This window comes from Mesorhizobium sp. WSM4832 (assembly GCF_055811115.1).
Genome location: NZ_JBVVQH010000013.1, coordinates 1 through 56078 on the forward strand (window position 1 = coordinate 1; position 56078 = coordinate 56078).

Genomic DNA, 56078 nt, shown 5'->3' on the forward strand with positions numbered 1-56078 from the left:
AAAAAAAACGCCCGGGGGTGCCTAAACCCCCCCGTTTCCAAAAATTTTGGTTTTTAAATTTTTTTTTTTTTTTTTTTTGGGGGGGGGGGGGGGGGGGGGCCCCCCCCCCCCCGCGCAGGCGCAAGAAAAAATTGGCTTTTCGGTGCTTTACTGTCCGGGGACGGCACAATGGGCCGACACGCAAACTGATCGAGACAGCCGGGTGGGCATCTATCTCCCGATCGCGGAAATTTCCGTCAACGTCTTCGTGCTGCTGGCAATGGGCGCGGCGGTGGGCTTCCTGTCGGGCATGTTCGGGGTCGGCGGCGGCTTCCTGATCACGCCGCTGTTGATCTTCTACAACATCCCGCCGGCGATCGCCGTCGCCACCGGCGCCAACCAGGTCATCGCCTCCTCTTTCTCCGGCGCGCTCTCGCACTTCAAGCGCGGCACACTCGACTTCAAGCTGGGCGGCGTGCTCCTGGCCGGCGGCATCGTCGGCTCGACGGCCGGCATCTTCGTCTTTGCGCTCTTGCGCCGGCTCGGCCAACTCGACCTGTTCATCTCGCTGCTCTATGTCGTGCTGCTCGGCACCGTCGGCGGGCTGATGCTGGTCGAAAGCGTCAATGCGCTGCGCGCCAGCCGCAGCGGCGCGGCGCCCGTGCTCAAGAAATCCGGACAGCACAACTGGATCCACCGGCTGCCGTTCAAGATGCGCTTCCGCGCCTCGAAGCTGTTCGTCAGCGTCATCCCGGTGCTTGGGCTCGGCGCCGGGATCGGCTTCCTGTCGTCGATCATGGGCGTCGGCGGCGGCTTCATCATGGTGCCGGCGCTGATCTACCTGCTGAAGGTGCCGACCAACGTCGTTATCGGCACTTCGCTGTTCCAGATCATCTTCACCTCGGCCTACACCACCCTGGTGCACGCCACGACCAACCAGACGGTCGACGTGATCCTGGCCTTCCTGTTGATGGCCGGCGGCGTCGCCGGCGCGCAATATGGCGCCAAGGCCGGCCAGAGGCTGCGCGGCGAACAGCTGCGGGCGCTGCTGGCGATGCTGGTGCTGGCCGTGGCCATACGCCTTGCTGTCGATCTCTTCGCGACGCCGCCCAATCTCTATTCGTTGTCCGCCGCGGGCCTCAACTGATGGCGGATTTGAGGGCATTTGCAGCCGCCGTCTCGTTGTCGATGCTCTTTGCCCTTGCTCCGGCAACGGCGCAGACGCCGCCCACCGAAAGCATCCAGATCGGCCTGTCGACCGACGCCATCTCCATCACGGCAGGTTTCTCCGGCGCCGACCTGACGATCTTCGGATCGCTGGAAAATCCCGATCCGCTGGTCGCGCGCCAAGGGCGCTACGACGTGGTCGTGGTGCTCGAAGGCCCGCCGCGGCCGGTCGTGGTCCGGCGCAAGGACAGGGTGCTCGGCGTCTGGGTCAACCTGGAGTCGGAGACGTTCGAGAACGTGCCGGTCTCCTATTCCGTCGCCACGACGCGGCCGCTGCAGGACGTCGCGGAGCCCAGCAAATACAAGCAGCTCTCGCTCGGCGCGCAGAACCTCTACATGAAGCCCGCCGACGAGACCGAGAGCCCTGCCACCATCGAGGAATTCACCGCCGCGCTTCGCGACCGCAAGGCGGCGACGGGCCTCTACAGCGAGAATGTCGGCGGCGTGCAATTCCTGTCGCAGAACCTGTTTCGCGCCACGGTGCGCCTGGCGCCCAATGTTCCGGTCGGCACGCACAAGGCGCGCGCGTTCCTGTTCAAGAGCGGCCTGTTCATCAAGGAGAGCTCGGCACAACTCGAAATCCGCAAGTCCGGCTTCGAGCAGTCGGTCTTCCGCGTCGCGCATGACTATTCCTTCCTCTATGGCGTGTTCGCGGTGTCGCTTGCCATGCTGACCGGCTGGCTGGGCCGGCTCATCTTCCGCAAGGATTGAGGCCACGGGAAAAATGGATGCCCATTTTCCCGGAAGGGGTTTCCCTTCGGACGATCATGCGATAAACCGCCGCCTCCCAGCCCAAGGGTAAATACGCACAATCAATTCGGCAGAGCGGGCCGGCCATCCGGACGACGGCGCGCTAGAGCCGGATGATTTCAGGTCGAGACGACCTGAAATCTGAATCCGGCTCTAAACCAAAGAGATAGAGCATGATGTCGTCCGAAAACCGCTTCACACTTTTCGGCATCATGCTCTAGGCGTCGTTGGCAATCCTGCCACAAGGCAACGACAGGAGGCTGCGATGCAATCGGCATTCGGCGGCATCGATTTTGGCACGTCCAATTCCACCGTGGGCGTGATCCGCGACGGCCGGGCGCGACTGGTGGCATTGGAGGGCGAACAGCCCACCTTGCCGAGCGCCGTGTTCTTCAATTTCGAGGACGGCTACACCTATTTCGGCCGTCGCGCGATCAGCGACTACACCGACAGCATCGAAGGCCGGCTGATGCGCTCGCTGAAGAGCGTGCTCGGCAGCACGCTTGCCAATGAGAAGACGCGCATCAAGGCGCGCCAGATCGGCTTCATCGACATCGTCGGCCTGTTCATCGATCATCTCAAGAAGCGGCTGGAGGAAGATGCGGACGGTCCGGTCGAAAGCGTCGTGCTTGGCCGGCCCGTGCAATTCGTCGACGACGACATGGTTGCCGATGCGAAGGCGCAAGGCGAGTTGGAAAAGGCCGCCCGCGCGCAAGGTTTCAAGCACATCGCCTTCCAGTTCGAGCCGATCGCCGCGGCGCTCGACTACGAGCAGAAGGTCGCCCGCGAGGAGCTGGCGCTGATCGTCGACATGGGCGGCGGTACCTCCGACTTCTCGATCGTACGGGTCTCGCCGGAGCGCGTCCGCTCGACCGACCGCAAGGCCGACATCCTCGCCAACCGGGGCGTCCATATCGGCGGCACCGATTTCGACCGGCTGCTCAGCATCGCCCATGTCATGCCCGAGCTCGGTTACCTGACACGGACCAAGGACCACAAGCGCAACCTGCCCGCGGCCTATTTCATCGATCTCGCGACATGGCAGCGCATCAACCTCGTCTACACCGCAAAGGCGATGAACGACCTAAGACAGATCCGCTACGAGGCCGAACGGGCCGACCTTGTCGACCGCTTCATCGATGTCGTTGAGCATCGCTACGGCCATGCCATGGCCGGACTGGTCGAAAGAGCCAAGATCGCGCTCACCGACCAGCCCTCGGCAGAGGTAAAGGTGTCGCTGCCCGGTGCGCGCTTCGTGGCCGAGATCACGCGCGCCGGCCTCGAGGACACGATCAGCGGCGACATCGAACGCGTGGCCACCACAGTCAGACAGACGATCGCCGACGCCGGCGTTGCCGCTTCGGTCATCACCGCCGTGTTCCTCACCGGCGGTTCGACCGCCATCCCCCTGGCGAAGCAGCAGATCCTTTCGCTGGTGCCGCAGGCCTCGGTCATCGAAGGCGACATGTTCGGCTCGGTCGGCCTCGGCCTGGCGCTGGACGCTCGGCGGAAGTTTGCCTGAGCGCTGGAGATTAGCGAAGAGGCCAGTCACTTCGTCATCCACGGGCGGAGCCAGGAGCGAAGCGATGCGCGCAGACCCGAGGATGACGAAGTTCGGAGGGCGTCAGCCAATCGCGGGTGTTTGCGACGGTCCTCATTTTGGGACGCGGACCAGATCCCGCTTGGGCTCAGCCGACCTTCCCACCCAAATGCGCCTTTAGCGCCATCTGGGCGAGGCTCGCCTGGCGGTCGCGGTGCGTGATCATGGCGAAGTCGCGCTTCGGCAATTCGACCGGCACGGCCCTGAGGCTGCCCTCCGCCAGGGAGCGCGCGACCACGAGCTCCGAGATGATCGTGGCTCCCGCGCCGGCCTCCACGGCCTGGCGCACGGCCTCGTTGCTGGGCAGGACGAGGAAAATCTGCAGCTCCGCCGGCGGAACCCCCTGGCTGTGCGCGAAATCCTCCAGCATCTCGCGCGTACCCGAGCCGCCTTCCCTGATGATCCAGCGCAATGCCCTGATGTCGAGGTTGCCCGCCCGCGTCATCGGAATTTCGGGATGCGAGCGCGCCACCACCAGCATCGGCCGGTCCTCGTCGACCGTGGCGCGGCGCAGGATGTCGGACTCGGTGCGGCCTTCGACCAGGCCGAAATCGGCCCTGCCGTCCAGCACATTGGTCTCGACCTGCCGCGTATTACCGATCGTCACGCTCAGCTTCACGGCAGGATAGGCTTCATGGAAGGATGCCAGGCGACGCGGCAACCAGTAGCTGGCGATCGTCTGGCTGGCCGCGATCGAAAGGCTGCCGGCGACGGTCTGCGAGACATCCTCCAGCACGCCGCGGGCCGCCGCGGCGCGATCCAGAACCGCCTTCGCCTCCGGCAGGAAGCGATGGCCGGTCTGGGCCAATTCGATGTTGCGGCCGACCCGGTTGAACAGGCGCACGCCGTGCTGGCTTTCGAGCGCGCGGATGGCGGCGGAGGCCGCCGACTGCGAGATGCCGAGCCGCTCGGCAGCCTTGGTCATGTGGCCATGCTCGGCGACGGCGACGAATATGCGCAACTGATCGAGGGTCATGGCGTAACTAAGAAGCAAAATCGATCGGAATTACAAGAGCTGCTTGTTAGACGGATCAATTGCTTTGTTCTAAGTTTTTGCCTGAAGTTGGAAAAAATTGGCTGCGATACGCCAAGGGTTGGAAATGGTGGGGCGCTTCAAATCCCTTTTTGCGCATTGGAGCCGCCGGCTGAAGCGGCAGCTCGCCGGCGAGCGCTACCATCCCGAGCTCCACTATATGCGCGGCCCGGGACCTAAGACGAAGGCCAGGATGGCGAGCGGCAAGAGCGTTCGCGGATCATGAGCAAAACTGCGCCGCGCGGCGCCAATTGCGCACCTTCGCAGCGGCCGCTGGCCGACACAAACGCACCGAATGAAGGCGACGGCGTCGAGACCTCGCCATCGGTCTCCGATCGCGTTGCCAAGACCACCTGCTACATGTGCGCCTGCCGCTGCGGCATCGACGTCCATATCAAGGACGACAAGGTCCGCTACATCAACGGCAACAAGGACCATCCGGTGAACCGCGGCGTGATCTGCGGCAAGGGCAGCGCCGGCATCATGCAGCATTACAGCCCGGCGCGGCTGAAAAAACCGCTGCTGAGAACAGGACCGCGCGGCACGGGCGAGTTCCGCGAGATCGAGTGGGACGAGGCGCTGACCATCGCCACCGACCGGCTGTCGTCGATCCGCCGCACCGACCCGAGGAAACTCGCCTTCTTCACCGGACGCGACCAGTCGCAATCGCTGACCGGCTGGTGGGCAAGCCAGTTCGGCACGCCCAATTTTGCCGCCCATGGCGGGTTCTGCTCGGTCAACATGGCGGCGGGCGGGCTCTACACAATCGGCGGCTCGTTCTGGGAGTTCGGCGAGCCCGACTGGGACAACACGAAGTACTTCATGCTGTTCGGCGTCGCCGAGGACCATGATTCCAACCCGATCAAGATAGGTCTCGGCAAGCTGAAGGCGCGCGGCGCCAAGGTGGTTTCGGTCAACCCCTGCCGCACGGGCTACAATGCGATCGCCGATGACTGGATCGGCATCAGGCCGGGCACGGACGGACTGTTCGTGCTGGCGCTCGTCCATGAATTGCTGAAGGCCGGCCGCGTCGATCTCGACTATCTGCTGCGCTACACCAACGCGCCGGCGCTGGTCGTGCAGGAGCCTGGGGCCGCCGATGACGGGCTGTTCGTTCGCGACGCCGACGGCAATCCGCTTGCCTGGGACAGGGTGGCGAAGCGGCCGGTCAGCGCGGCCGACCCCGAAGCAAAGCCGGCGCTAACCGGCAGCTATGACGTCGGCGGACAGCGCTGCGTGCCGGCGTTCCAGCTCATCGCCGAGCGCTATCTCGGCGAGACCTATTCGCCGGATGCAGTGGCGGAGCGCTGTGGCGTCGACGCCGGAACGATCCGGCGCATCGCGGCGGAACTGGCGCATGTCGCCTTCGAGCAGACGATCGAACTGCCGGTCGCCTGGACCGACTGGATGGGCCGGCGGCACGAGACGATCAAGGGCCGGCCTGTCTCGATGCATGCCATGCGCGGCATCTCCGCCCATTCCAACGGCTTTCACACCTGCCGCGCCATTCACCTGTTGCAGGTGCTGCTCGGTACCATCGATGTGCCCGGCGGTTTCCGTTTCAAGCCGCCCTACCCGCGCTCGGCGCCGCCTGGACCGAAGCCTGCCGGCAAGGATGTCCGCCCGATGACGCCGCTGGACGGCATGCCGCTCGGCTTCGTCTGCGGCCCGGATGATCTTCTCGTCGACGAGGCCGGCCGGCCCACGCGTATCGACAAGGCCTACTCCTGGGAAGCGCCCCTCGCCGCGCATGGGCTGATGCACAGCGTCATCCGCAACGCCTGGGCCGGCGATCCTTATCCGATCGACACGCTGATGATGTACATGTCGAACATGGCGTGGAACTCCTCGATGAATACCGTCGAGACGATTGGTATGCTGACCGACAAGGATGAGGCGGGTGCCTACAATATCCCCTTCATCATCTATTCCGACGCCTATTATTCCGAGACGGTGGCTTTCGCCGATCTGGTGCTGCCCGACACCACCTATCTCGAGCGGCACGACTGCATCAGCCTGCTCGACCGGCCGATCAGCCATGCCGACGGACCGGGCGACGCCATCCGCCATCCCGTGGTGCAGCCCGACCGGGACGTCAGGCCGTTCCAGTCGGTGCTGATCGAGCTCGGCGCGCGGCTCGGCCTGCCCGGCTTCGTCGACGAAGACGGCTCGGCGAAATACCGCGACTATGCCGACTACATCGTCAATCATGAGCGAATGCCCGGCATCGGCCCACTTGCCGGCTGGCGCGGCAAGGACGGGGGCTCGATCGGCAGGGGCGAGGTCAATCCGGACCAGTTGCAGCGCTACATCGACAATGGCGGCTTCTGGCACCACGATTTTTCCGACGACCAGCGCTATTACAAGATGGGCAACCGCGCCTATCTCGACTTCGCCGTCGAGATGGGCTTCATCCCCAAGGCCGAGCCCATCGTTTTCCAGCTCTACTCGGAGCCGATGCAGCGGTTCAGGCTTGCCGCGCGGGGCCATGGAGATGTCCAGCCGCCCGATGCCGAGCGCAGCCGCATCGAGGCCTATATGGACCCGCTGCCCTTCTGGTATGCGCCCTTCGAGGATGACACCGTCGACCTCGACAAATACCCGCTGCATGCGCTGACGCAGCGGCCGATGCATATGTATCATTCCTGGGGCTCGCAAAATGCGTGGCTGAGGCAGATCACCAGCCAGAACCGGCTGTTCGTGCACCACCAGACCGCAGCCAAGCTTGCCCTTGCCGACGATGACTGGGTGTGGATCGAAAGCATCAACGGCCGGGTCAAGGGCCAGATCAAGCTGATCGACGGCGTGAACCCGGATACGGTGTGGACCTGGAACGCGATCGGCAAGCGACGCGGCAGCTGGGGGCTGAAAGACGATGCGGCGGAGAGCAACCGCGGCTTCCTGCTCAACCACATCATCGGCGACCAGACAGCGGCGGACGCCAGCGGCAAGCGCTATTCGAATTCCGATCCCGTGACCGGCCAGGCGGCATGGTTCGATGTGCGCGCGCGGATCGTCAAATGCGCGGCCGAGGAAGCCGGCTTCACCGAGCCGCAATTCGAGCGCTTCCGGCAGCCGCCACATTTGGAGCCGCCGCCCGATCTGCTTCGTTTCGGCGCCGAGTTTCGGATAAAAAGGGAAGCCGCCGAATGACCTGTCTTCCCGCTCGGACCGAGAAAAAACTCGGCCTCGTCATCGACCTCGACACCTGCGTCGGCTGCCAGGCCTGCGTTACAGCCTGCAAGGAGTGGAACACCGGCGGCCATATGGCGCCGTTGACCGACATCGACCCCTATGGCGGGCATGTCGATGGCGTCTGGTTCAACCGCGTGCACGCTTACGAGCACACGACCGAACTCGGCAGCCGCACGGTGAACTTCCCGCGCTCGTGCCTGCATTGCGAGCAGCCGGCCTGCGTCACCGTCTGCCCGACCGGCGCCTCCTACAAGCGCGCTTCGGACGGCATCGTGCTGGTCGATGAGGATAAATGCATCGGCTGCAAATTGTGCAGCTGGGCCTGCCCCTATGGCGCGCGCGAGTTCGACGCGGAAGTCGGTGTGATGAAGAAATGCACGCTCTGCGTCGACCGCATCTACAACGACAATCTGGCCGAGGAAGATCGCGTGCCGGCCTGCGTCGCCGCCTGCCCGACAAGCGCCCGGCATTTCGGCGACCTCGGCGATCCGGCCTCGGCGATCTCGCAGCTTGTCGAGGAGCGTGGCGGCGTGGCGCTGATGCCGGAGCTCGGCTACAAGCCGACCAACAGATATCTGCCGCCGCGCGCCCACAGCGATCGCGCGGCGAAGGTGGACGCGCCGGCACTGGAGCCGATCCGGGCCGAGGGCGGTTTCCTCGGCTGGATCGACCGCATGCTTTCGAACTAGCCGATCATGCATCCCGCTTTCTCGGTCGTCTTCTTCACCACCGCCACCGGGGCCGGCTACGGCCTTTTGGCGCTGCTCGGCCTGCTTGGCGGGTTTGGCGTGACCCCGGCCGATTTCTGGCTTGGTCTCGTCGGCATGGCGCTTGCTTTCGGCCTAATCGTCGCCGGCCTGCTTTCGTCCACCGGTCATCTCGGCCGCCCCGAGCGCGCCTGGCGCGCCTTCTCGCAATGGCGCAGCTCCTGGCTGTCGCGCGAAGGCGTGGCCTCGGTCGCGACCTTCATTCCGGCTTGTATGTTCGGCATCGGCTGGGTGTTTCTCGGCCAAAGCGGCGGCTGGGTCGCGGTTGCCGGCCTGCTGACGGCGGCCGGCGCGGTCACGACCGTCTGCACCACCGGCATGATCTACGCATCACTGAAGCCGATCGCGCAATGGCACAGCCGCTACACTTTGCCGGCTTATCTTATCTTTTCAGCGATGACGGGAAGCGTTCTTGGCAACGCCGTGCTTCAGGGGTTCAAGCTGGGTTCGACTGCGATGCTGACCTGGGCCCTGCTCGCCACGCTCGCCGGCTGGGGCTGGAAGATTGCGACCTGGCGCTACAATGACCGGCTGGAAATCCCGACCACCGCCAACACGGCGACGGGCCTCGCGGGCGGTACCGTGCGCTCGATCGAATGGCCGCATACGGAAGAAAACTACCTGCTCAAGGAAATGGGATTCCGCATCGCGCGCAAGCACAGTGCCAAGCTGCGACGGATCACGCAGGCGCTGGCATTCGCAGCACCCGCTGTCCTACTGGTCACCGCAGCCTTTCTGCCATGGCACTTGGGCGCAATCGCATCCGTGCTTGCAGCCGCCGCGCAGCTTGCCGGCATGCTGGTCGAGCGCTGGCTGTTCTTCGCCGAGGCGAAGCATACGGTCAGGCTCTACTATGGACTGGAGTAGCGTCTCAGCCCGGCCGCAGCATCGAGCCTGAAATCGCGAAAGTCCGCTCGGCGCCCAGCATATAGGCCATCAGCGTCTCCAGCCGGAACAGGCCGGTATAGGCGCGGTCGAGCACGTTGAGCGAGCCGGTATAGGCGCCGAAGGCCGGCATGATCATGCGGCCGCCGTCGCCGGCAAAGCAGCGCCGCCTGACCGAGCGGCCGCGCTGGACGATGCGCGCGCAGGGGTGGAGATGGCCTGATATCTCGCCTTCGACCCGCATCTTCGACGGCTCGTGCCGGAAGGCCAGCGCGCCGATGGCGAGTTCCCGCACCGTCTCGCCCGGCAAGTCGGCGGGCGCTTCCGGGTCGTGGTTGCCGGCAACCCAGAACCAGTCTCGGCCGGCCATCATCGCCTCCAGCCGCTCGCGGAAGCTCAGATGCATGCGCTCGGCGCCGCCGCCGTCGTGGAAGGAATCGCCGAGGCTAACGACGATCCGCGGCTGATAGTCCGCGATCACCGCCTGAAGCTGGAGCAAGGTTGCGCCGGTGTCGTAGGGCGGGATCAACGCGCCGCGCCTGGCGAAGGACGAGCCTTTTTCGAGATGCAGGTCGGAGACGCAGAGCAGCCGCAGATCGGGGAAATAGAGAACGCCGCGCCGGTCGCAGACCGCGCGTTCGCCGGCGATGCCGACAAGGTCGGCCTCGGCGATCAGCGTCGCGCGCGTCAGCGAAAAGTTCATCCCCTCCTGACCTCTCTCAACTCGTCATGCCCGGCCGCCCATGGCTTCCTCAACCAGGTCTGCGGCTTCCATCAACAGCGTGTCGTTGGCGCCGCCATTGACCGATTCCTTGCCGATCTCAAGCATCACCGGCACCGCCAGCGGCGAGATCTGGTCGAGATGCTTATGCATGATTCGACCGCGCACACGCGAGAGCATCTCGCCAAGTCTGCTGACATCGAGCAATCCGGCCGAGGCGTCGGTGCGCGTTGCCTGCAGCAGGATATGGTCCGGTTCATGGCTGCGCAAAACGTCGTAGATGAGATCGGCCGACACCGTCACCTGCCTTCCGCTTTTTTCTTGGCCCGGAAAGCGCTTCTCGATCAGCCCGGCGATGACGGCGCAGGTGCGGAAGGTGCGCTTCAGCATCCAGCTGTCGTTCAGCCAGGCCTCAAGATCGTCGCCCAGCATATCCTCATCGAAGAGCTGACCAAGAGACGGCTTCTTCGCCTTGAACAGCGCCGCCATATCGTCCAGCGCCCACACCGCCAGCGAGTAATCGGTAGCGACGAAGCCGAGCGGCCTCGCATGCGCGCGCTCCAGCCGGCGCGTCAAAAGCATGCCCAGCGTCTGGTGCGCCAGCCGGCCCTCGAAGGGATAGGCGACCATGTAATGACGGTTGCCGCGCGGAAAGGTCTCGACCAGAAGGTCGCCACGCTTCGGCAGCACCGACTTTTCTTGCTGAATCCGAAGCCAGTCGGCCACCTGCTCGGGCAAGAGCTTCCAGCGGTCGCTGTCGGCCAGCATGCCGCGCACCTGTTCGGCGAGATAGGTCGACAGCGGGAATTTGCCGCCGGCATAGGACGGCACGATGATGTTGGCGCCGGCGCCGTTGGAGACGACGCACTCGTTCTCGCGGATGCCTTCGAAACGCAGCACCTTGCCGGCAAAGAGGAAATTGTCGCCCGGACGCAGCGTCTCGGCGAAATACTCCTCGATCTTGCCGAGCACCGGCCCGCCGCGGCCGGCCATGCCCCGGCCCTGCCGGACATAGCGGATGTTGAGCTCCGGCATTTCGACGATGGTGCCGACATTCAGCCGGTATTGCTGCGCGACCCTGGGGTGCGAGATGCGCCAGAGCCCGTCCTTGTTGCGGCGGATGCGGGCATAGCGCTCGTAGTTCTTCAGCGCGTAGCCGCCGGTGGCGACGAAATCGATGACGCGGTCGAAGGTCTCGCGCTCCAGCGTCGCATAAGGGGCAGCGCCGCGCACCTCCTCGAACAGGAGATCGGCATCGAACGGTCCGCCGCAGGCGACGCCCAGCACGTGCTGCGACAGCACGTCGAGCGCGCCCTTGATCAGCGGCGGCGTGTCCTGCGCGCCGAGATAGTTGGCGTCGAGCGCGGCGCGGCATTCCAGCACCTCGAAGCGGTTGGCCGGGATCAGGATCGCCTTCGACGGCTCGTCCATGCGGTGGTTGGCGCGGCCGATACGCTGCGCCAGGCGGCTGGCACCCTTCGGCGCGCCAACATGCACCACCAGATCGACATCGCCCCAGTCGATGCCGAGATCGAGCGTCGAAGTGGCGACGATAGCGCGCAGCGCATTGTCGGCCATCGCCTTCTCGACGCGGCGGCGCTGGCCGACGTCGAGCGAGCCATGGTGGAGTGCTATGGGAAGGGAGTCTTCGTTCGCCCGCCAAAGCTCCTGGAACAAAAGCTCGGCCTGGCTGCGGGTGTTGACGAAGAGAAGCGTCGTGCGGTGTTCTTTGATCGCCTCGTAGATTTCGGGAATGGCGTAGCGGGCCGAATGTCCCGACCACGGCACGCGCTCACGCGAGTCGAGGATCGAGATATCGGGCTTGGCGCCGCCGGCGACCGTGATCAGCCCGGCCATCTCGCCGGGTGGATTTTGCGCGACCAGCCAGCGCCGTAATTCGTCTGGCTCGGCCACGGTTGCCGACAGGCCTATGGTCTGCAACCCGGGGACAAAGGAACGCAATCGCGCCAGGCCGAGCGCCAGCAGGTGTCCGCGCTTCGAAGTGACGAGCGAATGCAGTTCGTCGAGAACGACGTAGCGCAGGTCCTCGAAGAAGCGCTTCGCGTCGTTGCCAGCGATCAGCAGCGCAAGCTGCTCGGGCGTGGTGAGCAGGATGTCGGGCGGCACCAATTTCTGCCGCTGGCGCTTGTGCGACGGCGTGTCGCCGGTGCGCGTCTCGATGGTGACGGGCAGTCCGATCTCCTCGACCGGCTTGCCGAGATTGCGCTCGATGTCGACGGCCAATGCCTTGAGCGGCGAGATATAGAGCGTGTGGATGCCGCGATGGGCCTGGCCGGGCTTGCGGCGCGGCCGGTTGGCGAGTTCGGTCAGCGACGGCAGGAACCCGGCCAGCGTCTTGCCGGCGCCGGTCGGCGCGATCAGCAGCACCGATTGCCCACTTTGAGCCTTCGCCAGCAGCTCGAGCTGATGGACGCGCGGCGACCAGCCCTTTTCGCCGAACCACTTGACGAACGGCTCAGGTAACAAGACGGCGGCATTCTGTTCGGCAAGGCGCGGCTGCTCGGTCACACGCAAGAGGTAGCGCGACAGCGAACAATCGCCAAGAAAAATCGGAACAAAAGGGGATCGAGAGAGCGCCCCTCTCCCCGTCACTATACGGGGAAAGGATCCGGCAGGCAGGTGAGGGGCAGCGCCAGCTATTCAGAGGTTCGCGCCGCCCCTCATCCGCCCTTCGGGCACCTTCTCCCCGTGAAACGGGGAGAAGGAAAGGTCACGCCCTCCTGAACTCCGTCGGGCCGCCATAGAGATAGCCGATGCGCCCGACCGCCTCTTTCAGCCCCTCGCGCGACACCAGCATGGTGTGGCCATTGGCGTGGATCATGTCGCGGGCGTCGGTCATGATCGCGACGTGGCCTTTCCAGAAGACGAGGTCGCCGCGCCGAAGGCCGGAATAGTCGGGACCCGGCTCGATTGGCGTGCCGATCGATGCCGCCTGCATGTCGGAGTCGCGCAGCACTTGCCTGCCGGCCATGCGCATCGACAATTGCACGAGGCCGGAGCAGTCGATGCCGAAGCCGGAGACACCGCCCCAGAGATACGGCGTACCCAGGAAGCTCTCCGCGACGGTGACGTAATCCTCGGCCAGTTCGCCGATCGGCCGCAAATGGCCGGCGATGATCGCCTCGCCGGAGGGCAGCAACGCATAGTGCGTGCCGCGCGTGTCAGCCGAGCCGGTCACCGCGACGGTCGAGCCCATCGACAGCTGCCCACCTATCGGAAAGCGCAGATCCGGTCCCGGGTAGAGGAAAGTGCGCGGCACGCAAACGATGTGCGTGGGCGCATGTTCGCGCCGACCAAGGAGATTGTCGGCCACGTAGCCGACATAGCCGTCGCGCTCCGCCTGCACCCAGGCCCAGCCTTCGGCATCCTCGAAGACGAGCACGTCGTCGCCAAACAGCGCCTGCGTGTTCACGCCCGCATCGGGGCGTGGCGCCTTGCGCAGGTCGGCGACCGACGCCGTGATCCGCGCCGGACGGCCGGTGACGAAGCGGTCGGCGGCGACCTCGCCTTTCAGCCTTGCATCGGCAAGGTCGGAGCGGAAGGCATGAAGGCGGGCATCCCTGGCGGTCAAATCGATAATCCAGTCATTAGCAACGAAGGTCAAATGGCAGCTATGAGGTCAGATGGGCAGGTCCTGCGCCCTGGCGACGATACCATCGCCGAAGCGCTCGACAAAGAGCGCGCCTTCCACCGTGCGCCGGATCAGCACGTTGCGCTTGTCGAGCTCGTCGCGATGGCGCGAGACCAGCTTCAGCGCGCCCATCGTATCAAGGGCGCGGGTGATCACCGGCTTGGTGACGTTGAGCTTGGCGGCCAGCCCGCGCACCGTATGCGGCGGCGGATCGAGATAGATGGTGAACAGGATCGTCGTCTGGCGCATGGTGAGATCGGGCGCGCCGTCGCGCACCTGGGCAAGCATCACCTGCTGCCATAGTCGCAAGGCCTGACTCGGACGCATCGAGATCGACATCGGCCAAACATGCCGGCAAATTGTTTCGGTTCCGTTTCAGTGACGGCTTTTCCGCCGACTTGCTGTCCTGATCTTAGGCAAATCGCCCAGTAATTATCCGCTCCAGCGCGCGAATGCCTTGCGCTTCGCCGCCGGTCAGGCCGTAGGGGCGATCGGCCGGGTTCCAGGCGAAGATGTCGAAATGCGCCCATCTGGGCGTCTTCTCGACGAAGCGCTTGAGGAAAAGTGCTGCGGTAATCGATCCGGCAAAACCGTCGGCGGTGACGTTGTTGATGTCGGCAATCTTCGAAGAGAGCTTCGCATCGTAAGGACGCCACAGCGGCATGCGCCACAGCGGATCCTCGACCGCAACGGATGCGGCGGCCAGATCGGCGGCAAGCGTCTCGTCGTCGGTGTAGAAAGGCGGGAGATCAGGCCCCAGCGCAACGCGAGCAGCGCCGGTCAGGGTCGCCATGTCGATCAGCAAAGCGGGCTGCTCTTCATCGGCCAGCGCCAGCGCATCGGCCAGGACCAGCCGCCCCTCGGCGTCCGTGTTGCCGATCTCGACAGTGATCCCCTTGCGGCTGCGCAGCACGTCGCCGGGCCGGAAGGCATTGCCGGCGATCGAATTCTCGACCGCGGGGATCAGCACGCGCAACCGGACATTCAGTTTCACCGCCATGATCATGGCAGCGAGGCCCAGCACATTGGCGGCGCCGCCCATGTCCTTCTTCATCAAAAGCATGCCCGAGGACGGCTTGATGTCGAGGCCGCCGGTGTCGAAGCAGACGCCCTTGCCGACCAGCGTCACCTTCGGCGCTTCGCTTGCTCCCCAGGTCATGTCGATCAGCCGCGGCGCCCCGGCGGAGGCGCGGCCGACGGCGTGGATCATCGGGAAATTCCGCGCCAGAAGATCGTCGCCATGGATCACGGAGATATCAGCGCCATGGGCGGCCGCCAGTTTCCGGGCAGCTTCTTCCAGCTCGACCGGGCCAAGGTCGCTGGTCGGCGTGTTGACGAGGTCACGGGTCAGGAACACGCTGTCGGCGATGCGGCTGACATGCGCGCCGTCGGCGCCTTCCGGAAGCGCAAAACGCAATGCCTTGCCAGGCTTCTTGCCATAGCGGGTGAAGACATAGCCGCCGAGGACCAGCGCGAGCGCAGCCAGGTCGGGCTGTCGCAAGTCCGACGCAAAATGCCAGTCGCCTTCCGGCAGCGCCCTTGCAAGCGCGCCGAGGGCAAGTGTGCTTTCGCCGTCGCCGGTACCGAACAATGCGCCGGAAAGGCCACCGCTCTCGCCCGGCAGGACCAGCGTGCGCCCCGCCTCGCCGGAAAAACCGTTGGCCCTTGCCCAGGCGACGGCGGACGGCGGCAGCGCCGCGGCTTCAAGGGTGTCCTTGCCTACCAGATAGACAGGCAAGGCGGCTTCCGGCTTTTGTTCGATGAGTTCGACAGGCATGCGATGATCTCCGGCCGAACACGACGAGTCGGCTTCTTAACGGTCCGTTAGGGTTAACAGAATATTTCTGCGGGAGGGAAGACGGCCAGCCAATGGCCGCACAGGAATGGAGACCGGGCGCCGATGCCGATCAAAGCGTTGAACCTTACAGCCAAGCGTCTGATCAGCACGGCCTTCATGGCGGCACTGGCAGCCAGCGTGGCCGGTTGCGGCAGCACCAGCCAATTGACCACCGGCTCCATATCGCGTTCCAACAGCAGGCCGCTGGAAACGATGTCGACCGGCGAATTGCACACCGCCACATCCAGGCTCGGTGAATCCTACGCCCGCAATCCGAGCGACAAGCGCATGGCGATAAATTTCGCGGCGGCCCTGCAGATGGATGGCGATGCCGACCAATCGCTGGCCGTGATGCGCAAGCTGGCGATCGCCTACCCCAAGGATCGTGAGGTGCTTGCCGCCTATGGCAAGGCGCTCGCCGCCAACGGCCAGTTCGAACCCGCGCTCGACGCCGTGCGCCGCGCGCAGACGCCCGAATATCCGGACTGGAAGCTGGTGTCGGCGGAAGCCGCCATTCTCGACCAGATGGGACAGAAAGACGAAGCTAGGCAGAATTACAGGAAGGCGCTGGAACTCAAGCCGAACGAACCTTCGGTGCTGTCCAATCTCGGCATGTCCTATGTGCTAGAAGGCGACCTGCGCACGGCCGAGACCTATATGCGCTCAGCCGCGCAACAGCCCGGCGCCGACAGCCGGGTGCGGCAGAACCTCGCGCTTGTAGTGGGCCTGCAGGGCCGCTTCGACGAGGCCGAGAAGATCGCCTCGCAGGAGCTTTCGCCCGACCAGGCGCAGGCCAACGTCGCCTATCTACGCCAGATGCTTGCCCAGCAGAACGCCTGGAGCCAGCTGAAGGATCAGGACAAGAACAAGGCGAAAGTCGCCACGAACTGACCGACGGGCGGCGCTGCCTAAAGCTCTTTGCCTTGACTCAGTTCCTCGGAAGGCTGCGGCGAAGTCGCCGAGCCTAACCGCCGAACACTGCTGAAATCAAAAGCCGCGCGGACCACGCGCGGCTTTTGATTGATGCGACGGGCTCGCCTACTGGCTCGAGGAGCTGTGCTGGTCGCCGAAGATGCCGCGCTGGCTGACCTGGATGCCGGCCGGGCCCAGAATGATGGCAAACAGCACCGGCAGGAAGAACAGGATCATAGGCACGGTGAGCTTCGGCGGCAGCGCCGCGGCCTTCTTCTCGGCCGCATTCATGCGCATGTCGCGGCTTTCCGAGGCGAGCACGCGCAGCGCGTGCGCCACCGGCGTGCCGTAGCGTTCGGCCTGGACCAGGGCCTGTGACACCGATTTCACCGATTCCAGGCCGGTGCGGCTTGCCAGGTTCTCATAGGCGACCTTGCGATCCTGCAGATAGGACAGCTCGGCATTGGTGAGCACGAATTCTTCGGCAAGCGGCACCGACTGCGAGCCGATTTCGTCGGCAACCCTGCGCAAGGCCGCCTCCACCGACATGCCGGATTCGACGCAGATCAGCATCAGGTCGAGCGCGTCCGGCCACGCCAGCTGAATCGACTGCTTGCGCTTGGCTGCGCGATTGTTGACGTAGAGAATCGGCGCGTAGAAGCCGCCATAGGCGACAACGACACAGACGAACAGCTTGATGAAAGCCGGTTGCTGCGGCAGGCCGCCGAGCACGAACAGATAGATGGCCGCCAAGGCAAAACCGACGAATGGCAGGACAAGGCGGAAGAAGAGGAAACGCGTCATCGGGTTCTGGCCGCGGAAACCCGCGACCTTGAGTTTCTGGATCGTGCTTTCATCGACAAGCGCACGCCTGAGATTGAGGCGATCGACGATGTTGCGCATGCCGATGGACTGTTCCTCGCGCAGGCCCTTGCGACGGCGGTCGGCCTCGTTGGCCAGCCGCGCACGCTGCTCGGCGCGCAATTTGTCGCGTTCGAGCGCCACGCTCTTCATGCGCGACTTGAGCGACGTGCCGCCGAACGCCGGCATGAGCGTGAAGACGGTCGCAAACACGGCAATGCCGACCAGCATCGCGATCAGGAAAGAAGGGTCGGTGAGTGTTTTGACGACCTGCTCTGTCACTGGATCCGCGCCTCTACACTTCGAAATTCATCATCTTGCGCATCACCAGGATGCCGATCGACATCCACACACCCGCGCAGCCGAGGATCAGGTTGCCGACATTGGTGGTGAACAGCGGCATGATGTAGTTCGGGCTCGACAGATAGACCAGGAAGGCGACGACGAAAGGCAAGGCGCCGATGATGACGGCGGATGCCTTGGCTTCCATCGACAGCGCCTGGACCTTGGCCTTCATCTTCTTGCGGTCGCGCAGGACGCGCGAAAGGTTGCCCAGCGCCTCGGACAGGTTGCCGCCTGCCTGCGACTGGATCTGGATGACGATGCCGAAGAAGCCGGCCTCGCTGCACGGCATGGTCTCGGACATGCGCAAGGCGGCGTCGGGAACCGACATGCCCACCTGCTGGGAATCGACGATGCGGCGGAACTCTGAACGGACCGGTTCGGGCGATTCGTTGGCGATCAGGCGGATCGAGTCGTTGAGCGGCAGGCCGGACTTGACCGCGCGCACGATGATGTCGAGCGCGTTCGGAAACTCTTCCAGGAAGGCTTTGACGCGACGTGTGCGGCGAAACGAAACGAACCAGCGCGGCAGGCCGAGGCCGCCCACCAGCAGGGCGCCGGGCAAAGCCCACAGAGGCGCGCGGAGGAAAAAGAGAAGGGCCGTGAGCACGATGCCACAGACAGCGGAGTAGAGGTAGAAACGCTCGATCGAAACCTGCATGCCGGCCTGGCGGATCTGGACCTTCAACGGCGGCTTCTTGAGGTTGCGATCGTTGGTTTTCTGCTTCTCGTCGAGCTGCTTGAGCGAATCCTGGAGGCTTTTGCGCCGCTTGACCGCTTCCGCGGCGCGGTCACGCGTGGCCTTCACCACGGACCGGTCGGTTTCGGCCGTCTTGATGGTCTGGAGCCGCTTGCCGCTCTGCTTCTCATTGTCGATGCGCGAGAACAGGAACGCATAGGCCACCGCGCCGGCGCTGAAGCCGGCGAGCACGACGAACGCTAGTACGGTGGTGTCAATTCCGAACATCGACCGGAATCCCCAGGGCGGTTGGCCGCTTTAAAGTAACGGCGAACCGCTCTACCTCTCTGTTTTGACGCAATTCCGGACGGAAAGTTACGGCGAAGTCGCCGAACCGGACCGCTTCACACTTTTCCTGAAATTGCTTCAGACTTCCAAATGCATCAGTCAGCGCGTTTCTCCATCGCCTCAAGCGCGTTGGCGAGGCGCTGCTCCTCGCCATAATAACGGGCGCGGTCCCAGAAATGCGGGCGGCCGATGCCGGTCGAGACATGCTCGCCGACCAGCCGTCCGGCGGCGTCTTCGCCCTTGATGTTGTAGAGCACAAGATCCTGGGTGATGACGACGTCGCCTTCCATGCCGACCACCTCGGTGATGTGGGTGATACGACGCGAGCCGTCGCGCAGGCGGGCCGCCTGGATGATCACGTCGACCGAGCCGACGATGATCTCGCGCACCGTGCGCTGCGGCAGTGAATAGCCGCCCATGGCGATCATCGATTCCATACGGTTGAGGCATTCGCGCGGGCTGTTCGAGTGGATCGTTCCCATCGAGCCGTCGTGACCAGTGTTCATCGCCTGCAGCAGGTCGAACACTTCCGGTCCGCGCACCTCGCCGACGATAATCCGCTCCGGCCGCATGCGCAGGCAGTTCTTGACCAGATCGCGCATTGTCACCTCGCCCTCGCCCTCGAGATTGGGCGGCCGGGTTTCGAGACGGACCACATGCGGCTGCTGCAGCTGCAGTTCCGCCGAATCCTCGCAGGTGATGACGCGCTCCTCGCGGTCGATATAGTTGGTCAGGCAGTTGAGCAGCGTCGTCTTGCCGGAGCCGGTACCACCCGAGATGACGATATTGCAGCGGACACGCCCTATAATCTTGAGGACCTCGGCGCCTTGCGGCGAGATGGCGCCGAACTTGACCAACTGGTCCAGCGTCAGCTTATCCTTCTTGAATTTGCGGATGGTGAGCGCGGCGCCGTCGATCGAGAGCGGCGGGGCGATCACGTTGACGCGCGAGCCGTCGGGAAGGCGCGCGTCGCAGATCGGGCTCGATTCATCGACGCGGCGGCCAACCTGGCTGACGATGCGCTGGCAGATGTTGAGCAGCTGCTGGTTGTCGCGGAAGCGGACACCGGTCTGCTCGACCTTGCCGTTGACTTCGATGTAGACGTTCTTGGAGCCATTGACCATGATGTCGGCGATGTCGTCGCGGGCAAGCAACGGCTCCAGCGGTCCGTAGCCCAGAACGTCATTGCAGATGTCTTCGAGCAGCTCTTCCTGCTCGGAGATCGACATGGCGAAGTTCTTGATCGCGATGATGTCGTTGACGATGTCGCGGATTTCCTCGCGCGCGCTCTCGGGATCGAGCTTGGCGAGCTGCGACAGGTCGATCGTATCGATGAGCGCGGAAAAAACCTGGCTCTTGGTGTCGTAGTAGGCCTCGCTGCGCTCGCGCTGGACCTTTCTTGGCGGCTCCGGCGCCATCGGCGGCGGCTCGACAGGGCGACGGGCCGGCGGCGCGACTGGCGCGCTGGAAGCCGGCGTGGCCGGCCGCTCGGCCGTCATCGTCCCCGTCGAAGCGGGAGCGGCGGGAGCGGATGCCGGCGGACGGAATTCGGGCGTTGCCCGGTTGCCGTCGTCTTTGCCTCTTTTACCAAACATGATCGACTACCCGATGCCGCTTAACCAGCGTCACTTCTTGTTGCGCGAGAGCTTGCCGAGGATCGAGCCCAGGCCTGCCTTCTTCCTTGCCTTGATTTCGCTGCGTCCGGTCAGCACATGCGCTATCTCGTTGATGGTGGTGACGATGGGGCTCTTGGCGTCCATCTCGGAGAGCATGCGGCCGTTGTTGGAGGCGTTGCCGAACAACAACGGTTCGAAGTTGATCACGGCCATCGGCGTGATGCCGAGCGGCTCGGCGAAATCGGAAGCCGCGATCTCGGGCCTTTTCGGCACACCAGCCTGGTTGATGATCAGCTTCGGCGGCGGATCGTTTGGACGCAACCGCTTCAGCATGTCCACCATGTTCTTGGTGTTGCGAAGATTTGCGAGCTCGGGCGTGGCCGTGATGACGATCTCGTCGGCCTTGATCAGCGTGCTCTTCGTCCACCCGCTCCAGACGTGAGGCATATCGAGAACCAAGAGGGGCGCGCTGCGCTGCGCCGTCTCGATGATCTGCGAGAAGGCCTCGGCGTCGAAATCATAGACTCGCTCCAGCGTGGATGGAGCCGCGAGCAACGACAGATGTTCGGCGCATTGCGCGAGCAGGCGGTCGAGATAAACCTCGTCGACCCGCTCGGGCGAAAACACCGCTTCGGCGATGCCTTGCGCCGGGTCCTGGTCGAAATTGATGTTGGCGGTGCCGAAGGCGAGATCGAGATCGGCGATGACGACTTCGGATTTGAACAATGACGACATTGCCCAGGCGACATTGTGAGCGATGGTCGAGGAGCCGACGCCGCCCTTGGCGCCTATGAAAGCGATCGAGCGGCCGATCGGCTCCGATTCCGGATCGACGAAGATCGACGAGACCACGCTGACGATGTCGGTCATCGAGACCGGCGCGATGACATATTCGGAAATGCCGGACCGGATCAGCTCGCGGTAGAGCCCGACATCGTTGTAGTGGCCGATGACGACGACCTTGGAGGACGGATCGCAATATTCCGAGAGCTGGGCGAGTTGTTCGAGCAGCTGCTTCGGTTCGCTGCGCGATTCCAGCAGGATCAGGTTCGGTGTCGGCGCGGACTGGTAGAACTCGATCGCGGTCGGCACGCCGCCCATATGGACCTTGAGATGGGCCTTGGCCATCCGGCGATCCTCGCCGGCGCGCTCGACGGGGTTGGCGACGCCTTCGGTCTCGCAGAAGGCCTGGATCGAAATGCGCGGCACCGGACGCAGCGCCTGCATGGCGGCAATGTCCTGCTGCGAAAGGTCGCCGGTTTCCGCGGGCGTGTCGTAGGCAAGATTGCTCATCGTCATGCTCTTTCCGTGACTGCTTTCTTCGTCGTCCGGCGCGGCTTAGTAAGTGACTTCCGAGTTGCCGAGGAACTCGTCCGAGATGCCCCTTGCCCGGTAGGTGTCGATCACCGCGCCACGGTTTTCGGCGTCGATGTCGGACTGCTTGCGCGGCCCGAGCAGATCGTTGGGATTGGCCACCTGGGCCGCGAGGTTGTTCTGATAGGAGCAGCCGAAGTCGGCATAGTGCTTGTTCTCCGACGTCTCCGTCAGGTCGTCGGGCCAACGCCCACATTTGTCGGTCTGGGCACGCACCGCGACGAAGGCGACGCGCACCGGGGCGGACGCTTCCGGCACAGCCGACTGATAGGACGTCAAGACGATCCGGTTGCGCTTGACGCCGGCCGCCATGGCGAGCCTGGCGAAATCGCGGCCGGCCGATCGGGCGGCAGCCTCGTTGGCCGACCCGGCCGGGATCGCGATCGTCAGCGTCGGCGCGGCGCTTTTGTCGTAGCCGTCGAGAAAGCCGAGCAGCGTGTCGCGCTGGGCACCGGTCATACCGCGATCGCCGGCGCCGACCGGCAGATCGATCTTCTGGTTCTTCTCGGCGATAACGATCGGATGGGTCGTGCGGTAATCATCCGGGATCGATCCAACCGTGATGCTGTCGCGATTGGCGCAGCCGGCGAGCGATGCCGCAAGCATGACCGCCAGTGCCGGGACCACCTGCAGACGGATCCTTGCGATACCGGATGCTGTCCGGACCGTCATGACCTTCGATACTGACTTGGACATATCCGCATTCCCACTCATTTGTAGATGAAGCCGACGACGCCGTGGTAACGGCCGGCCGGCTTGTCGGTCTGCATGGTGCCGTAGACGCGATTGACCTTACCGAGGAACATGCCGGCGCCGTCGCTCGCAGGATTGAAGTTGTCGTCCGGCTTGGCCAGGTCGTTGCGCGCCACGGGCCGTGACAGATAGGGCGTGATGATGATGACGAGCTCGCTTTCGTTGCGGACGAAATCGCGGCTGCGGAACAGCGTGCCGAGCACGGGGATCTTAGTCAGGCCGGGTAATCCAGTGACCGCCTGCCTGACATCGTCGCGCACGAGGCCTGCGATCATCATCGAACCACCGGATGGCAGTTCCACCGTCGTATCCGCCAGGCGCTTGCGAAGCGACAAAGCGTTCATGCCGATACTCTGATTGTCCGTGGATGCCGACGCGGATCCTTCGGTTGTCGGTTCGGAAACCGAGGTTCTGACTTTCAGGCTTATGCGACCCGGCGACAGAACCACCGGCTGGAATTCCAGGCCGATGCCGTACTCGATCTTGTTGATCGAATAGGTCTTCAGACCGGTCTGATTGTCGCTGGACACGTTGGCGGAAACACCAGTCACAATATTGTATTCGCCGCCGACTTTGAAGGTCGCCTTTTCCCCGGACACGGCGGTCAAAGTCGGCTCGGCCAAGGTCTTCATGACCCCCGACTGCTCCATAGCGTTGATATAGGACTGCAGCCCTGACGAACTGGTAGCGAGGCCCGCGTTCGACAGCGGTTTGCCAAGACCCGTGTAAGGGTCGCTGAGTGCGCTCCAGGAAATACCGTTGCTGGCGCCGCTGGCGAGCATGTTGACGCCGAGCTGCTTCATCACCGAGCGGCTGACTTCGGCGACGGTCACCTTGAGCGTCACCTGGTCGTCGCCGATGATCTGCAGGAGGTTGACGATCCTGGAGGTCCGGCGTTCCTGGTCGGGGTTGTTGATGTCGACGCCGCCATTGACCGAGCCGCCGGCGGCAGTCTGCGAATATTGACCCGTCGTCGCTTCGCCGCCGGACACGAAGATGGTTGCCAGGTCGACGGCGCGCTTGGAATCGAGCGGCGTGTCGACCATGCCCGTCAAGACGACGTTGTCGTTGAGAAGCTCGACCTTGATCTGCGAGGACGGGATGAAGCGCTTCAGATAATCCTCCAGCCCGGCGACGTCGCGTTCGACGGCCAGATCCAGGCTGACGATCTGCTCGCCATTGGGGCCGAAGACGAAGATGTTGGTTTCGCCGACCGTCTTGCCGAACAGGTAGATGCGCCGCGCCGTGCGGGTCACGGCATCGGCGACCGCCGGATTGGCGACAAGGATATCATAGGCGTCGCTCGGCAGGTCGATGACCACGGATTTGTTGAGGCCGAGCTTGACGCGCTGCGTGGCGACGGAAGCCGATACGCCGGCGCTCGCGGCCCTGGCTTCGGCCAAGCCCAACGCGTTGGTGCCGAGCAGGAACAGGCCGACCGCAGCGGTCGCCAGTAAGGGCAGCAGTTTGCCGTTTAGCCTCATTTCCTCGCTCCCACCTCGGAAACCTCGCCCGACTTGATCAGGCGCACCGTTCCGCGTCGGCCATTGCCGGTGACCAGATAGTCGGCTTCGTCCGAAACCTTTTCATGGATGTCCGTGATCGGACGCAACGCCAGCGTCAGGCGGTCCGCCATCTGCTGCGCCACGGTGATGATCTCGGCCTGCTGCGGCGTCAGCTCCAGCGTCGCGGTCTGGCCGACCCTGGTCTTCTTGCCTTCCTCGTCTTCCTGGATGGTCTGGTCGATGGCCAGGACGCGGATGTTCTTGAGGATCGTCTCGGTGTTGAAGCCGCTGCCGCCGTTGCCGGTGTCGGCGCGGCGGGTCATGATGACGTCGACGAAGTCGTTGGGCAGGATGAAGCCGCCGGCGGACGTATCGGCCGATATCGCGGTGGCGACAGCGCGCATCCCGGAAGGTAGGATCGACGACATGAAGCTCTGCCCCTCGCCGACAAGCTTGGAGCGCCGCAGCGGCTCGCCGGTATACATAGCGACGCGTGCTACCGAGCCCTTGAGCTTTTCGACTGCGTCAGGTTCAGCGACGCGCGTGATGAAATTGGCATTGACGCCGTCGGCCGGCCATTGTTCCCAACTGATGTTGTTGGCTAGCTGGCTGCCCATCGGCACGTCGCCGGAAAGCACCAGCACATCCTGCAATGCGATCGCCGGCTGCTTTGGCGCATTGACAATGACCTGAGGCGCCGGCGCGACCATGTTCTTCGCGACATAGCCCGCGCCACCCGCCGCGACCGCAGCCACGCCCAGAATAATCAATCGGGATGCTGGCATTCGTCCGAAACCCTTCGCCTCATGGCAAACCACCTCGCCAGGCCGGACTTTGCAGCTCAATCGTCAAAACAAGGTTAATGTAATGCTTACGATCGTGATTAATTTAAGGTTTACTCAAATTGAATGGAACGGCCCCGCCGTTAACAAAAAAGGCGGCCAGGCCGCCTTTTATCGTCGACATCGGTGCCGCCTGACTAAAGCGCGTCGCGCTGAAGCGGATTCAGGCGACACGCTTTTAAGTATTTTTTTTATGCATGTCGTTGTCCCAGAACCGCTGCACACTTCCGGGCGACATGCATCAAGTCGCAAGCCTTCCCAGCGCCCAGACCATCAGCGGCGAATCCGGGAAAGTGATCAGCCCTCCCGCGCCAAGCGCGACAGCGTATGGGATGCCCACGCTCTCGTCGGCGAAATAGCGAAGAAATCGGCTGTGGCCGGTATACATGGCCAGCGGCGATTTCCGGTAAGCCAGGATTGCGATGGTCAGCAGGCCGCCGATGAAAGCCGACGTCAGCAGATAGCCGATCAGGTTGATGTTGAGGCCCATCCACAGAGCCGTCGCGGCAAGAAGCTTGGCGTCGCCGCCGCCCATGCCGCCGAGTGCGAAGAGCCCGAATGTCGTCGCAAGCACGAGGGCGCCGGCAGCGAAGTGCCAGCCATAGGTCGCCCAGTCCATACCGGTGAGCGGCGCGACAAGCGCGAAGGTCGCCACCAGCAGCACGGGAACGCGGTTGGCGATCGTCATCGACAAACTGTCCGAGATCGCAGCAAACAGCATGCAGAAAGGAAAGACGACGAAGATCACGGCTTCAAGCATGGATGTGGACCCGCAGGGAATCGACTGCCAGGCTAGGCTCGGCGAATTAACGATTGATGAGACCGGCCACTCAAATCGTCTGGCTGAATAAGTTAAGGGCCGCCAAGGCGGCCCTTAACAATCGAACGCGCGACCTTATCAATCGCCCGGCTGGCCTGCTTTTAGTTGCCGGCGCCGTTAAGCGTGTCGGCAATGTTCTGGAACTTGGCGTTCAGCGAGGTGCCGAGCGCGCCAGCGCCGATCATGATGGCGAGCGCGATGAGAGCGGCGATCAGACCGTATTCGATGGCGGTCGCGCCGGATTCGTCCTTCACGAAGCGTGCAATGAGGTTAGACATTCGAGAGCTCCTACTCCACGTGTTACAGCACTTCCGTCAACTTCTCTTTCGGTTGATCGGATGCTGCAAATCTAGGGAGAAGCCCTTTCAATCGGCTTAATAAACAGCCTTACCGATTCCTTTCCGGTGGCGAACGCGTTGTGTGGTTAACCGTGGCCTAAACATTGCCAGCCAACATGGCACGCCGGGAAAACAGCGGAAACCCGCGGCTCGTGCAATATTGCTAAAACAGCGGGCACCATTGATGCCCGAGGCATGCGCGAGCCGATCATTCATCGTGGCGAGGCTCGGTTTAACCGTTGGTTCACCAATCTCGTTCATGTTCTGGTGAAGAATCTGCCCGCCGGGAGCGCTTCAATGACCTTGTCCAGATCGCTGTTTCCAGTCGCCGCGCTGCTGGCAACTGCCTTGGTCATGCCGGCCAGCGCCGGCGCGGGGATAGAAGTCACCATGAACCAGGCGAAGATCGTCAAATTGTCACGCGCGGCCGACACGGTCGTCATCGGCAATCCGGCGATCGCCGACGCCTCCGTGCAGGACGCCTCGACCATCGTTCTCACCGGCAAAGGTTTTGGTGTCACCAATCTGGTCGTGCTCGACACGGACGGCAGTCCGATCATCGATGAACAGGTGACCGTCGTGCGACAGGCCGCCTCCTCGGTGCGCATCTACAGGCGCTCTGACGTTCAGACCATGTCCTGCACGCCCTATTGCGAGGGTGCGTTCAAGACCGAGGCCGAGAAGACCTCCGAATCCGAAATGAGTGCCGCGCACTGAGCCCCAACGAGGGCGGTCCCGCAGCCGTTAAAGACAGCTTAAGGCTCGCCCGCCGAATTTAACGATCATCCAAACCGGACTTCAATGGGTTTTCGCTAACCCTGCCGTCGGTACCGCTATGGGGATCGGCAGGAACACAAAAATGAGCAAGGACGCCACATCCGGCAACGGCATGGACAGCAAGGCGCGCGGCAAATCCCGCCCCGGCTTCTTCAGCGACAGACGCGGCAGCACGGCGATGGAATTTGCGATGCTGGCCATCCCGTTCGCGCTTCTCGTCTTCGCTATCCTCGAGAGCTGCATCTCGTTCGCCGGCCAGGAGGTGATGGCCAACGTCACCGACGATGTCGCCCGCCAGTTGCGAACCGGACAGCTTCAGCAGAACAACGTCACCGAGGCCTCCGTCAAGCAGCTGATCTGCAGCAGGCTGGAGATCATGGTGGCCAAGAACTGCCCTGGACTGCTGGTCGATCTGCGCGAATATTCGAGCTTCGCGGACGCCGCGACGGCGGGCTTCAAGATCGTGGGCAACGACGTCGTTCTGACGCAAGGCGGAGGCGACAAGACCTTCGCAATTTCGCCCGGGCTGGCCGAATCGATCAACATGCTGCGGGTGTTCTACAAATGGCCGGTGATGACGGATCTCCTGGCCAAGATGCAGAATTTCACTGATGGCACCACGCTGCATTTCGCGTCCGTGACCTGGCAGAACGAACCATTCGACGACAACTGACGCTGCTGGACGCTGAGACTGCGGCGACTTGGAGGATAGGATGTACCGTGCGGGGGCACATTGGGGAATTTCGGCCATCGTGGCGCGAGCGAGGCGGTTTGGCCGCGATCGCAGCGGGGTCGCGGCCATCGAGTTCGCGTTCATCGTGCCGGTGCTGCTGATCATGTATTTCATCACGATGGAGGCCTCGCAGGCCATCGAGACCAGCAAGAAAGTCAGCCGCATCGGCAGCATGGTGGCGGATCTCGTCACACAGCAGACGGCAGTGGTGAAGGCCGACCTCGATGCGATGATGAAGATCGGCAGTACAACGCTTCTGCCCTACAACCGTTCGGATCCGACGATCATCATCACAGGCATACAGATGTCGGATCAGGCCTCGCCGACAGTGACGGTGCTGTGGTCGCGCAAGCTCGTGGGCAAGTCCTACAGCGTCGATGCCAAGTCCGGAGACACCACGACCGTCCCGGCGACGCTGAGAATCCGCAACACCTTCCTGGTCCGGGTGGAAAGCGACCTCGGCTATACACCGGTCATCGCTTGGGACGGGAACGCGCAGCAGCAATCGGCCGGATTGCTGTCGACCTTCAGCCACATAAACATGAGCGAGACCTATTACCTGCGCCCGCGCCGGATTGCGACGATCCTTTGCAAGGATTGCTGACAGGCTATTCTTTTCCGGCCGTTTCCCGCCGCACGATCGCCAGAGCCATCGTGTAGTCGTTCTGCGTGGCCGGCGCAAAACCCCCGGAATGGGTCGATTCCAGCAGATCGTATACATCAGGCGTCTGGGACTTGAGATTGGTCAGGAAGACCGTCAGCCGTCGCTTTGCCTCCGGATCGAGATCGCTGCGGACTGCGTGCGGGCCGTAGCGCAACAGCCCCGAGGTCCATAACACCCGAAGCGATGCTCCAGGGATACCTGCAGCCTCCAGCCGCGCGACCGTGCCGTCGGAATGGGCGGACCGGCCATCTGCATCGGCCGGCTCGCAGCCGAACAGGCCGTCCGCCTCACCGCCGCTCAGCATCGTCTCGGCCGCGGTAGCCGAAGCGGCGCGCGCCAGGAAGGGCGCATCCTGCGCGATCTTGAAGCCTTCGGCGGAAAGAGCTGTCAGCGGCAGCAGCGCGCCGCCGACATTTCCGGCCGGCGCTATCGCGATCCGATGCGAAGCCATGGCAGCAATATCCGGAAGCCTGCCGTCGCGTGTCACCAGGATCGAGCGGATGCCGACGGCGCCGTCGGCATCGACCGGCGCCACGAGCGGTTCGACACAGCCGCAGCGCTCCGAAGCCGTGGCATAAGCGAGGGCGGAGTAGACCGCGTATTGCACACGTCCGTTCGCCTGCGCTTCGATCAGCGCCGCATAGTCGCGCGCAACCACGAACTCGACCTTCATGCCGAGCGCATTGGCATAGGCCTCCGTCAGGCGAGCGAGCCCCGGGACGGCGTTGCCGCCGCCCGACTCGGCAACGACGCCGATGCGGAACGTGCCGATGTCGTCACGCCAGTCGGCGCGTGCCGGCCATGAGGCGGCGCCGAACGCCGCGAGAGCGGCCGCGCACACCTTCACGGCCTGCCATGCCGCGGTTTTGCCGCGCCTCGCCATACTTGCTTTGCTCCCGCCGGATCTGCGCCTTGCCGCAACTATGGCGCGAAGCCGTTGCGGTTTGGTTTCCGATTTGCCAACGCTGCCGGGGAACCTTATGTCTGGCAGCCAGGGCTGACAACAATGATACCCATGGCGCGCGCTTTCCTGTTCGTTCTCGATTCTTTCGGCATCGGCGGCGCGGCCGACGCCGAGCGCTATGGCGATGCCGGCGCCGACACGTTCGGACATATCTTCAAAGCCTGCGCCGAAGGCCGCGCCGACCGGGAAGGTCTGCGTAAAGGGCAACTCGCCGTGCCCAACATGATGTCGCTCGGGCTTGGCCGGGCGGCGCAAACCTCGACGGGACTGAGACCTGGCATCGACGCGCCGCTGATTGCCTCAGCCTTCCATGGCGCAGCCCAGGAAGTGTCGACCGGCAAGGACACGCCGTCGGGCCATTGGGAGATCGCCGGCCTGCCCGTGCGCTTCGACTGGGGTTATTTTCCCGACACCGTGCCGGCCTTCCCGGCCGAGCTGACCGAAGCGATCATCCGCGAAGGCAAGCTGCCGGGAATCCTCGGCAACTGCCATGCGTCCGGAACCGAGATCATCGAGCGGCTCGGCGAAGAGCATATCCGTACGGCCAAGCCGATCTGCTACACATCGGTCGATTCCGTGCTGCAGATCGCCGCGCACGAGACGCATTTCGGCCTCGAAAGGCTTTATGCGCTCTGCCTGACGGTGCGCCGGCTGGTCGACCCCTTGAAGATCGGACGGGTGATCGCGCGACCGTTCGTGGGCGAGACACCCGCCACGTTCCAGCGCACCCACAACCGCCGCGACTATGCGGTGCCGCCGCCGGAGGAGACCCTGCTCGACCGGCTTGCCGGCCGCGGCAGCAAGGTCGTTGCCGTCGGCAAGATCGGCGACATCTTCGCCCATCGCGGCATCTTCGAGGTACGCAAGGCCGGCGGCAACATGGCGATGTTCGACAAGGCGCTCGGCGCCATGGACGACGCCGGCGAAGGCGATCTGGTCTTTGCCAATTTCGTCGACTTTGACACCGACTTCGGTCACCGGCGCGACGTCGCCGGCTATGCGGCCGCGCTTGAAGCCTTCGACCGCCGGCTGCCCGAGGCGTTGTCGCGCATCAGGCCGGGCGACCTTCTCATCCTGACCGCCGACCATGGCAACGACCCGACGTGGCGCGGCACCGACCATACGCGTGAGCGCGTTCCGGTGATCGGCGTCGGGCCGGGGCTGAAGGGCGGCGACATCGGGCTCAGGCCGACCTTCGCCGATATCGGCGAAACCGTAGCGGATCACCTTGGCCTGGCCGCCGGCCGCCACGGAACATCATTCCTCGCAACGATAGGCGGCCATGCCTGAACTGCCTGAAGTCGAGACCGTCCGGCGCGGACTGCAGCCGGTGCTGGAAGGGGCGCGGCTCGTTAAGGTCGAGGCGCGCAGGCCCGACCTTCGCTTTCCTTTTCCCGAACGCTTTTCGGAGCGGCTTGCCGGCAAGACCGTGACGGCGCTTGGCCGGCGTGCCAAATATCTGACGATGCATATCGAAAACGGTCCCGTGCTGATCTGCCATCTCGGCATGTCGGGATCGTTCCGGGTCGAAGCCGCCGGAAGCAACGACATCCCCGGCGCCTTCTATCACGAGCGCTCGAAAAGCGCCGCGCACGACCATGTCGTGTTCGACGTTGCCTCGCCGAAGGGCGAGCGCTCGCGCATCATCTTCAACGACCCGCGCCGCTTCGGCTTCATGCTGTTTGCCGAAGGCGCGCCGGACACGCATCCGATGCTGGCCGGACTGGGCGTGGAACCGACCGGCAACGCGCTCGACGGGGCGCTGCTCGCGTCGCTGCTCGATGGCCGCAGATCGCCGCTCAAGGCGGCGCTGCTCGATCAGCGGCTGATCGCCGGGCTTGGCAATATATATGTGGCGGAGGCGCTGTGGCGCGCCGGTCTCTCGCCGCTGCGCGAAGCCGGCACCATCGCCGGGCCGGCCAAGAAGGCGAAAGAGCGAAGTGGACGCCTTGCCGCGGCGATCCGCTCGGTTATCGCCGATGCCATCGCTGCCGGAGGCTCTTCGCTTCGCGACTATGTCCAGGCCGATGGATCGCTTGGCTACTTCCAGCATTCCTTCGCGGTCTACGATCGCGAAGGGGAGCCATGCCCGAAGCCTGGCTGCCGCGGCCACATCGAGCGCATCGTGCAAAGCGGCCGCTCCACCTTCTATTGCCGGACCTGTCAGCGGTAAGCTAGGAACGGCTACCGATCATCCCACTGCCGCGGAAGGATGCGAAACCATGGCTTATGAAACCATTCTCGTCGAGACGCGTGGCAAGGTCGGGCTGATCACGCTGAACCGGCCCAAGGCGCTCAATGCGCTGAATTCGCAAGTCCTTGCGGAGGTCGTGGCGGCGGCGAGCGCGTTCAACGCCGATGCCGGGATCGGCGCGATGGTGCTTACCGGCTCGGAAAAGGCGTTTGCCGCCGGCGCCGACATCAAGGAAATGCAGGCGTTGTCCTTTGCCGACGCCTACACGCAGGACTTCTTCGTCGGCTGGGAGGAATTCACGCGCACACGCAAGCCCATCATCGCGGCGGTCGCGGGCTACGCGCTCGGCGGCGGCTGCGAGCTGGCCATGATGTGTGACTTCATCATCGCCGGCGACAACGCCAAGTTCGGCCAGCCCGAAATCACGCTCGGCGTCATGCCGGGCATGGGCGGATCGCAGCGACTGACCCGCTTCGTCGGTAAGTCGAAGGCGATGGACATGTGCCTGACCGGACGCATGATGGATGCGGCCGAGGCCGAGCGCTGCGGACTGGTGTCACGGGTGGTCCCGGTCGCCGAGTTGCTCGAGGAAACGCTGAAGGCGGCGGCGAAGATCGCCGAGTTCTCACTGCCGTCAGTGATGATGACCAAGGAGGCCGTCAACCGCGCCTACGAGACAACTCTGACAGAGGGGCTTCGCTTCGAGCGCCGCCTGTTCCATTCGCTGTTTGCCCTCGACGACCAGAAAGAAGGCATGACCGCCTTCGTCGAGAAGCGGAAGCCCAATTTCAGCAATCGCTGAAGTGCGTCGCGCGGACGTGGATACCAGCAACGCACTTCAGCTTTTTTCTTGATGCATGTCGTTGTCCCAAAACCGCTGCGCACTTTTGGGCGACATGCATTGGAGCTTCTCCAAAAAGACCGCGAAGTGGGCGTTGACGCGCCGGAAAAGCTGAACTATAAGCCGCACCAACCGAGGCGGCCCTATGGCTGCCCGTTTGTTTTTTGTGCCCTGCGGCACCCCGCTGGCGCCCACCAGATCAGAAGAGAGGCATCATGGCCAATACGTCTTCGGCCAAAAAGGCAACGCGCAAGATCGCCCGCCGCGCTGCGGTCAACAAGAACCGCCGCTCGCGTGTCCGCACCTATGTGCGCCAGGTCGAAGAGGCGCTGGCCGCCGGCGACAAGGCCGCGGCGGTGGAAGCCTTCAAAGTGGCGGAGCCGGAATTGATGCGCGCCGCCACCAAGGGCGTCGTCCACAAGAACACGGCTTCCCGCAAGGTTTCGCGGCTGGCCCAGCGGGTCAAGACGCTGTCGGCCTGACCGATTTAATCCTCGACCCCATCGACGTTGAACCCGGCCGCGCAGGCCGGGTTTTTTCGTTTGCCGGCAAGTACTTAAAAAAATCACCCGCGAATGGCCGCCGGAATGGACTTGCATGGCGTGAATGCTTTGCCGGCATATACAGTGCCGCTGATAGTGACGCGACTGCTCCGTGGCAGGCTGCCAAATTTCGCCTGTCAAAGAATCTGTTGCTTTTTCAGTGACTTACAGCGGGTCATCCACAGCTTGTTCAACTCACGGTCGAGCGGCGGGGGAGAAGTCGCTGTCAAGAGAATTATTTCAGATTATTTCGTTTCGGGCGGCCTTTTTCATATTCGCCGGAAAAGGGTTTGAATCACAATGGCTTTGTCAAAATGTGCCGTGGCGGCACCGGATTTCAAGCTCCGTCCGGTAACCAGATTCGTTAAAAAACCGTTAGATGTGGCCTTGCCCTATCCACAACGATTTCGGTAATGTCCCATCCATCGAAGGGACGGGCTTTTGCCCCTGACCCAGCCTGAATTGGCCAGCACAAAATGGCAGAATTCATGACGTGGAGCAATTCCGCGTGCGGCTTGGTTTTGCCTCTTCGGTGCGGGTAGGGGACTGGCGTAATTGTACATGGCGGTCGATGTCTCGCCGGCGTTTTCGCCGGGGGGTGATGTATTGCCTTGTCGTTGTCGGAAGCCGGCGTGCGAGCCGGCAGCCTGTCCCTTGCGCGAGTTGCGACGATCATTGCCGGCGGCGGCAGTGGCGGCGCAGCGAAATGAGGGCGCTGGACCAAGGATGCAGGAGGCGCATCCCCGGCGGGAAAAGGGCACGAGAAAGACAAGGGACCATGATCATGCAAAGCGGCATCGAGAGGGAGATCGCGGGCGAGCTCCCGTTTCCAGCAACTTTTGTCGGGGGGGAGCAGGTGGCGGCATCCAACGACGCGGAACAGAAATTCGAGCGGGTCAAGACCCAGCTGAAGGCGCGTCTCGGAGTCGAGGTCTATTCGAGCTGGTTCGGTCGCATGAAGGTCGCAGAGGCCTCCCGCGGCATTGTCCGCATCTCCGTGCCCACGGCCTTCCTGCGGTCATGGATCAACGGCCACTACCTTGAGCTTATCGCCGAGCTGTGGCGGCATGAGGACCCCAACATCCTCAAGATCGAGATCGTCGTGCGCACCGCGACGCGCCAGGGGCGCAACCATGTCGAGCCGGAAATCGCGCCAGCGCGCAAGATGACCAAGCAGACGCATACCGCGCTCGCCAACGGCACTGCGGGCGCCGGACGGGTGGAACAACGGGCGCCGGCGCCCCGCCAGGGCGCGTCCGTGGAAACGGAGTTCCGCCACAATGTGTTGGGCTCGCCGCTTGACCCACGCTACACGTTCACCTCCTTCATCGAGGGACCGTCGAACAGGGTGGCCTTCGCCGCGGCCAAGGCGGTGGCGGAATCCCAGTCGAGCGCGGTGCGCTTCAATCCGCTTTTCCTGCATGCCACCGTCGGGCTCGGCAAGACGCACCTCCTGCAGGCGATCGCGGCGGAATCGCTGCGGCACAATCCGAAGTCGCGCGTCGTCTATCTGACGGCGGAGTATTTCATGTGGCGCTTCGCCACCGCGATCCGCGACAACAACGCGCTGACGCTGAAGGAGCAGCTGCGCGACATCGATCTCCTGATCATCGACGATATGCAGTTCCTGCAGGGCAAATCGATCCAGCACGAGTTCTGCCACCTGATCAACATGCTGCTCGACAGCGCCAAGCAGGTGGTGGTCGCGGCCGACCGGCCGCCGTCGGAACTGGAATCCCTGGAGCCGCGCGTGCGTTCGCGCCTCAATGGCGGCGTGGCGCTCGAAATGTCGGCGCCGGATTTCACCATGCGGCTCGGCATGTTGAAGCTGCGGCGCGCCACCGCCAAGACCGATGACACCTCGCTCGATATCTCGGACGAAATTCTGGACCATGTCGCGCGCACGGTTACCGGCAGCGGGCGCGAGCTTGAAGGCGCCTTCAACCAGCTTTTGTTCCGCCAGTCCTTCGAGCCGCAGATCACGATCGACCGCATCGACGAGATCCTCGGCCACATCTACCGCTCGGGCGAGCCGAAGCGGGTGCGCATCGAGGATATCCAGCGCATCGTGGCGCGCCACTACAACGTGTCGAAGACGGAGCTCCTGTCCAACCGGCGCACGCGCACCATCGTCAAGCCGCGGCAGGTCGCGATGTATCTGTCGAAGGTGATGACGCCCCGCTCACTGCCGGAGATCGGGCGACGTTTCGGCGGCCGCGACCACACGACCGTGCTCCATGCCGTGCGCAAGATTGAAGACCTTTCAGGCGCCGACAACACGCTGGCGCAGGAGCTCGAACTGCTCAGAAGGCTGATCAACGACCAGGCCTGAGCCAGTGGAGAAATAGTCGGCGGCGCGCGTCGCCGGCTTTATCCCCAGAAAGCCCGTGCTGCCGGCCCGAACCGGTGCCGCGGGCTTGCGTTCGCAGGTTTTTTACTGTCAGCTTACACAGATTCTGAAAGCCCTTCAGGGCTTTCCCGGGATACCGCCTACCGGTGACCCGTTCATTCATTGAAGCGAGCCTGTTTTCGTCATGCGTGTTATCCTGGAACGGTCAAACCTTTTGAAGTCCCTCAACCACGTCCACCGCGTGGTCGAGCGGCGCAACACCATACCGATCCTGTCCAACGTGCTGCTCAGCGCCGAGGGCGCCAGCCTTGAGATGAAGGCGACCGACCTCGACCTCGAAGTGACGGAGGCGACGCCCGCCAAGGTCGAACGCGGCGGCGCTACGACGGTGCCGGCGCATTTGCTCTACGATATCGTGCGCAAGCTTTCCGATGGCGCCGAGGTGATGCTGAAGACGGACGAAGACGGCAACGCGATGACCGTCACCTCCGGACGCTCGAGCTTCCGCCTGCAGTGCCTGCCGCAATCCGACTTCCCGGAGCTTTCGGCCGGTTCGTTCTCGCATATCTTCCGTCTGGAATCGGCGGCGCTCAAGGGTCTGATCGACAAGACCCAATTCGCCATCTCCACCGAAGAGACGCGCTACTACCTCAACGGCATCTTCCTGCACACGCATGAGGTGGGCGGCAAGTTGAAGCTGCGCTCGGTGGCGACCGACGGACACCGCCTGGCGCGCGCCGAGATCGACGCGCCGGCCGGTTCGGAAGGCATGCCCGGCATCATCATTCCGCGCAAGACGGTGAGCGAGCTGCAGAAGCTGGTCGACGATCCCGACGTCGCGGTGACCACGGAATTGTCGGACACCAAGATCCGCTTCACCATCGGCAGCGTCGTTTTGACCTCTAAGCTGATCGACGGCACCTTCCCCGACTATCAGCGTGTCATTCCGACCGGCAACGACAAGCAGCTGATCATCGACCGCCAGAGCTTTGCCGCGGCCGTCGACCGGGTTTCGACCATTTCCTCCGAACGCGGCCGGGCCGTGAAGCTTTCGATCAATGACGGCCAGGTCACGCTCGCGGTCAACAACCCGGATTCGGGCAGCGCCACCGAGGAGCTCGCGGCTGACTATTCGTCGGACCCGATCGAGATCGGCTTCAACGCCAAATACCTGCTCGACGTCGCGGCCCAGCTCACGGGTACGGAAGCCAAATTCATGCTGGCCGACGCCGGTTCGCCGACACTGATCCACGACATGGCCGACGAAACAGCGCTCTACGTGCTGATGCCGATGCGAGTTTAGGCTTTTTTGTCGACGCAATTCCGGACGGAAAACCGTGCCACACTTTTCCTGGAATTGCGCTTTTGCCTGTCGCAATTCCGGACGGAAAACCGCCGTGCACTTTTCCTGGAATTGCGCTTTTGCCTGTCGCAATTCCGGACGGAAAACCGCCGTGCACTTTTCCTGGAATTGCTCTAGCGGACCTGATGTGCAACCGTGACCGCGGACGCGAAACAGCTTCGGCAGCAAAGCTACATAAGTAAGCTAACACTGACGAATTTCCGCAATTATGCGACGCTGTCGCTTGAGTTCGCGCCCGGCGCGGTGGTGTTGTCGGGCGACAATGGCGCCGGCAAGACCAATCTCCTGGAAGCAATCTCGTTCCTGACGCCGGGGCGTGGGCTGCGCCGCGCGCCCTATACGGATGTGGCGCGCGAAGGTGGCGACGGCGGCTTTGCGTTGCACGCGCGCATCGAGGGACCCGAAGGCCAAGTCGAGATCGGCACCGGCATTTCCGGCGGAGACGCCGCCGGAGAAGGCGGCAGACGCGTGCGGATCAACGCTGCGCCTGCCCGATCTGCCGCGGACATGCTGGAGTGGCTGCGGGTCGTCTGGCTGACGCCGGCGATGGACGGGCTGTTTCCCGGGCCGGCGATGGACCGCCGCCGCTTCCTCGACCGGCTGGTCCTGGCGATCGACCCCGGCCATGGCCAGCGCGCTCTCGACTACGAGAAAGCCATGCGCGGCCGTAACCGTTTGCTTACTGAAGGCTCGCGCAACGGCGCTTGGTTCGACGCGATCGAGACGCAGATGGCCGAGACCGGCGTGGCGATCGCCGCGGCGCGGGTCGAGTTGGTGCGGCTGCTTGCCGCCATGATCGACAGATTGCCGGGCAGTGGGCCGTTTCCGCAGGCCGATATCAGCCTTGCCGGCGACCTGGAGAGCGCGCTGGGCAGCGCACCCGCGGTCGATGTCGAGGAGCGGTACCGCGTGGCCCTTGCCAATGGCCGCGAGCGCGACCGCGCCGCCGGGCGCACGCTGGACGGTCCGCATCGTTCCGATCTCGCGGTGCGGCACCGGCCGAAGTCGATGCCGGCCGAGCTTTGCTCGACCGGCGAGCAGAAGGCGCTGCTGGTCGGCATCGTGCTGTCGCATGCCAGGCTGACCGGCGAGATGTCGGGCCTGACGCCAATCCTCCTGCTGGACGAGATCGCCGCGCATCTCGATGCAGGCCGGCGCGCGGCATTGTTCTCCATACTCGAGGAGCTGAATTGCCAGGCCTTCATGACCGGCACGGATGCCTCCTTGTTTTCGAGCCTTGAGGGCCGCGCGCAGTTCCTGACGGTCGATCACGGCAGCGTCGGCGTGACCGGCTGATGTCAGCGCTCATCCTGCGGGACAAAGCTTCGCTTTGCCCGTGCTTGCCCGGCGGGACAAAGCTTCGCCTTGCCCGTGCTTGCCCGGCGGGACAAGGCTTCGCCTTGCCCGTGCTTGCCCGGCGGGACAAAGCTTCGCTTGCCCGTGCTTGCCTGGCGGGACAAGGCTTCGCCTTGCCCGTGCTTGCCCGGCGGGACTAAGCTTCGCTTTGCCCGTACATGACAAGGTTTTCCGCCCGCGATATGGTCCGGCGATGACCAGCGCCGCCCTGACCGACGAAGAGCTCGAACGCTACGCCCGCCACATCGTGCTGCCCGAGATCGGCGGCCCAGGGCAGCAGAAGCTGAAACGGGCGCGGGTGCTGGTGATCGGCGCCGGCGGGCTCGGCGCCCCGGTGCTCGAATATCTTGCCGCCGCCGGCGTCGGAACGCTCGGCATCGTCGACGACGACACGGTTTCGTTGTCCAACCTGCAGCGGCAGGTGATCCATGGCGGCGACACGATCGGCATGGCCAAGACCGACAGCGCACGGGAAGCGATCATGCGCATCAACCCCAATGTCACGGTGGAATCGCACCGCCTGAGGCTGACGGTGCAGAACGCCCCTGCCCTCGTCGCCCGCTACGACATCGTCGTCGACGGCTCCGACAATTTCGAGACGCGCTACGCTGTCGCCGATGCCTGCGCCGGTGAAAAGAGACCCCTCGTCACAGCTGCCGTCGGGCGCTTCGACGGCTCGGTGACGGTGCTGAAGCCGTTCGAGACCGGCGCCGACGGCAAGCGCAATCCGAGCTACCGCGATCTGTTCCCGGAAGCGCCGCCCGAAGGGCTGGTGCCGTCCTGCGCCGTTGCCGGCATCGTCGGCGCGCTGACGGGCGTCATCGGCACGCTGGAAGCGATGGAAGCGATCAAGCTGATCACCGGCATAGGCGAGCCGCTGATCGGGCGGCTGCTGCTCTATGACGGGCTCTCCGCCCGCTTCGACACCATCCGCTACAAGGCCGTCTGAGCGCATGGACCAGACCGTCGGCATCTCCATAGTCGGCCTTCCTGCGGATTTCGACCGATGGGACGACTTGCTCGCGCTGATCCGGCGCGCCTTCAGCTATATGGACGGCATCATCGACCCGCCGTCATCGGCGCATCTTTTCACAGCCGGCAGCCTTGGCGAGAAGGCAAAACGGGAGACCGTATTTCTGGCCGTCGAGAACGGCCGTATCGTCGGTTGCGTCTTCGCGCTGGAACGGATGCGGGATTTCTATGTCGGCAAGCTCGCGGTCGAGCCACCGCTCCAGGGCCAAGGCATCGGAACCCTGCTGATGCGGGCGGTCGAGGATCTTGCCCGCGAACGCGGCAAGAACGCGATCGAGCTTCAGACCCGTATAGAACTGACGGCAAACCATGCGGCCTTCGCCCGGCTCGGCTTTCTCGAGACTGAGCGCACGGCGCATGAGGGCTATGACAGGCCAACCTCCATCACCATGCGCAAGGTGCTGTCTTGAGCCTCGCACTCAGCCCGGAAGATCAGGCGACCGCAGCCGGCCAGGATGGCGCGGGCATGGCGATGCGCATCGTCGCCGAAAGCGCCCGCCTGCTCGGCGCGCCGCGGCTCATCCCGATCGCGTCCACTCATATCGACGGCGCGCTTTACCATGGCGATTCCGGCACGTTGTTTGCCGAAAGGCTGGTCGAAGGCGGCGCGAAGGTTGTGGTGCGCTCGACGCTCAATGTCGGGGCGCTCGACCTGATGGGTTGCTCGCGCATTCGCCTGGAAGAGCCGCAACGCGGGATGGCGTGGCGGATGACGGAGGCCTATCGCAAGCTCGGCTGCGAGCAGAGCTGGACCTGCGCGCCCTACCAGGCCGGACACAGGCCCGCGCTTGGCAGCGACGTGGCCTGGGGCGAGTCCAACGCGGTCGTCTTCTGCAATTCGGTGCTGGGCGCGCGCACCAACCGCTATGGCGATTTTCTGGATATTGCCTGCGCCATCACCGGCCGCGCGCCGGATTACGGCCTGCACCGGCCCGATAATCGCCGGGCGCGGCTCATTTTCGATATCTCGCGCCTGTCGCCATCTTTCCTTGCCTCGGAGATCGCCTGGCCTGTCCTGGGCAGCCTCTATGGCCGCGAGGTGGGCAGCGCGGTCGGTGTCGTCACCGGTGTGGCCAGTCATCCGGGCGAAGACGCGCTGAAGGCCTTCGGCGCGGCGGCTGCGTCGTCCGGCGCGGTCGGCCTGTTCCACATCGCCGGCGTGACGCCCGAGGCTCCCGACGTCGAAACCATCCTGGCCGGACCGGAACCGGAGGCGGTGATCCGTGTGACGCCCCAGATGGTCGCGAAGGCGCGCGCCGGCCTGTCGACCACCACCGCGGGCAAAGCCATCGATGCGGTGGCGATCGGCAGCCCGCATCTGTCGCACGCCGAGTTTGACAGGCTGGAGCGGCTGATCGCCGGTCGCCGGCTCACGGTACCGGTCTATGCCTGCACCGGCCGCCACGCGCTTGCCTTGCTGGAGCAGGACGGCCGGCGAAAGCGGCTCGAAGCCAGCGGTGTCGTCATCGTCGCCGACACCTGCGTGGTGGTGACGCCGATCATGCCGGAGCTCAGCAATGGCGTGCTGATGACCAATTCCGGCAAGTTCGCGCATTACGCGCCGGGCAACACCGGCTATTCGGTCCTCTACGCGTCGCTCGCCGACTGCGTCGAAAGCGCGGTCGTCGGCAAGCCGGTCCTCACGGATATCGCCGCATGAGCGCTCCGGCCGAAATCCTGGTGCCGGGCAAGGCGGGCGAAGGCGAAGCGCTGGTGCTGACGGCGCCGATCAGCTTCTGGGGCGGCGTCGATCCCCGGAGTGGGCGTATCGCCGACGTTCGCCACCCGCAGCATGGCGAGGTCATTGCCGGCCGGGTGCTGTTCCTGCCGGGCACGATCGGCTCATCATCCGCTTCGGCGGTGCTGATGGAGCTCGTCCACAACGGACGGGCGCCGGCGGCGCTGGTGCTACACGAGCCGGACGCCATCCTTCTGCTCGGGCTGATCGTAGCCCGGGAAATGGGCTGGGAAACGCCGATCGCGGTGCGCCTCGGGCGCGACCAGTTCGATACCTATCGTGGGACCGCCGTAACAGTCGCCGCAGACGGTGCCGTCAGCGTGGCCGTTTAGATCTTCAGGTCCTCAGCGGCAGAACCCGGTCCGGCGGGCGGTGGCCGTCGAAGAAGGCGCGAATGTTGATGATCACCTTCTCGCCCATGTCGATGCGGCCTTCGAGCGTGGCCGAACCCATATGCGGCAAAAGCACCACCTTGCCCTTGGCAGCAAGCTTCAACAGCTTGCTGTTCAGCGCCGGCTCGTGCTCGTAGACGTCGAGGGCGGCGCCGGCGATCTTGCCGTCATGGATGAGCTTGACCAGCGATTCCTCGTCGATGATATCGCCGCGCGCGGTGTTGACGAGGTAGGCCGAAGGCTGCATCAGCGCCAGCCGACGACCGGACAGCAGATGGAACGTCGCCGGCGTCGAGGGACAATTGACCGAGATGATGTCCATGCGGGCCAGCATCTGGTCGAGGCTTTCCCAGTAGGTTGCCTCCAGCTCCTCCTCGACCGCCGGCAGCACGCGGTGCCGGTTGTGGTAGTGGATCGACAGGCCGAAGGCCTTGGCCCGCCTGGCGACCGCCGTGCCGATGCGACCCATGCCGACGATGCCCAGACGTTTGCCCCAGATGCGCCGGCCGAGCATCCAGGTCGGCGACCAGCCGGCCCATTTCTTCTCGCCTGTCAGCACATTGGCGCCTTCGGCCAGGCGTCGCGGCACGGCGAGCATCAGCGCCATGGTCATGTCGGCGGTGTCTTCGGTGAGCACATTCGGGGTGTTGGTGACGGTGATGCCTTTCTTGGCCGCCGCCGCGACGTCGATCTTGTCGACACCGTTGCCGAAATTCGCGATCAGCTTGAGGTTTTCGCCAGCCTGGGCGATCAGCGCGGCATCGATATGGTCGGTGATGGTGGGAACCAGCACATCGGCTTCCTTGACCGCGGCGACCAGCTCCGGCTGCGTCATCGGCCGGTCCTCGACATTCAATCGCGCATCGAACAGCTCGCGCATGCGGGTTTCGACCGGATCGGGCAGCTTGCGCGTGATGACGACGAGGGGCCGTTTTTTGCCTGCCATTTTATCCCCGAAGCTTCCTCGAAACCGATCTCGTTGAGACCTCTTTAACCAAGACCGGCGAAACTTGTAGCCGATCGCGGCACCAGCCCACTCCTGTAACAAGCAGTGCCGCCGAAGACAAAGAAAAAGGGGCGCTCATCCCGACGGACCGGCGCCGAAAGGAACGAAAGTGTCTGGTTTCGCGTCGCTTCGCCTGGCCTTCAGCGCAGCCATCCTTGGCGCCCTCCTGTGCGCGCCGCAGGCCTTCGCGCAAAGCGCTGCAGCGCCGGCGCAAACCATAACGCTTGGCCCAAGCGGCCTGCCGCTGCCGCGCTTCGTCAGCCTGAAGCCGGCCCGCGTCAACTCGCGCGTCGGCCCCGGCGCCAATTACTCCGTCAACTGGATGTACATGAAGGCCGGGCTGCCGATGGAAGTCATCCAGGAATTCGACACCTGGCGCCGCGTGCGCGATGCCGACGGCTCGGAGGGCTGGATCAACCAATCGCTGCTCTCGGGCCGCCGTACCGCGATCGTCGCGCCCTGGCAGCGCGGCAAGGGCGGGCGAATCAGCCTGCTCGACGAGCCCGACAAGGATGCCGGCGTCGTCGCCATCATCGAGCCAGGCGTGATCGGCTCGATCAAGAAATGCGACGGCCAATGGTGCGAAATGACCTTCGACGGCCACACCGGATGGATGGCCCAGTCGCAGGTGTGGGGCGCTTATCCCGGCGAAAAGTTCAAGAACTGAGTTTGCCGGACGGATCAGCCTCGCGGCGCCCGATGCGCCCGAGATGGGTATCCTGAAAACCACTGGACAATTTCAGGCCGTAGCCCAGGGCGCGATCGATGGCTATGTGGGCGATCCAGATCAGCGCCACCGCTGTCGCGATCGGACTGGAAAGCAGGACGCCAGCAAGACCAAGGACGAGCGGGACGATCAGGATGTGCAGGAAGTTGTAGGCGACGGCGCCAATCCGCGGCCCGGCAAGGTAGCCGAGCATCGACAGGTCAGGCGCCAGGATGAGCAGCGCGAACAGCCACCAGGAGACGCCCGACACTGCGTAGAAAACGATGGCCGCCACGGCAACCGCGACCCATTCCAGCCGGACTGCCAGGTCGACGGGACGCATCGCCAGCGGATCAATCGCAGCGTTTGGGGCGAAGTCTCACCACGATGTCGACATTGGCTATCTCCATGCCTTCCGGAGGCGCCGGCAGGTTGGAGACGGTTACCGGCCCGCTTTCGATATCGAAAATCCGGTTCTCGCCCTCGACGTAGAAGTGATGATGGTCGGAGGTGTTGGTGTCGAAATAGGTTTTCGAGCCTTCGACCGCCAGGATGCGCAGCAGGCCGGCCTGGGTGAACTGGTGGAGCGCGTTATAAACCGTCGCCAGTGAGATCGGCACGCCGGCGGCGATCGCCTCCTCGTGCAGTTCCTCGGCCGAAAGGTGGCGGTCGCCCTTGGCAAAAAGCAGGTCGGCCAGCGCGATGCGCTGGCGCGTCGGCCTCAGGCCGGCTTCGCGAACCCGCTTGTCCACAGCGACATTTTCCTTCCGGTAGCCCGAATCCATCTTCACTTCGAAGCTTGCTGCCCAGCCCATCAACAGGTCCAGAATGGCAAAAAGACGTCAAAAGCCAAAACCGGACATCAGCCGACATATATTCTGTAGTCCGAACGCGATCAATAGCGCGCATTGACCCGGGCAGGCGCACGGGTTAAGCGCAAACGCCGGTTTCCGGCCGCAAACAGAGTGTGTTAGGAAACCACCGACAAGGGCGCCCTGCCGCCCGGAACGAGAACGGGGACGGAGTTAATGGCGGGTCAAAAGTCCAGCTATGATTACGAGGAACTGCTTGCCTGCGCCCGCGGCGAGCTGTTCGGACCGGGAAACGCCCAGTTGCCCTACCCGCCGATGCTGATGTTCGACCGCATCACCGAAATCAGTGAGACCGGCGGCGCTTTCGACAAGGGCTTCATCCGCGCCGAATTCGACATCAAGCCGGACCTGTGGTTTTTCGCCTGTCACTTCATCGGCAATCCGATCATGCCGGGCTGCCTCGGCCTCGACGCCATGTGGCAGTTGACCGGTTTCTATCTCGGCTGGCTCGGCGAGCCGGGCAAGGGCATGGCGCTTTCGACCGGCGAAGTGAAGTTCAAGGGCATGGTGACGCCATCGGTGAAAAAGGTCGAATACGGCGTCGACTTCAAGCGCGTAATGCGCGGCCGCCTGGTGCTCGGTATCGCCGACGGCTGGCTCAAGGCGGATGGCGAACCCATATACGCGGCTACGGATCTGAAGGTCGGCCTGTCCAAGCAGTCCGCAGCCTGACCGTTTCGCCGCGGCGCTCGCTTTTCCAACGGACGCCACGTCAGTTTATTTGCGTATGATCAAAGGCGAAAACCGGCTAGGTTTTTCGCCCAACTACGCCGGAAGGAGTTACGAATGAGACGGGTCGTAGTGACAGGGCTCGGCATTGTGTCGTCGATCGGCAACAATGCCAATGAGGTGCAGAGCTCGCTTTACGATGCCAAATCCGGCATCAGCTTTTCCAATTCCTTCGCCGAACACGGTTTCCGCTGCCAGGTCTGGGGCGCGCCGACGCTCGACCCCACCGCGATGATCGACCGCCGCGCCATGCGCTTCCTGAGCCAAGGCGCCGCTTGGAACCACGTCGCCATGGATCAGGCGATCGCCGATGCCGGGCTCGGCGAAAGCGACATCACCAATGAGCGGACCGGCATCGTGATGGGTTCCGGAGGTCCCTCGACCCGGACCATCGTCGAAGCGGCGGAAACCACGATCAAGAACAACAGTCCCAAGCGCATCGGCCCGTTCGCCGTGCCGAAAGCGATGTCTTCGACGGCGTCGGCCACCTTGGCCACATGGTTCAAGATCCACGGCGTCAACTATTCGATCTCGTCCGCCTGCTCGACCTCGGCGCATTGCATCGGCAATGCCTATGAGCTGATCCAGTGGGGCAAGCAGGATGTGATGTTCGCCGGCGGCCACGAGGACCTCGACTGGACGATGTCGGACCTGTTCGACGCCATGGGCGCAATGTCGTCGAAGTTCAACGACAATGCGTCGACCGCTTCCCGCGCCTATGACGTCAACCGCGACGGCTTCGTCATTGCCGGCGGCGCGGGTGTCCTCATCCTCGAGGAGCTTGAACACGCCAAGGCGCGCGGCGCCAAGATCTATGCCGAGATCGTCGGCTATGGCGCGACTTCCGACGGTTACGACATGGTTGCGCCGTCCGGCGAAGGCGCCGTGCGCTGCATGCGGCAGGCGCTTGCCACCGTCTCGACCCCGGTCGACTACATCAACACCCACGGCACATCGACGCCGGTCGGCGATTCCAAGGAAATGGGCGCCATCCGCGAGGTGTTCGGCGACAAGATGCCTCACATCACTTCGACCAAGTCGCTCACCGGCCATTCGCTGGGGGCGGCGGGCGTGCAGGAATCGATCTATTCGATCCTGATGATGCAGGGCGGCTTCATCGGCGAGAGCGCCCATATCGAGGAGCTCGATCCGGAATTCGAGGGCATGCCGATCGTGCGCAAGCGTATCGACGACGCCAGGATCGACACCGTCCTGTCCAACTCCTTCGGTTTCGGTGGCACGAACGCGACGTTGATTTTCCAGCGCTATTCCGCATAAGCCAGCGTCTTTAACAAGGATTGCCTTTTATGAACGGGTTGATGAAGGGCAAGCGCGGGCTTGTCATGGGTGTCGCCAACGACCATTCGATTGCCTGGGGCATCGCCAAAAAGCTGTCGGAACATGGGGCGGAGCTGGCTTTCACCTACCAGGGCGACGCGTTCGGGCGGCGGGTCAAGCCGCTTGCCGAGAAGGTGGGAGCCTCTTTGATCGTGCCCTGCGACGTCGAGGACAGCGCCTCGGTCACCGCGACCTTCGAGACACTCGGCAAGGCCTGGGGCGGGCTGGACTTCGTGGTGCATGCCATCGGATTTTCCGACAAGAACGAGCTCAAGGGCCTCTACGCCGACACCAGCCGCGATAATTTCGTGCGCACGATGGTGATCTCCTGCTATTCCTTCACCGAGATCGCCCGCAACGCCGCCGCGCTGATGGGCAATGGCGGCTCGATGATCACGCTCACCTATGCCGGCTCGGTCAGGGTGATGCCGAACTACAATGTCATGGGCGTCGCCAAGGCCGGGCTCGAGGCCAGCGTGCGTTACCTCGCCAATGACTACGGCCCGCGCGGCATCAGGGTGAACGGCATCTCGGCCGGACCGGTGCGGACGCTGGCCGGCTCCGGCGTTTCCGACGCCCGCCATATGTTCTCCTACCAGCAGCGCAATTCGCCCCTGCGGCGCACCGTGACCATCGACGAAGTCGGCGGTTCGGCGCTTTACCTGCTCTCCGATCTGTCGTCGGGCGTCACCGGCGAGATCCACTATGTGGATTCCGGCTATCACATCATTTCGATGCCTGCACTGGAAGAACTGAAGCAGAACGATGTCGCTCGCGAATAGTTGGCGATCGCTATAGTAGCCTTCCAGTAAAATTGGATGCATTGGCGGAAACTCATTTTAAGGAGATATCCGCTATAAGGTCCCGTAATCTAGGGACCATGGATGTCTGCAGTCAGCAATCCCAAACGGACTCCGCTGTTCCGGCTGATCACCATCGCCAGCTCGGGCATGGGCAGTTTCATCCTCGGACTGTGGGGGCTGCGGTTCGGCTTTGGCGACGGCATGGCCGGTATGCCGGCCGAAACGTTGGGCGGTGTCATTGCCGCTCTTTGCGCCCTTGCAGCCGGCGGCGCCGCCATGTCGTTTTTCGCGGGCGTCGATGAATCGGCCGAATATGTCTTCAAGGAGACGCATTTCGACAAATTGACGGGCCTGCTGTCGCGTCCGGCCATGGTCGGCAGGATCGCCGACGCCGCGTCCCAGACGGTTCGAACCGGCGAGCCGGTGTTCCTGATCGACATAGACATCGACCGCTTCAAGCAGATCAACGACGCCATCGGCTACAGCCAGGGCGACGAGTTGATCCGGGCCTTCACCAAAAGGCTGAGGGAGAACATGCCCGAGGATGCGGTCATCGGGCGCATCGGGGCCGGCGAATTCGGCGTGCTTTTGCCGGACCGCGAGATCAGGGGTTCGATCGAGCGGCTGATCGAAAAGCTGATCAACGAGATGATGGAGCCCTATCAGCTGCAAACGCACCTGCAGTCGGTCAGCCTGTCGGTGGGCATCGTGGCGATGCCGAAGGACGGCGTCGACCCGGTCCTAGTCCTGCGCCGTTCCAACCTTGCGCTGCAGAACGCGCGCGCCAGCGGCATCGGCAACTGGTCTGTCTTCCATGCCGATATGGGCCGCGTGGCGGACTATCGGCAATGGATCGAGTCGGAACTGAAGACCGCTTTCGACCGCGGCGACTTCAGTCTCCACTATCAGCCGCAGCTCAACCTGCCGAGCGGTCGTGTCGTCGGTTATGAGGCGCTGATCCGCTGGAAGCATCCGGAACGCGGCATGATCCCGCCGATGGAGTTCATTCCGATCGCCGAGGAAACCGGCATGATCAATCCGATCGGCGAATGGGTGCTGCGCAAGGCCTGCAGCGATGCCAAGTACCTGCCGCAGGATTGCTTCGTCGCCGTCAACATCTCGCCGGTCCAGTTCATGACCAGGGACTTTATCGGTATCGTGCGCGAGGTGATGGAATCGACCGGGATCAAGCCGTCACGGCTGGAACTCGAGGTCACCGAGACGGCAATGATGCAGGACCGCGACCGCGCGGCTGCGATCCTGGAGCAGCTTGCCGAGATGGGAATTTCGGTGGCCGTCGACGATTTCGGCACCGGCTATTCCAATTTGAGCTACCTGATCGATTTCTCCTTCGGCAAGCTGAAGATCGACCGGTCCTTCGTCAGCCGCATCGACACCGATTCCAGCTCCGGCGCGATCGTCTCGACCATTGTCGGCCTGTCGCGGGCGCTCGGCGTCGACATCATCGCCGAGGGCGTGGAGACCGAGAACCAGGCCACGCTGCTCAGGGCCGCCGGCTGCGAGATGGTCCAGGGCTATCTCTTCGGCCGGCCGGCGCCGCTCAAGATCGAGCTCGGCGAAGCGCGGCCCGCCTTCGGCACGCACAAACCAGCCCGCATCGTCAGCGTGCAGTAGAACCCAAGCGCCTGCCTCCCGGCGCAATCCGGACGGAAAACCGCTCCACACTTTTCCTGGAATTGCTCTTTTAGCGACGCAATTCCGGACGGAAAACCGCTTCACACTTTTCCTGGAATTGCTCCTTTAGCGACGCAATTCCGGACGGAAAACCGCTTCACACTTTTCCTGGAATTGCTTTTAGCGACGCGCCGAAAGCACCTTGAACATGCCGTCGCGGGCGACCTCGGCATGGCTGGCAAAAGCTGCCGACAATGCTTGCTCATAAGGAAGCTGGCGGTTGGCGACCATGAACAGCCGGCCGCCCGGTTTCAGCGCTTTCGACGCCGCGCGGATCATGCCGGCGCCGATGCCAGGTTCGGCCGCGCGACCGGCGTGGAAGGGCGGGTTCATGACGATTGCGTCATAGCGCCGTTCGAGCGCCTCGGTGAGGAGATCGGTCCAGAAGAAGCGCGGCTCGATCGCGCCATGGACGTTCAGCCTGGCGGCCTCCAGGGCTTCGAAATCCGCTTCGTAAAGATCGAGCGCAGTGATGGCTCGCGTGCGCCGCAGGACTTCCGCCGCCAGATAACCCCAGCCGGCGCAGAAATCGGCGATGCCGCCTCTGAGGTCGCCGGGCAGGCTTGCAGCGAGCAATCTTGAACCGGCATCGACCCGATCGAAAGAAAACATGCCAGGCGCGGTTTTGAAGCCGCCTTCGACGACAAGGTCGGGGTTGCCGGCGCGCAGCGTCGCGGCCGCCTCCGTGCCGGCTCGCCGGAACCAGAAGGCAACGCCGTGATACTTCGGCAGATGGCCTTCGAGCGGCGCCAAGGCGTTGATCCGCTTGCGCAGGCTGTCGACGCCGTCGTCCTTGCCGCCCGCGACAGCGATCAGCCCGCCCGCCGCGACGCGCTCGATGGCTTCAGCGATGCGCAACTCATTCTGTCCGCGATGCCGGCCGGCGAGCACGAGAGCCATGTCGTAGCCCTGGCCTTCCACCCGCGGCGTCACGCTGTAGCCGGACGCGTGCAGGGCGCGAAAATGCGGCCGGAAACCCTGCACGATATGCAGCGCCGCATCGAAACCGGCGGGCAACCGGAAACCGGGTTCGGCGCCCAGAAAAAGAACGCGGGCATCCTTTCGCGGCAGAGCCAGCGCCTCGGCCTCGAACGGATAGAACAGCGTCTTCAGCGGCTCAGCGGCCATTGTCGCCCTCTGTAAACGAAAACGGGCGCGACCTATGCCGCGCCCGCTTCAACTTGATGTCAGGCCTATCAGGCGGCGTCTTCCTCGCCTTCGGCCTTCTTCTTGTCCTGGGCGATTTCCTTGCCGGTCGCCTGGTCGACGACCTTCATCGACAGGCGGACCTTGCCGCGCTCGTCGAAGCCCATCAGCTTGACCCAAACTTTGTCGCCTTCCTTGACGACATCGGAGGTCTTGGCGACGCGCTCGTTGGCGAGCTGCGAGATGTGGACGAGACCGTCGCGCGGGCCGAAGAAGTTGACGAACGCGCCGAAGTCGGCCGTCTTGACGACGGTGCCTTCGTAGATCTCGCCGACTTCCGGCTCGGCGACGATGGTGTGGATCCACTTCTTCGCCGCCTCGATCTCCTTGGCGTTGGCCGAAGCGATCTTGACCGTGCCGTCATCCTCGATGTTGATCTTGGCGCCGGTCTTCTCGACGATCTCGCGGATCACCTTGCCGCCGGAGCCGATGACGTCGCGGATCTTGTCGGTCGGGATATGCATGACCTCGATGCGCGGTGCGAACTCACCGAGTTCGGGGCGGGCGCCGGTCAGAGCATGCGCCATCTCGCCGAGGATATGCTGGCGGCCATCCTTGGCCTGGTCCAGCGCGATCTTCATGATCTCCTCGGTGATGCCCTCGATCTTGATATCCATCTGCAACGAGGTGATGCCGCTGGCGGTACCGGCGACCTTGAAGTCCATGTCGCCGAGGTGATCTTCGTCACCCAGGATGTCGGAGAGAACCGCGAAGCGCTCGCCTTCCTTGATCAGGCCCATGGCGATGCCAGCGACCGGCTTTGCCAGCGGCACGCCGGCATCCATCAGCGCCAGCGAGGTGCCGCAGACGGTCGCCATCGACGACGAGCCATTGGACTCGGTGATCTCCGAAACGACGCGCAACGTGTAGGGGAACTGCTCCGCCGAAGGCAGCATCGGGCGGATGGCGCGCCAGGCGAGCTTGCCGTGGCCGATCTCGCGGCGGCCGGGCGAGCCCATGCGGCCGGTCTCACCGACCGAATAGGGCGGGAAGTTGTAGTGAAGGAGGAACTTCTCCTTGTACATGCCCGTCAGCGAATCGACATACTGCTCGTCCTCGCCGGTGCCCAGCGTGGCAACGACCAGCGCCTGGGTCTCGCCGCGGGTGAACAGCGCCGAACCATGGGTGCGCGCCAGGACGCCGACTTCGGAGACGATCTTGCGGACCGTCTTCAGGTCGCGGCCATCAATGCGCGAGCTGGTGTCGAGGATGTTCCAGCGCACGACCTTGGCCTGGAGCTCCTTGAACACCGAGCCGATCTGCTCGGAGGTGTATTTGGCGTCTTCGCCTTCGGCCGGCGCGAACGCGGCCTTGACCTTCGCCTTGACGGCGTCGACGGCGGCGTAGCGCTTCTGCTTGTCGGTGATCTTGTAGGCCTCGCGAAGCTCGTCGCCGACGATCTTCAGCATTTCGGCTTCGAGCGCGGAGTAATCCGGCGCCGTGAAGTCGCGCGGCTCCTTGGCGGCGACCTCGGCCAGCTTGATGATCGCCTCGATCACCGGCTGGAAGCCGCGATGGCCGAACATGACTGCGCCGAGCATCAGGTCCTCGGAAAGTTCCTTGGCTTCGGATTCGACCATCAGCACGGCGTCGGCGGTGCCGGCGACGACGAGGTCGAGCTTGGATTCCTGCATCTCGTCGATATGCGGGTTGAGCACGTATTCGCCGTTGATGTAACCGACGCGGGCGCCGCCGATCGGGCCCATGAAGGGCACGCCGGAAAGCGTGAGCGCCGCCGAGGTGGCGACGATCGACAGGATATCCGGATCGTTCTCGAGATCATGCTGGACGACGGTGACGACGATCTGGGTGTCGTTCTTGTAGCCGTCGGCGAAAAGCGGGCGGATCGGGCGGTCGATCAGGCGGGAAACCAGCGTTTCCTTTTCGCTCGGACGGCCCTCGCGCTTGAAATAGCCGCCCGGGATCTTGCCGGCGGCGTAAGTCTTTTCCTGGTAGTTGACGGTAAGCGGGAAGAAATCCAGGCCGGGCTTCGGCTCCTTCATCGAGACGACCGTGGCGAGAACCACGGTCTCGCCATAGGTGGCGAGCACGGCGCCGTCAGCCTGGCGGGCGATCTTGCCGGTTTCCAGGATGAGCGGACGGCCGCCCCATTCGATTTCCACTTTGTGTTGATTGAACATATCTTGTCCTTCATATGCGGAAAGGGCCGCACCGTCTTGACGGTCGCGGGTTCTCCCTTTCCTGGCTTCCTTCGGGCAGCCACGGGCAAGACAACGGGAAGCTCGATCAAGTCCGGCTCCCAGCCGAGCGAGCATCCTGCAATCCTGCCCCATGACCGTCCATGGGCGGTTCCGGATAGCCCTCTGCAAGTCCGGAACCCGATTGGCCGATTGGTCGGCCGCCTTGCGCATGACGCCGGAAACCGCTGTTTCCGGAACGCGCCATGCGCGGAGGGGAATTTCCTTTTTCTCAGCATCGAGGCAACGGACGATCCGATGCGCCAATGCGCGACCGGCGGGCCCCCTTGGAGAGCCCGCCGGTCAATTCGTCAGCGACGCAGACCGAGCTTGTCGATCAGCGTCTGGTAGCGCCCGTCATCCTTGCGCTTGAGGTAGTCAAGCAGGCTGCGGCGCTGGGAGACCAGAGCAAGCAGGCCACGGCGGGAATGGTTATCCTTCTTGTGGTCCTTGAAGTGCTCGGTCAGGTTCTTGATGCGCTCGGAAAGGATGGCAACCTGGACTTCCGGAGACCCGGTGTCGCCCTTGGCGGTTGCGAATTCAGTCATCAATTCCTTCTTGCGATCGGCAGTGATCGACATCGTGCTTTTCCTTATCTGTTGGAGGAAACGGGACGCCCACAGCCGGGATGTCGTCCAGCAGGGGCCAGTGCAAGCGACGCGTCAGGGCGCGAAGCTGCGGCGCATATAGGGCAATTTCCGACAAAACACCAGCCCAATTGTCAAGCCGGCTTGTCGCAGGTTCCGCTTGCAAGAACAGAAGAATTCAAGGCTACAGCCACTTCTTCCCTTTGAAGAACGCAATCAAAGCGGCGGCGACGAGCACCATGAACACCAGGGCTGCCGGATAGCCGTAATAGGCCTTCAGCTCCGGCATGTTCCAGGGCGAGCTATCCGGATCGAAATTCATCCCCCAGACGCCGACCAGGAAGGTCAGCGGCATGAAGATCACCGAGACGATCGTCAGATAGGAAATGACGTCGTTGGTATGGGCCTGGGTCAGCGAGAGATGCATCTCGATCAGGCCGGTGAGCATGTCGCGCTGGTTCTCGACCAATTCGATCAGCCGCAGCGAATGGTCGAGCGTATCGTTGAAGAAGATCTTGGTCTCGGCCTTCACGAAGGGCACGTCGTTGCGGATCAGCGTCGCCAGCGCATCGCGCATCGGCCAAAGCACGCCTTTGAGCACGTTGGCGTCGCGCCGCAATTCATGCAGCTGCCGCATCTGGTGCTTGTGCGGCTTGTTCAGCATCTCGTCCTCGATGCCGTCGACCAGTTCGCTCGCCGCCTCGATCGGCGGGAAATAGCTGTCGACGATGGCATCGATCAGCGCATAGGCGAGATAGTCGGCGCTGCGCGAGCGCAGCCGGTTCGGCATCGCGCCGGCTATGCGCTTGCGCACCGGATCGAACGGATCGCCTTCGCGTTCCTGGAAACTGACGACGAAATTCGTGCCGAAGAACAGCGCGATCTGCTCGTAGCGGTGCGAAGTGACATCGTCGATCATGCGCATGACGACGAAGGCATGATCCTCGAAGAAATCCACTTTGGGCCGCTGGCCAGTGTTGACGACATCCTCCAGCGCCAGCGGGTGCAAATTGAAGATCCTGCCGATCTCCTCGATCAGCGGGATGTTGGCAAGCCCAGTACAATCCAGCCACACCACAGGCCATTTCTGGCAATGGGTGTTGAGATCGTCGATGCTCGCGTTGTCGATGGTTTTGTATTTCTCGGGCGAGATCAGCGCCAGCCGAAGCTCGCTGCGCCGCGCCGCCGGATCGGCGATAAGCGTCCCGGGCGACGCCCCGACCGGTGGTCGACGGGTTTTCAGCGGCGCCCTTTTCTTGCCTGTATCAGCCTTTGCCATGATATCTCTGAGCTTCGGCGCCCAGCCGAGATTAGAGCAGCGGTCTTCCGTTCGGAATTGCGTAGATAACAAACACTTGCGCCGGATTCACCCGACAAAGACCCGCTTGGGCTTGAACATGCCCTGTTCGATGGCGCCGATGGCGACGAGCCTGCCGCGCGCGGTGGCACAGGCCTCCTCGGCCTCAACCGGCGCATCGCGGCCGCGAATGATGACGGGATTGCCGAGACGGATCTTCGTCGCCGCGTCGTCGCTGACCGCGACCTGCGGCAGGCAGTCGAGAGCCACCGCGGTGTCGACCAGCAACGCGTCGATGGCGCTGAAATCGACCGGGGCCTCGGCTTCGTCCGGGGCCGCTTCGGTCTTGCCGCCAAAACGGGCCGCTTCCAACTCGGCCACCGTGACAAAATCATCGGACGTGAAAGGCTCGACCTCGACGCGACGCAATTCGGCGATATGGCCGAAGCAGCCGAGATCGCGGCCCATGTCGCGCGCCAGCGAGCGCACATAGGTGCCTTTGCCGCATTCAACCTCGAAAACGGTCTTGCCGGCATCGTGCTCGATGATGTCCAGACGGCCGATCTCGATCTCGCGCGCCGGTATGTCGACCGTCGCGCCTTCGCGGGCGAGGTCATAGGCGCGCTCGCCGGCGATCTTGATGGCCGAGAATTGCGGCGGCGTCTGCATGATGACGCCAGTGTATTTCGCCAGCAGCGCCCGCACGTCCGCCTCGTCCGGCCGGCGGTCGGAGCTGTTGGTCACCGGGCCTTCGAGGTCGTCGGTCGAGCGCTCCTGGCCCCAGGCGACGGTGAAGCGGTAGACCTTGGCGCCGTCCTGCACGTAAGGGACGGTCTTGGTGGCCTCGCCCAAGGCAATCGGCAGCATGCCGGAGGCCAGCGGATCGAGCGTGCCTGCATGGCCGGCTTTCTCGGCCTGGAACAGCCATTTGATCTTGGAGACCGCCTCGGTAGAGCCCATGCCGACCGGCTTGTCCAGCACCACCCAGCCGGAAACCGGCCGCCCCTTCTTCTTGCCGCGACGCGCCACTATTCCTGGTCCTTGTCGTCTTTGGTCCCGCCGGTGTCTCCGGCCTGGCCATCCGTGCCGAGATCGCGCGCGACTTCGGGCGACTTCAGCAGTTCGTTGATTTTCGCGAAATTGTCGAAGGAAGTGTCGAGCCGGAAGCGGAATTCCGGCATGTACTTCATCTGCCTGAGGGCGCCGGAAACACGGCCGCGGATGAACTTGGCGTGCTTGTTGAGCGCCTCGACCACGGCGCTGTCGTCACCCGCGCCAAGCGGCGAGACGAAGGCGGTGGCGATTTTGAGATCGGGCGACATGCGCACCTCGGACACCGAGACGACGCTGTTTTCGATCACCGGATCGATGACGTCGCCGCGCTGCAAGGTCTCGGAAAGCGCGTGGCGCACCTGCTCGCCGACGCGCAGCATGCGCTGGGAGGGTCCTGATGTTGTCGAACGGGGCATTTTTTCTGGTCCTGAAATCATGAAGCGCGGGATGGGACCGCGCCACATGTCTCAAATGCTAAGGGTCTGGGCGGCAGCCTTTCGGCCGCCGCCCGGGATCATTTCGGCAAGTATACCCGAATTTACAGCGTTCTGGTTACCATCTCGACGCGGAAGCACTCGATGACGTCGCCAACGCGCATGTCCTCGTAGTTCTGGAAGGCCATGCCGCACTCCTGGCCGCCCGGCACTTCCGAAACCTCGTCCTTGAAGCGCTTCAGCGTCTTCAACGTGCCTTCGTGGATGACGACGTTGTCGCGGATCAGGCGAACACCAGCGCCACGCTCGACCTTGCCTTCGGTGACACGGCAGCCGGCGATCTTGCCGATCTTCGAGATGTCGAAGATCTCGAGGATCTCGGCATTGCCGATGAAGGTTTCGCGCCGCTCCGGCGAGAGCATGCCGGAGAGTGCCGCCTTCACGTCATCGACGAGATTGTAGATGATCGAGTAGTAGCGGATCTCGATGCCGGCCGCAGCGGCGGCCGCACGCGCCTGCGCATTGGCGCGGACGTTGAAGCCGATGATCGCCGCTCCGGACGTCTCGGCGAGCGAGACGTCGCTTTCGGTGATGCCGCCGGCACCGGCATGAACGATGCGCGCACGCACCTCGTCGTTGCCGAGCTTGTCAAGAGCGGCATTGATCGCCTCGATCGAACCCTGCACGTCGCCCTTGATGACCAACGGGAATTCCTTCAGTCCGCTCGTCTGCAACTGCGACATCATCTGCTCGAGCGAGCCGCGCTGGCCGGCATGCCTGGCCACCGCCTTGTCGCGCGCCAGGCGCTGGCGGTATTCGGTGATCTCGCGGGCGCGCGCCTCGTTGTTGACGACGGCGAAGCGGTCGCCCGCCTGCGGCGTGCCCTGAAGGCCGAGCACCTCGACCGGCATGGCCGGCGGCGCTTCCGGCACGTGCTCGCCGCGATCGTTGACAAGCGCGCGCACCCGGCCCCACTCGTTACCGGCGACAATGATGTCGCCCGGCATCAGCGTGCCGGTCTGCACCAGAACGGTGGCGACCGGGCCGCGGCCCTTGTCCAACTGCGCCTCGATGACCGCGCCTTCGGCGGTGCGGTCGGGATTGGCCTTGAGGTCAAGGACTTCGGATTGCAGCAGGATCGCTTCGAGCAACTTGTCGAGATTGGTGCCCTT

54 protein-coding genes (1 of these 54 running past the window's edge) are annotated in these 56078 nt (G+C 63.7%); 27 read left to right on the plus strand and 27 right to left on the minus strand.

Annotated features, from left to right (window positions below):
* Positions 1 to 202 precede the first annotated feature (202 nt).
* The 3 genes from AC0L2L_RS18645 (at position 203) to AC0L2L_RS18655 (ending at position 3478) form a co-directional block, all read left to right on the plus strand.
* Entirely contained in the window at positions 203 to 1126 is a 924-nt protein-coding gene (locus AC0L2L_RS18645; protein ID WP_473580050.1) for a sulfite exporter TauE/SafE family protein, read from the plus strand.
* Positions 1126 to 1917, plus strand: a complete 792-nt coding sequence (locus AC0L2L_RS18650; RefSeq protein WP_473580052.1) for a TIGR02186 family protein — start codon at positions 1126 to 1128, stop codon at positions 1915 to 1917. Before AC0L2L_RS18645 ends, AC0L2L_RS18650 begins: the two co-directional genes overlap by 1 nt.
* Positions 1918 to 2221: 304 nt before the next feature.
* Positions 2222 to 3478, plus strand: coding sequence for an Hsp70 family protein (locus AC0L2L_RS18655; protein ID WP_473580053.1), 1257 nt, complete (start codon positions 2222 to 2224; stop codon positions 3476 to 3478).
* Between the two features lie 166 nt (positions 3479 to 3644).
* On the opposite strand, the gene AC0L2L_RS18660 is transcribed toward AC0L2L_RS18655, so the two are convergent.
* Both AC0L2L_RS18660 and AC0L2L_RS18665 read right to left on the minus strand, forming a co-directional pair.
* Positions 3645 to 4532, minus strand: coding sequence for a LysR substrate-binding domain-containing protein (locus AC0L2L_RS18660; RefSeq protein WP_473580055.1), 888 nt, complete (start codon positions 4530 to 4532; stop codon positions 3645 to 3647).
* Between the two features lie 55 nt (positions 4533 to 4587).
* A complete protein-coding gene (locus tag AC0L2L_RS18665; protein ID WP_473580057.1) occupies positions 4588 to 4734 on the minus strand; it encodes a hypothetical protein in 147 nt (48 codons plus the stop codon).
* A gap of 77 nt (positions 4735 to 4811) precedes the next feature.
* On the opposite strand from AC0L2L_RS18665, the gene AC0L2L_RS18670 reads away from it, so the two are divergent.
* From AC0L2L_RS18670 to AC0L2L_RS18680, 3 genes are read left to right on the plus strand one after another with little or no spacing between them, the layout of a single operon-like run.
* Complete coding sequence (locus tag AC0L2L_RS18670) at positions 4812 to 7742, plus strand: molybdopterin oxidoreductase family protein (RefSeq protein ID WP_473580058.1); 2931 nt, start codon at positions 4812 to 4814, stop codon at positions 7740 to 7742.
* Positions 7739 to 8473, plus strand: coding sequence for a 4Fe-4S dicluster domain-containing protein (locus AC0L2L_RS18675; RefSeq protein ID WP_473580060.1), 735 nt, complete (start codon positions 7739 to 7741; stop codon positions 8471 to 8473). Before AC0L2L_RS18670 ends, AC0L2L_RS18675 begins: the two co-directional genes overlap by 4 nt.
* A 6-nt stretch (positions 8474 to 8479) precedes the next feature.
* Positions 8480 to 9418, plus strand: coding sequence for a dimethyl sulfoxide reductase anchor subunit family protein (locus AC0L2L_RS18680; RefSeq protein WP_473580062.1), 939 nt, complete (start codon positions 8480 to 8482; stop codon positions 9416 to 9418).
* Positions 9419 to 9422: 4 nt separating this feature from the next.
* Here the strand turns inward: AC0L2L_RS18680 and pdeM are convergent, their stop codons facing one another.
* The 5 genes from pdeM to AC0L2L_RS18705 form a co-directional block, all read right to left on the minus strand.
* Positions 9423 to 10139: a ligase-associated DNA damage response endonuclease PdeM gene (pdeM, locus tag AC0L2L_RS18685; RefSeq protein WP_473580064.1), complete on the minus strand. Its 717-nt coding sequence runs from the start codon at positions 10137 to 10139 to the stop codon at positions 9423 to 9425.
* 24 nt (positions 10140 to 10163) lie between these two features.
* On the minus strand, positions 10164 to 12686 hold the full coding sequence (locus AC0L2L_RS18690) for a ligase-associated DNA damage response DEXH box helicase (protein ID WP_473580340.1): 2523 nt from the start codon (positions 12684 to 12686) through the stop codon (positions 10164 to 10166).
* Positions 12687 to 12888: 202 nt separating this feature from the next.
* Complete coding sequence (locus AC0L2L_RS18695) at positions 12889 to 13749, minus strand: C40 family peptidase (RefSeq protein ID WP_473580066.1); 861 nt, start codon at positions 13747 to 13749, stop codon at positions 12889 to 12891.
* A gap of 48 nt (positions 13750 to 13797) precedes the next feature.
* Entirely contained in the window at positions 13798 to 14148 is a 351-nt protein-coding gene (locus AC0L2L_RS18700; protein WP_473580068.1) for a MarR family winged helix-turn-helix transcriptional regulator, read from the minus strand.
* A gap of 73 nt (positions 14149 to 14221) precedes the next feature.
* Positions 14222 to 15586, minus strand: a complete 1365-nt coding sequence (locus AC0L2L_RS18705) for a leucyl aminopeptidase family protein (RefSeq protein ID WP_473580070.1) — start codon at positions 15584 to 15586, stop codon at positions 14222 to 14224.
* 123 nt (positions 15587 to 15709) lie between these two features.
* Here AC0L2L_RS18705 and AC0L2L_RS18710 point away from each other — a divergent pair, with 123 nt between their 5' ends.
* The gene (locus AC0L2L_RS18710; RefSeq protein WP_473580072.1) at positions 15710 to 16537 is read left to right on the plus strand and encodes a tetratricopeptide repeat protein; all 828 of its coding nucleotides are present in this window, start codon (positions 15710 to 15712) and stop codon (positions 16535 to 16537) included.
* Positions 16538 to 16684: 147 nt separating this feature from the next.
* Here AC0L2L_RS18710 and AC0L2L_RS18715 read toward each other — a convergent pair whose 3' ends face one another.
* From AC0L2L_RS18715 to AC0L2L_RS18750, 8 genes are all read right to left on the minus strand, one after another.
* Complete coding sequence (locus AC0L2L_RS18715; RefSeq protein WP_027169283.1) at positions 16685 to 17701, minus strand: type II secretion system F family protein; 1017 nt, start codon at positions 17699 to 17701, stop codon at positions 16685 to 16687.
* A gap of 13 nt (positions 17702 to 17714) precedes the next feature.
* Positions 17715 to 18728 (minus strand): type II secretion system F family protein, encoded by a 1014-nt coding sequence (locus tag AC0L2L_RS18720; RefSeq protein ID WP_473580074.1) that lies wholly within the window; start codon positions 18726 to 18728, stop codon positions 17715 to 17717.
* Between the two features lie 155 nt (positions 18729 to 18883).
* Entirely contained in the window at positions 18884 to 20383 is a 1500-nt protein-coding gene (locus AC0L2L_RS18725) for a CpaF family protein (protein WP_473580076.1), read from the minus strand.
* Positions 20384 to 20413: 30 nt separating this feature from the next.
* Positions 20414 to 21697, minus strand: a complete 1284-nt coding sequence (locus AC0L2L_RS18730; RefSeq protein WP_473580341.1) for a CpaE/TadZ family protein — start codon at positions 21695 to 21697, stop codon at positions 20414 to 20416.
* Between the two features lie 45 nt (positions 21698 to 21742).
* The gene (locus AC0L2L_RS18735) at positions 21743 to 22474 is read right to left on the minus strand and encodes a CpaD family pilus assembly protein (protein ID WP_473580078.1); all 732 of its coding nucleotides are present in this window, start codon (positions 22472 to 22474) and stop codon (positions 21743 to 21745) included.
* A 14-nt stretch (positions 22475 to 22488) separates the two neighbouring features.
* On the minus strand, positions 22489 to 24015 hold the full coding sequence (locus AC0L2L_RS18740) for a type II and III secretion system protein family protein (protein ID WP_473580080.1): 1527 nt from the start codon (positions 24013 to 24015) through the stop codon (positions 22489 to 22491).
* Complete coding sequence (cpaB, locus tag AC0L2L_RS18745; protein ID WP_473580082.1) at positions 24012 to 24821, minus strand: Flp pilus assembly protein CpaB; 810 nt, start codon at positions 24819 to 24821, stop codon at positions 24012 to 24014. Before cpaB ends, AC0L2L_RS18740 begins: the two co-directional genes overlap by 4 nt.
* A 298-nt stretch (positions 24822 to 25119) precedes the next feature.
* The gene (locus tag AC0L2L_RS18750; protein WP_473580084.1) at positions 25120 to 25638 is read right to left on the minus strand and encodes an A24 family peptidase; all 519 of its coding nucleotides are present in this window, start codon (positions 25636 to 25638) and stop codon (positions 25120 to 25122) included.
* Between AC0L2L_RS18750 and AC0L2L_RS18755 the strand changes: the two genes are divergently transcribed.
* Entirely contained in the window at positions 25553 to 25729 is a 177-nt protein-coding gene (locus AC0L2L_RS18755) for a hypothetical protein (RefSeq protein ID WP_473580357.1), read from the plus strand. The two genes, AC0L2L_RS18750 and AC0L2L_RS18755, sit on opposite strands and share 86 nt — an antisense overlap.
* A gap of 70 nt (positions 25730 to 25799) precedes the next feature.
* Here AC0L2L_RS18755 and AC0L2L_RS18760 read toward each other — a convergent pair whose 3' ends face one another.
* On the minus strand, positions 25800 to 25976 hold the full coding sequence (locus AC0L2L_RS18760) for a Flp family type IVb pilin (RefSeq protein ID WP_027169275.1): 177 nt from the start codon (positions 25974 to 25976) through the stop codon (positions 25800 to 25802).
* A gap of 357 nt (positions 25977 to 26333) precedes the next feature.
* Here AC0L2L_RS18760 and AC0L2L_RS18765 point away from each other — a divergent pair, with 357 nt between their 5' ends.
* The 3 genes from AC0L2L_RS18765 (at position 26334) to AC0L2L_RS18775 (ending at position 28150) form a co-directional block, all read left to right on the plus strand.
* Positions 26334 to 26753 (plus strand): pilus assembly protein N-terminal domain-containing protein, encoded by a 420-nt coding sequence (locus tag AC0L2L_RS18765; RefSeq protein ID WP_473580086.1) that lies wholly within the window; start codon positions 26334 to 26336, stop codon positions 26751 to 26753.
* Positions 26754 to 26895: 142 nt separating this feature from the next.
* Positions 26896 to 27486 (plus strand): TadE/TadG family type IV pilus assembly protein, encoded by a 591-nt coding sequence (locus AC0L2L_RS18770; protein ID WP_473580088.1) that lies wholly within the window; start codon positions 26896 to 26898, stop codon positions 27484 to 27486.
* Between the two features lie 40 nt (positions 27487 to 27526).
* The gene (locus AC0L2L_RS18775) at positions 27527 to 28150 is read left to right on the plus strand and encodes a TadE/TadG family type IV pilus assembly protein (RefSeq protein WP_473580090.1); all 624 of its coding nucleotides are present in this window, start codon (positions 27527 to 27529) and stop codon (positions 28148 to 28150) included.
* Between the two features lie 4 nt (positions 28151 to 28154).
* On the opposite strand, the gene AC0L2L_RS18780 is transcribed toward AC0L2L_RS18775, so the two are convergent.
* Positions 28155 to 29093: a phosphate/phosphite/phosphonate ABC transporter substrate-binding protein gene (locus tag AC0L2L_RS18780; RefSeq protein WP_473580092.1), complete on the minus strand. Its 939-nt coding sequence runs from the start codon at positions 29091 to 29093 to the stop codon at positions 28155 to 28157.
* Between the two features lie 132 nt (positions 29094 to 29225).
* On the opposite strand from AC0L2L_RS18780, the gene AC0L2L_RS18785 reads away from it, so the two are divergent.
* From AC0L2L_RS18785 to AC0L2L_RS18835, 11 genes are all read left to right on the plus strand, one after another.
* Positions 29226 to 30464, plus strand: a complete 1239-nt coding sequence (locus AC0L2L_RS18785) for a phosphopentomutase (RefSeq protein ID WP_473580094.1) — start codon at positions 29226 to 29228, stop codon at positions 30462 to 30464.
* Positions 30457 to 31347, plus strand: coding sequence for a bifunctional DNA-formamidopyrimidine glycosylase/DNA-(apurinic or apyrimidinic site) lyase (gene mutM, locus AC0L2L_RS18790; RefSeq protein ID WP_473580096.1), 891 nt, complete (start codon positions 30457 to 30459; stop codon positions 31345 to 31347). Before AC0L2L_RS18785 ends, mutM begins: the two co-directional genes overlap by 8 nt.
* A 49-nt stretch (positions 31348 to 31396) precedes the next feature.
* A complete protein-coding gene (locus AC0L2L_RS18795) occupies positions 31397 to 32170 on the plus strand; it encodes an enoyl-CoA hydratase (RefSeq protein WP_027169268.1) in 774 nt (257 codons plus the stop codon).
* A gap of 254 nt (positions 32171 to 32424) precedes the next feature.
* On the plus strand, positions 32425 to 32691 hold the full coding sequence (gene rpsT, locus AC0L2L_RS18800; protein WP_027169267.1) for a 30S ribosomal protein S20: 267 nt from the start codon (positions 32425 to 32427) through the stop codon (positions 32689 to 32691).
* 844 nt (positions 32692 to 33535) lie between these two features.
* Positions 33536 to 35083 (plus strand): chromosomal replication initiator protein DnaA, encoded by a 1548-nt coding sequence (dnaA, locus tag AC0L2L_RS18805; protein WP_473580343.1) that lies wholly within the window; start codon positions 33536 to 33538, stop codon positions 35081 to 35083.
* 202 nt (positions 35084 to 35285) lie between these two features.
* Positions 35286 to 36404: a DNA polymerase III subunit beta gene (dnaN, locus tag AC0L2L_RS18810; protein ID WP_027169265.1), complete on the plus strand. Its 1119-nt coding sequence runs from the start codon at positions 35286 to 35288 to the stop codon at positions 36402 to 36404.
* 195 nt (positions 36405 to 36599) lie between these two features.
* Positions 36600 to 37760: a DNA replication/repair protein RecF gene (gene recF, locus AC0L2L_RS18815; protein WP_473580099.1), complete on the plus strand. Its 1161-nt coding sequence runs from the start codon at positions 36600 to 36602 to the stop codon at positions 37758 to 37760.
* Between the two features lie 253 nt (positions 37761 to 38013).
* Positions 38014 to 38769 carry a molybdopterin-synthase adenylyltransferase MoeB gene (locus AC0L2L_RS18820; RefSeq protein ID WP_473580101.1) on the plus strand — a complete coding sequence of 252 codons (756 nt, stop codon included), beginning with the start codon at positions 38014 to 38016 and terminating at the stop codon, positions 38767 to 38769.
* Between the two features lie 4 nt (positions 38770 to 38773).
* Positions 38774 to 39262 carry a GNAT family N-acetyltransferase gene (locus AC0L2L_RS18825; protein ID WP_473580103.1) on the plus strand — a complete coding sequence of 163 codons (489 nt, stop codon included), beginning with the start codon at positions 38774 to 38776 and terminating at the stop codon, positions 39260 to 39262.
* Positions 39259 to 40512: an aconitase X gene (locus AC0L2L_RS18830; RefSeq protein ID WP_473580105.1), complete on the plus strand. Its 1254-nt coding sequence runs from the start codon at positions 39259 to 39261 to the stop codon at positions 40510 to 40512. Before AC0L2L_RS18825 ends, AC0L2L_RS18830 begins: the two co-directional genes overlap by 4 nt.
* A complete protein-coding gene (locus tag AC0L2L_RS18835) occupies positions 40509 to 40922 on the plus strand; it encodes an aconitase X swivel domain-containing protein (RefSeq protein WP_473580107.1) in 414 nt (137 codons plus the stop codon). Before AC0L2L_RS18830 ends, AC0L2L_RS18835 begins: the two co-directional genes overlap by 4 nt.
* 4 nt (positions 40923 to 40926) lie before the next feature.
* Here AC0L2L_RS18835 and AC0L2L_RS18840 read toward each other — a convergent pair whose 3' ends face one another.
* Positions 40927 to 41928: a 2-hydroxyacid dehydrogenase gene (locus tag AC0L2L_RS18840; protein WP_473580109.1), complete on the minus strand. Its 1002-nt coding sequence runs from the start codon at positions 41926 to 41928 to the stop codon at positions 40927 to 40929.
* Between the two features lie 169 nt (positions 41929 to 42097).
* Between AC0L2L_RS18840 and AC0L2L_RS18845 the strand changes: the two genes are divergently transcribed.
* On the plus strand, positions 42098 to 42655 hold the full coding sequence (locus AC0L2L_RS18845) for an SH3 domain-containing protein (protein ID WP_473580111.1): 558 nt from the start codon (positions 42098 to 42100) through the stop codon (positions 42653 to 42655).
* Here AC0L2L_RS18845 and AC0L2L_RS18850 read toward each other — a convergent pair.
* Positions 42645 to 43037 carry a DUF4260 domain-containing protein gene (locus tag AC0L2L_RS18850; protein ID WP_473580113.1) on the minus strand — a complete coding sequence of 131 codons (393 nt, stop codon included), beginning with the start codon at positions 43035 to 43037 and terminating at the stop codon, positions 42645 to 42647. The genes AC0L2L_RS18845 and AC0L2L_RS18850 overlap by 11 nt on opposite strands.
* Positions 43038 to 43047: 10 nt before the next feature.
* The gene (gene irrA / locus AC0L2L_RS18855) at positions 43048 to 43479 is read right to left on the minus strand and encodes an iron response transcriptional regulator IrrA (RefSeq protein WP_027165887.1); all 432 of its coding nucleotides are present in this window, start codon (positions 43477 to 43479) and stop codon (positions 43048 to 43050) included.
* A 243-nt stretch (positions 43480 to 43722) separates the two neighbouring features.
* Here irrA and fabA point away from each other — a divergent pair, with 243 nt between their 5' ends.
* From fabA to AC0L2L_RS18875, 4 genes are all read left to right on the plus strand, one after another.
* On the plus strand, positions 43723 to 44238 hold the full coding sequence (fabA, locus tag AC0L2L_RS18860; RefSeq protein ID WP_027165888.1) for a 3-hydroxyacyl-[acyl-carrier-protein] dehydratase FabA: 516 nt from the start codon (positions 43723 to 43725) through the stop codon (positions 44236 to 44238).
* A gap of 114 nt (positions 44239 to 44352) precedes the next feature.
* Positions 44353 to 45573 carry a beta-ketoacyl-ACP synthase I gene (gene fabB / locus AC0L2L_RS18865; RefSeq protein WP_473580116.1) on the plus strand — a complete coding sequence of 407 codons (1221 nt, stop codon included), beginning with the start codon at positions 44353 to 44355 and terminating at the stop codon, positions 45571 to 45573.
* Between the two features lie 29 nt (positions 45574 to 45602).
* Complete coding sequence (gene fabI / locus AC0L2L_RS18870) at positions 45603 to 46415, plus strand: enoyl-ACP reductase FabI (protein WP_473580118.1); 813 nt, start codon at positions 45603 to 45605, stop codon at positions 46413 to 46415.
* Positions 46416 to 46517: 102 nt separating this feature from the next.
* Positions 46518 to 48071 carry a putative bifunctional diguanylate cyclase/phosphodiesterase gene (locus AC0L2L_RS18875; RefSeq protein ID WP_473580120.1) on the plus strand — a complete coding sequence of 518 codons (1554 nt, stop codon included), beginning with the start codon at positions 46518 to 46520 and terminating at the stop codon, positions 48069 to 48071.
* A 180-nt stretch (positions 48072 to 48251) separates the two neighbouring features.
* Here the strand turns inward: AC0L2L_RS18875 and AC0L2L_RS18880 are convergent, their stop codons facing one another.
* The 7 genes from AC0L2L_RS18880 to infB all read right to left on the minus strand — a co-directional run.
* Entirely contained in the window at positions 48252 to 49259 is a 1008-nt protein-coding gene (locus AC0L2L_RS18880; protein ID WP_473580122.1) for a class I SAM-dependent methyltransferase, read from the minus strand.
* A 68-nt stretch (positions 49260 to 49327) separates the two neighbouring features.
* On the minus strand, positions 49328 to 51478 hold the full coding sequence (pnp, locus tag AC0L2L_RS18885; protein ID WP_473580124.1) for a polyribonucleotide nucleotidyltransferase: 2151 nt from the start codon (positions 51476 to 51478) through the stop codon (positions 49328 to 49330).
* A gap of 368 nt (positions 51479 to 51846) precedes the next feature.
* The gene (gene rpsO / locus AC0L2L_RS18890) at positions 51847 to 52116 is read right to left on the minus strand and encodes a 30S ribosomal protein S15 (protein ID WP_095765958.1); all 270 of its coding nucleotides are present in this window, start codon (positions 52114 to 52116) and stop codon (positions 51847 to 51849) included.
* 190 nt (positions 52117 to 52306) lie between these two features.
* Positions 52307 to 53401 carry a magnesium/cobalt transporter CorA gene (gene corA, locus AC0L2L_RS18895; protein ID WP_473580127.1) on the minus strand — a complete coding sequence of 365 codons (1095 nt, stop codon included), beginning with the start codon at positions 53399 to 53401 and terminating at the stop codon, positions 52307 to 52309.
* An 87-nt stretch (positions 53402 to 53488) separates the two neighbouring features.
* On the minus strand, positions 53489 to 54448 hold the full coding sequence (gene truB, locus AC0L2L_RS18900; RefSeq protein WP_473580129.1) for a tRNA pseudouridine(55) synthase TruB: 960 nt from the start codon (positions 54446 to 54448) through the stop codon (positions 53489 to 53491).
* The gene (gene rbfA / locus AC0L2L_RS18905) at positions 54448 to 54888 is read right to left on the minus strand and encodes a 30S ribosome-binding factor RbfA (protein WP_473580131.1); all 441 of its coding nucleotides are present in this window, start codon (positions 54886 to 54888) and stop codon (positions 54448 to 54450) included. The genes truB and rbfA overlap by 1 nt, the downstream gene beginning before the upstream one ends.
* A gap of 122 nt (positions 54889 to 55010) precedes the next feature.
* Positions 55011 to 56078, minus strand: partial view of a translation initiation factor IF-2 gene (gene infB, locus AC0L2L_RS18910; protein ID WP_473580133.1) — the 3' end only. 1515 nt of this gene lie beyond the right edge of the window; the window shows 1068 of its 2583 coding nt (coding positions 1516-2583); the start codon falls outside the window, past its right edge; it ends in the stop codon at positions 55011 to 55013.

What these genes read in the sequence shown, in the direction of transcription:
- AC0L2L_RS18650 (WP_473580052.1), top strand. Translation starts at nt 1,126, where the DNA reads ATGGCGGATTTGAGGGCATTTGCAGCCGCCGTCTCGTTGTCGATGCTC.
- AC0L2L_RS18665 (WP_473580057.1), bottom strand. Translation starts at nt 4,734, where the DNA reads ATGGTAGCGCTCGCCGGCGAGCTGCCGCTTCAGCCGGCGGCTCCAATG.
- fabB (WP_473580116.1), top strand. Translation starts at nt 44,353, where the DNA reads ATGAGACGGGTCGTAGTGACAGGGCTCGGCATTGTGTCGTCGATCGGC.
- AC0L2L_RS18725 (WP_473580076.1), bottom strand. Translation starts at nt 20,383, where the DNA reads ATGTTTGGTAAAAGAGGCAAAGACGACGGCAACCGGGCAACGCCCGAA.
- rbfA (WP_473580131.1), bottom strand. Translation starts at nt 54,888, where the DNA reads ATGCCCCGTTCGACAACATCAGGACCCTCCCAGCGCATGCTGCGCGTC.
- corA (WP_473580127.1), bottom strand. Translation starts at nt 53,401, where the DNA reads ATGGCAAAGGCTGATACAGGCAAGAAAAGGGCGCCGCTGAAAACCCGT.
- AC0L2L_RS18785 (WP_473580094.1), top strand. Translation starts at nt 29,226, where the DNA reads ATGGCGCGCGCTTTCCTGTTCGTTCTCGATTCTTTCGGCATCGGCGGC.
- AC0L2L_RS18835 (WP_473580107.1), top strand. Translation starts at nt 40,509, where the DNA reads ATGAGCGCTCCGGCCGAAATCCTGGTGCCGGGCAAGGCGGGCGAAGGC.
- cpaB (WP_473580082.1), bottom strand. Translation starts at nt 24,821, where the DNA reads ATGCCAGCATCCCGATTGATTATTCTGGGCGTGGCTGCGGTCGCGGCG.
- AC0L2L_RS18840 (WP_473580109.1), bottom strand. Translation starts at nt 41,928, where the DNA reads ATGGCAGGCAAAAAACGGCCCCTCGTCGTCATCACGCGCAAGCTGCCC.
- irrA (WP_027165887.1), bottom strand. Translation starts at nt 43,479, where the DNA reads ATGGATTCGGGCTACCGGAAGGAAAATGTCGCTGTGGACAAGCGGGTT.
- fabA (WP_027165888.1), top strand. Translation starts at nt 43,723, where the DNA reads ATGGCGGGTCAAAAGTCCAGCTATGATTACGAGGAACTGCTTGCCTGC.
- AC0L2L_RS18660 (WP_473580055.1), bottom strand. Translation starts at nt 4,532, where the DNA reads ATGACCCTCGATCAGTTGCGCATATTCGTCGCCGTCGCCGAGCATGGC.
- rpsT (WP_027169267.1), top strand. Translation starts at nt 32,425, where the DNA reads ATGGCCAATACGTCTTCGGCCAAAAAGGCAACGCGCAAGATCGCCCGC.
- AC0L2L_RS18675 (WP_473580060.1), top strand. Translation starts at nt 7,739, where the DNA reads ATGACCTGTCTTCCCGCTCGGACCGAGAAAAAACTCGGCCTCGTCATC.
- AC0L2L_RS18880 (WP_473580122.1), bottom strand. Translation starts at nt 49,259, where the DNA reads ATGGCCGCTGAGCCGCTGAAGACGCTGTTCTATCCGTTCGAGGCCGAG.
- AC0L2L_RS18765 (WP_473580086.1), top strand. Translation starts at nt 26,334, where the DNA reads ATGACCTTGTCCAGATCGCTGTTTCCAGTCGCCGCGCTGCTGGCAACT.
- AC0L2L_RS18820 (WP_473580101.1), top strand. Translation starts at nt 38,014, where the DNA reads ATGACCAGCGCCGCCCTGACCGACGAAGAGCTCGAACGCTACGCCCGC.
- pnp (WP_473580124.1), bottom strand. Translation starts at nt 51,478, where the DNA reads ATGTTCAATCAACACAAAGTGGAAATCGAATGGGGCGGCCGTCCGCTC.
- AC0L2L_RS18680 (WP_473580062.1), top strand. Translation starts at nt 8,480, where the DNA reads ATGCATCCCGCTTTCTCGGTCGTCTTCTTCACCACCGCCACCGGGGCC.
- AC0L2L_RS18740 (WP_473580080.1), bottom strand. Translation starts at nt 24,015, where the DNA reads ATGAGGCTAAACGGCAAACTGCTGCCCTTACTGGCGACCGCTGCGGTC.
- AC0L2L_RS18795 (WP_027169268.1), top strand. Translation starts at nt 31,397, where the DNA reads ATGGCTTATGAAACCATTCTCGTCGAGACGCGTGGCAAGGTCGGGCTG.
- AC0L2L_RS18770 (WP_473580088.1), top strand. Translation starts at nt 26,896, where the DNA reads ATGAGCAAGGACGCCACATCCGGCAACGGCATGGACAGCAAGGCGCGC.
- dnaA (WP_473580343.1), top strand. Translation starts at nt 33,536, where the DNA reads ATGCAAAGCGGCATCGAGAGGGAGATCGCGGGCGAGCTCCCGTTTCCA.
- AC0L2L_RS18875 (WP_473580120.1), top strand. Translation starts at nt 46,518, where the DNA reads ATGTCTGCAGTCAGCAATCCCAAACGGACTCCGCTGTTCCGGCTGATC.
- rpsO (WP_095765958.1), bottom strand. Translation starts at nt 52,116, where the DNA reads ATGTCGATCACTGCCGATCGCAAGAAGGAATTGATGACTGAATTCGCA.
- AC0L2L_RS18720 (WP_473580074.1), bottom strand. Translation starts at nt 18,728, where the DNA reads ATGTTCGGAATTGACACCACCGTACTAGCGTTCGTCGTGCTCGCCGGC.
- AC0L2L_RS18710 (WP_473580072.1), top strand. Translation starts at nt 15,710, where the DNA reads ATGCCGATCAAAGCGTTGAACCTTACAGCCAAGCGTCTGATCAGCACG.
- AC0L2L_RS18760 (WP_027169275.1), bottom strand. Translation starts at nt 25,976, where the DNA reads ATGTCTAACCTCATTGCACGCTTCGTGAAGGACGAATCCGGCGCGACC.
- AC0L2L_RS18670 (WP_473580058.1), top strand. Translation starts at nt 4,812, where the DNA reads ATGAGCAAAACTGCGCCGCGCGGCGCCAATTGCGCACCTTCGCAGCGG.
- AC0L2L_RS18850 (WP_473580113.1), bottom strand. Translation starts at nt 43,037, where the DNA reads ATGCGTCCCGTCGACCTGGCAGTCCGGCTGGAATGGGTCGCGGTTGCC.
- AC0L2L_RS18775 (WP_473580090.1), top strand. Translation starts at nt 27,527, where the DNA reads ATGTACCGTGCGGGGGCACATTGGGGAATTTCGGCCATCGTGGCGCGA.
- AC0L2L_RS18750 (WP_473580084.1), bottom strand. Translation starts at nt 25,638, where the DNA reads ATGCTTGAAGCCGTGATCTTCGTCGTCTTTCCTTTCTGCATGCTGTTT.
- pdeM (WP_473580064.1), bottom strand. Translation starts at nt 10,139, where the DNA reads ATGAACTTTTCGCTGACGCGCGCGACGCTGATCGCCGAGGCCGACCTT.
- AC0L2L_RS18705 (WP_473580070.1), bottom strand. Translation starts at nt 15,586, where the DNA reads ATGCCTGTCGAACTCATCGAACAAAAGCCGGAAGCCGCCTTGCCTGTC.
- fabI (WP_473580118.1), top strand. Translation starts at nt 45,603, where the DNA reads ATGAACGGGTTGATGAAGGGCAAGCGCGGGCTTGTCATGGGTGTCGCC.
- AC0L2L_RS18780 (WP_473580092.1), bottom strand. Translation starts at nt 29,093, where the DNA reads ATGGCGAGGCGCGGCAAAACCGCGGCATGGCAGGCCGTGAAGGTGTGC.
- AC0L2L_RS18730 (WP_473580341.1), bottom strand. Translation starts at nt 21,697, where the DNA reads ATGAGCAATCTTGCCTACGACACGCCCGCGGAAACCGGCGACCTTTCG.
- dnaN (WP_027169265.1), top strand. Translation starts at nt 35,286, where the DNA reads ATGCGTGTTATCCTGGAACGGTCAAACCTTTTGAAGTCCCTCAACCAC.
- AC0L2L_RS18825 (WP_473580103.1), top strand. Translation starts at nt 38,774, where the DNA reads ATGGACCAGACCGTCGGCATCTCCATAGTCGGCCTTCCTGCGGATTTC.
- AC0L2L_RS18655 (WP_473580053.1), top strand. Translation starts at nt 2,222, where the DNA reads ATGCAATCGGCATTCGGCGGCATCGATTTTGGCACGTCCAATTCCACC.
- AC0L2L_RS18700 (WP_473580068.1), bottom strand. Translation starts at nt 14,148, where the DNA reads ATGTCGATCTCGATGCGTCCGAGTCAGGCCTTGCGACTATGGCAGCAG.
- mutM (WP_473580096.1), top strand. Translation starts at nt 30,457, where the DNA reads ATGCCTGAACTGCCTGAAGTCGAGACCGTCCGGCGCGGACTGCAGCCG.
- AC0L2L_RS18735 (WP_473580078.1), bottom strand. Translation starts at nt 22,474, where the DNA reads ATGTCCAAGTCAGTATCGAAGGTCATGACGGTCCGGACAGCATCCGGT.